The sequence below is a fragment of the Metapseudomonas otitidis genome, assembly GCF_900111835.1.
Taxonomy (GTDB): Bacteria; Pseudomonadota; Gammaproteobacteria; order Pseudomonadales; family Pseudomonadaceae; genus Metapseudomonas; species Metapseudomonas otitidis.
The window spans coordinates 155,787-211,418 of record NZ_FOJP01000004.1 but is presented as its reverse complement, the minus strand read 5'-3'; the positions used below and the strand labels follow the sequence as shown (position 1 = coordinate 211,418).

Genomic DNA, 55,632 nt, shown 5'->3' with positions numbered 1-55,632 from the left:
GGCGCCGATGTGACGGCGCATCAGCAGCTCGGCCAGCTCGCCGTCTCGGTCGGCGATGGCGTCGAGAATGCGGTGGTGTTCGGCAAAGGCCTGGCGCGGGCGGTTCGGCGTGGCGGAAAACTGGATGCGGTACATGCGCACCAGTTGGTACAGCTCGCCGCAGAGCATGCGGGTCAGGGTCTGGTTGCCGCTGCCCTGGATGATCCGGTAGTGGAAGTCGAAGTCGCCTTCCTGCTGGTAGTAGCCACGCCCGGCCTGGAAGGCCTCATCGCGCTCATGGGTATCCAGCACCCGGCGCAGCTCGTCGATCTCCGCCTGGGTCATGCGCTCGGCAGCCAGGCGGCAGGCCATGCCTTCGAGGGACTCGCGGATCTCGTACAGCTCGATCAGCTCGGTGGGGCTCAGCGACACCACCCGCGCGCCGACGTGGGGCACGCGCACCAGCAGCTTCTGCCCTTCCAGACGATGGATGGCTTCGCGCAGCGGGCCACGGCTGATGCCATAGGTACGCGCCAGCTCCGGCTCGGAGATCTTGCTGCCCGGCGCAATCTCGCCCCGGATGATGGCGGCCTGGATACGACGGAAGACGTGCTCGGAGAGGGTTTCCGAGTCTTCGGTCACAGCCAGGGGAGTTTCCAGGGTGGCAGCCATGATTGTCGACACATTCAATTTCAGATGGGCCGAAAAGTACGCCCAAGGCCATTTACTGTCAAACCAAAGACCCACATTGTCGACAATGGTCGAGTGTCGCGAAAAATTCATATAAAGGCGCCACCGCCTTCACAAAGCGCGTGGGCCGTCTGTCGCCGCAGAAAACCCACATGCTAGAATGCGCGCCTCATGCGCCTGGCGAGGCGCCACCGTTTTGCTTGCTAGACTCTTTCGCCAGACGCCGGGGCCATGGTCCTTGCGCCGGGCATCAGGATCCCGAACCGCATCCAAGGACCCATGACTTACAAGCCACTAGCCCTGCTCCTGTGCCTGGCGAGCCTGCCAGGCCTCAGCCTCGCCAACGGCAAGACCGTCTACGGTCTGAACGAATACGCCCGCCTTTCCGACCTTGACCTGGTGATCGCCGCCAAGCTGGACACCGGGGCCAAGACCGCCTCCCTCAGCGCCCGCGACATCAAGCGTTTCAAGAAGAACGGAGAGTCGTGGGTACGCTTCTACCTGGCCATCGACGACGCCCACGCCCACCCGATCGAGCGCCCCCTGGCGCGCATCAGCAAGATCAAGCGGCGTGCCGGCGACTACGACCCCGAGGAAGACGACAACCGTTACACCGCACGCCCGGTCATCGAGCTGGACGTGTGCATGGGCGGCGCCCTGCGGCGGATCGAAGTGAACCTCACCGACCGAAGCGCTTTCCAATACCCGCTCCTGATCGGTTCCGAGGCACTCAAGCGCTTCGATGCACTGGTCGACCCGAGCCTTAAATACGCTGCCGGCCAACCCGGCTGTGCCACTGACGCAAACGCTGCCGAGTAACTCACATGCGCTCTCTTACCCTGCATCTGAAAGTCCTCATCACCCTGCTGGTGACCCTGGGCGTTCTGATAACGGCCTACCAGATCTTCATTCAGGGCATCCCGATCACCGAGGATGAGACCGACGACCTCTGGAACATCGACGCCAAGGTCGAATTCCAGGCCAGCCCGCGCGACCCGATCAAGGTGCAGATGTTCGTGCCGCCGCTGAACCGGGACTACGTCAGCCTCAACGAGAGCTTCATCTCCAACAACTACGGCGTGAGCATCAACCGCGTGGACGGCAACCGCAAGGTGACCTGGTCCGCCCGCCGTGCCAGTGGCAACCAGACCCTCTACTACCGCCTGGTGCTGACCAAGCGCTACAGCGGCGAGAAGCCCAAGGACAAGGGGCCGATCTTCCGAGACAGCATCCCGGTGGAAGGCGCCGAGAAGATCGCCGCCGAAGCCCTGCTGGCGCCCATCCGCCAGCACTCGGCGGACGTCGAGACCTTCATCAGCGAGACCATCAAGCGCGTCAACAACGTCAACGATGACAACGTCAAGCTGCTGCTCGGCGGCGACGCCGGCACGCCGAACAAGGCCAAGGTCATCGAACTGCTGCTGTCCATCGCCCACGTCCCGATGGAGCGCGTGCACACCATCCGCCTGGCCGCCGACCAGCCGCAGAGCCCCGAACTCTGGCTGCGCAGCTTCAACGGCGAGAGCTGGCTCTACTTCAACCCCGAGACCGGCCAACAGGGCCTGCCGGGTGACCGTCTGGTGTGGTGGACCGGCGACGAGCCGCTGATCACCGTCGACGGCGGCAAGAAGGCCCAGGTGACCTTCAGCCTGAACAACAGCGAGATGAACGCCATCCGCCTGGCCAAGCTGACCGACGAGAACACCGACGCCGACTTCCTCGAATACTCCCTCTACGGCCTGCCGCTGCAGACCCAGCAGACCTACCAGATCATGATCATGATCCCGATCGGCGTGCTGGTGATCCTCATCCTGCGCAACCTCGGCGGCCTGCAGACCCTCGGCACCTTCACCCCGGTGCTGATAGCCCTCGCCTTCCGCGAGACCCAACTGGGCTTCGGCATCGCCCTGTTCACCATCATCACGGCGCTGGGCCTGTCGCTGCGCTCCTACCTGGAGCACCTCAAGCTGCAGATGCTCCCGCGCCTGTCGGTGGTGCTGACGTTCGTGGTGATCCTCATCGCGGTGATCAGCCTGCTCAGCCACAAGCTCGGCCTGGAGCGCGGCCTGTCCGTCGCCCTGTTCCCGATGGTGATCCTGACCATGACCATCGAGCGCCTGTCCATCACCTGGGAAGAGCGCGGCGGCGGCCATGCCTTCAAGGTCGCCATCGGTACGCTGTTCGCCGCCACCCTGGCGCACCTGCTGATGACCGTGCCGGAGCTGACCTACTTCATCTTCACCTTCCCGGCGGTGCTGCTGATCCTGGTGGGCTTCATGCTGGCGATGGGTCGCTACCGCGGCTACCGCCTGACAGAACTGTTCCGCTTCAAAGCCTTCGTGAAGGACTGAGCCCATGTTCGGCCTGATCAAGACGTGGAAAGCCCTTGAAGCCAAAGGGATCATGGGCATCAACCGACGCAACGCGGACTACGTGCTGAAGTACAACAAACGGCACCTGTACCCGATCGTCGACGACAAGATCATCACCAAGCAGCGCGCCATCGAGGCGGGGATCCACGTACCCGAGATGTACGGGATCATTTCCACCGAGAAGGAGATCGACAAGCTCGACGAGATCATCGGCGAGCGCAACGACTTCGTGATCAAGCCCGCGCAGGGCGCCGGCGGCGACGGCATCCTGGTGATCGCCGACCGCTTCGAAGGCCGCTACAAGACCGTCTCCGGGAAGATCATCAGCCACGAGGAGATCGAGCATCAGATCTCCTCGATCCTCACCGGCCTCTACTCTCTCGGCGGGCACCGCGACCGCGCGCTGATCGAGTACCGCGTGACCCCGGACCCGATCTTCAAGAGCATCAGCTACGAAGGCGTGCCGGACATCCGCATCATCGTGCTGATGGGTTACCCGGTGATGGCGATGCTGCGCCTGCCCACCCGCCAGTCCAGCGGCAAGGCCAACCTGCACCAGGGCGCCATCGGCGTGGGCGTCGATCTCGCCACCGGCATCACCCTGCGCGGCACCTGGCTGAACAACAAGATCGCCAAGCACCCGGACACCACCAACGCGGTGGACGGCGTGCAGCTGCCCAACTGGGACGGCTTCATGAAGCTGGCGGCCGGTTGCTACGAGCTGTGTGGCCTGGGCTACATCGGCGTGGACATGGTGCTGGACGTGGACAAGGGCCCGCTGATCCTGGAACTGAACGCCCGCCCGGGCCTGAACATCCAGATCGCCAACGACTGCGGCCTGACCCACCGCGCCCACGCCGTCGAGGCACGCCTCGAAGAGCTGAAGGCCAAGGGCATCCAGGAGTCCCCGGAAGAGCGCGTGCGCTTTTCCCAGGCGCTGTTCGGCAACGTACGGCCGACGGAAGTCTGACCCGCCCCGCCCCCATGAAAAAGCCCGGCTCGATGCCGGGCTTTTTCATGGGCGGTCGCGACTCGGCCACCGAGCGACAAGCACTACCGCACGATGGCCAGCTCGAACGCCCCCTCATCCGAGTGCTCATGCACCTGCATGCCGGTCTCGTTCAGGGAGAGGTCCTGCAGCGGGCGCTTGTAGGGCTTGTTGTCCAGGGTCTTCACCGCGCGATCCTCGTCGGTGGTGAGCAACAGGGCATAGCGCTCGCCCTGGTTGGCGCGGACCTGCACGGTGCCTTCGATGTAGGCGTAGCGGTACCAGGTCTCGCCGTGGAGCTGGTACACCGCATCGCTCACCAGTCGGGTCGGCCGCTTGGCCTCGTCGAGGAAGAGGATCGACGGGTAGACCACCTGGCGATTGGCGAAGCTGCGGATGCGCAAGCCGTACTCCCGCCCCGAGCGCGGCAGGCGCACGGCGGCGTAGTAGCTGCGCCCCATGGGGAAGGTGAAGCTCGGCGAGAAGCGGTTCAGCTCCTCGTAGCGCGGTTCCTCGGTGGACAGCTCGGTGAAGGCCGAATCGGACAACTGGCCGCAGCACTGGTCCACCAGCTCCTGGTAGAGCACGCGACTGCGCTCCTCGCTGCCTTCCAGCAGGGCCTTCATGGCTTCGTTGGGTTGTCCGTCCAGGGCCGGAAGGATCGGCGCCTTGCGCTCGAACACCACCTCGCGGCTTTCGGTGTAGGCCACTGGCTGGCCGACGCTGGCCACCGCCCTGGTGCCGTCCTTCGGCGGCACCGGCGAGTTGTGGGTGCGCCCCTGGTCGTCCACCCAGGTGTAGTAACCGGTGCCGTTCTCCGGGCGGGAGTAGCCGCGCCCTTCCAGCACATCGGCATCGATGTACTCGCCCGCGCGGTGCCCGCTGGGCAGCAGGTAGTCACGCTGGCCCGCCGGCACCTGGCCGGCGGCGTAGAAGCTGTTCTGCAGGTTGCCACTGGCATCCACCCAGGTGAAGTAGCGACGCTTCTGCTCGCCACCCGCCGCGCCCCAACCGGCCGCGCCCTGCTCCTTCAGCCGCTCCAGGTCGCTGCGGCTGACGCGCCGGGCCGCTTCCTGTTGCTGCTGGCTGTAGCGGTCGTCGACGAAGCTGTTGTGCACGCGGCCGCTGTCGTCGATCCAGGTCAGGTAGCGCCCGCCGCTGGCCTGGGCCGTCGGCAGGATGGAGAAGGCGAGCAGGACGGGGATGAGCGTCTTCATCAGAAGGTCGTCGTGTAGGTGAATGCCATGATCAGTGCCTTGACCGAGGTCTCCACGTTCATCCCGGCGTAGGGGTTGTAGACCATCTTGTCCAGGCCAACGCAGTTCATGTTGCAGCTCTCGCCTGCGGCGGTCCGCTGGGTGGTGACGAAGTAGTTCATCCCCAGGTCGATGGTGGTGTCCTTGTCCCAGCGGTAGCCCAGGCCGAGCCCGTAGAGATGGGCATCGCCGATGGGGGCCAGCACGTCGGCCTTGTCGTCCGGAATGGCCGAGGGGCGGAACTCGTAGCCGGCGCGCAGGGCCAGGCGGTCGGTCACGTCGTACTGCGCGCCCACCGCCCAGCTCCAGGTGTCGCGGTAGCCGCGGTCCAGGGTGATGCTGGTGGCCGTGGCCTTGCCGCCCCCAAAGGTCTTGGCGATGCGCAGCATGTCCAGTTCGCGGTCGAATTCGATCTCGAAGTCGTTCCAGTCGCTGTAGCCGGACCACTTCAGGTCGAAGTTGAACTGCCAGCGCTCGAACGGCTTGATCTTGATCCCGGTGGAGAAATTGTCCGGGTAGGTCATGGTCAGCGTCGCGTTGCCGGTCTCCTCATCGGTACGCCCATACGGGAACAACGGGCTGAGGATCTGGCCGAACACCGCCGACTGGAAGCCGCTCCAGAACCCTTGCCATTCCTTGGAGTAGTCCACCCGGTACTTGCCCTGCAGGTGCATGCGGGCCTCGCTCTGGTAGGTGGCGCCCCAGGCGAACCAGTCGGTGGGTTCCCAGAGCACGCCGATGTTCCAGGTGGGCGACAGCGACTCCTGCATGTCCAGGTCCAGGTTGGCGAGCGAGTCGAAGGGGCCGATGCGCCCGCCGCAGACGTTGAAGATGGGGCCGATCATGTCACCCAGGCCCGGTTTGCACAGCACGTCGTGGGCCATGGCCGCCAAGCCGGTGAGCATCCCCGGTGCGCGGAAGTCCTCGTTGAGCGCCATGGCCTGGTGGGAGAACCCCACCGACAGCCCAAGGGCCAGCTCGTCGTTCACCTGATAGCCCACCGAGGGCGAGAAGTAGGTGATGCGCTGGATCGCTACCTGGCGCCCCTGGAAGCGCGCCGGGTCGCTGTCCGAGTCCCGCGAGTAGCCCAGCGCCATGGGCGCGTAGACGTTGGTGGCGAAGGTGAACTTGGAGCCCGGCGGGTTGATCGACAGCCCCGCCAGCGGGGCTGCCAGCAGCGGCATGTCGGTCATGCCGCCCATGCCGGGCAGGTACATGGCCGGGGTGAGGGTGCGACTGCTGGCGCCGGCCACGCTGTCGTTCTTGTAGCCGAAGAAGCCATAGTCGGCGGGCGCATCGAACTTGGCGCGGATGTCCATCACCCCGGCGATCACCTTCACCGTGGTCTGCCGGCCCTTGAGCTTGACCAGGGCCGCCGGGTTGTAGTGCACCGCATCGATCCCGGTGGAGTCGGCCGTCACGGCATTGGCCATGGCCATGGCCTTGGGGTTGCCGATGGTCAGGTCGTTGGCCAACTGCGCCTGCACGCCCCCCGCCCAACCGAGCCCCACCCCCGCCAGCGCCAAGGCCAGCGGCGAAATACGCATCGTCATGTCGTCGCCTCGCCGGTTACTGGGCCTTCAGGCCTTTGATGTCCAGGGGAACGGAGAACCCGAGCATCACGTCCGGGGAGTCCTCGGTCATGCCGAAGCCGGCGTTGATGTTGACGATGTAGTCCGGCGAGGTCCGCAGGCCGAGCGAGAAGTTCATGACCGCGCTGGTCTGCTCGCTGCCTTCGGCCTTGTTGCCGTCGGAGAAGGTGTAGGTAGGGCTCGTGTTGTAGGCCATCTGGTAGGAGGTGGCCAGGGAGACGTCATAGGACAGCGCGTAGGCGAACCCCATGCTCATGGACAGGGTGCCGCCCGGATCCACGTCCACCAGTTCTCGTCCGCCGACGTTCTGGTGGATGTTGTGCACCGGCATGTTGTAGGTGTAGCCGACCGAGCCGAACAGCACGACCGGGTCGATCACATAGGAGGTGTTGGCCCCCACGCCCAGGCTGTAGTAGCCGTTGCCGGTGGAGAGGTCCGACTCGCGGTTGATGTCGTAGGGGCTCTCGCCGGTGGGCAGGCCGAGGGTGGCGAACAGCGTGGTGACCGGCTTGCCACGGGTGGCCGACCAGGGCTGCCAGCGCAGGCTGGCGGACACATCGCCCAGGCTGTAGACGTTCACGTCACGCTCGGTGTCGTACTTGGCGATGAAAGGCAACCGCACGCTGAAGGTGAGGTTGTCCCAGACGCCGTAGTCGAAGGTGAAGGAGTTGGTGAAGGTGTGCTGGGCCTCGCTGCGCGGGATCACGCTGTACACGTTGTTCCCGGTGCGCACCTGCTCGATCTGCACATCCCGGGTCAGCGAGTAGTCGAAGCCGTAGGTGAGCGTGCGCTCGCCCTTCTTCAGCAGCGTGTAGCTCTTCTCCGATGCCTGGAACACCTGCTCCAGCGCCTTGGCGCTGTCGGCGTCACCGTCCTTCTTGCTCAGCGCCTCACGCGCGTCGTCCACCGAGCTCTCCTCGGCCCACAGCGGCCCGCAGGCGCCCAGCGCCAGCATGGCCAGCCATGCATAACCCCTCACTCCCATGGCACGGTCCCCTGGTTATTTTTCTAACTTATGCGGGTTCTTCTTTTTACTGGCCGGGACGGCCTGCCGACGGCACGCTCACTTGCGTCGGTAGTAACGGATATCGCCTCCCGAGCCCAACTCGTCCAACTGGTTTTCGGTGAACTTGGTGATCTGCGGAAACTGCTGGAACGCCAGGAGGCTGATGGTCCTGTCATCCACCAGGCGCAGGTCGCGCTCGGTCAGGGCCATCGCGTTACGCGGTTCCGCACCGGTCGGGTAGATCACGAACAGCACGTTCTGGTCCCACACTTCTTCGAATCGGGTGCGGGTGAAGCTGATGTTCCCCAGGGCAGGGTCAGCGATGAACACGTGATCGTTGTAGACGTCGCGCACCACCACGAAATGCTTGAAGCCGCCGTAGTGGATCGGGACCAGCGCCGGGTGCTCCAGCTTGTCGAGGTCCTCGAATTCGGCGCGGAAACCGCCGCTCTTGTAGCCCAGGGCGGTGACGAAGCGCTTCATGTCCAGCAGGGAGAACCCCCTCCGCTCGACGATCTTGTCCGCCTCGCCATAGCGCAGCAGCCCCTCCATCACCTGGCGCTCCTGCAGGTTACGCCCCAGGTAGTAGTCCAGCAGGCTGGTCAATGCGGCCGAGCCGCAGCTGTAGTCGTAGGCCTGGCGGATCACATTGCGGAACTGCAACTGGCTCATCGGCTCGATGTTCACGGTCTCCCGGTAAGGACCGTTGGGCGCGAGCGACTGCGTCAGGTTCACGGAACCCTGGGGCTGCGGCTTGGTGTCCACGGCCTGGGTGAAGCCGAACAGGCCCAGCAGGCTGCCAACCAGTATCTCGATCATTGCCGTTCCGAATCAGGACTTGCGACAAGGAAGGCCCCGCCGACGGGGCTCGACGGGACCTTCCGGACTACAGGTCGTGCGCGCGGATCAGTGACCCCAGACCTTGATGGTGGTGCCGGCCAGGTTCATGTCGTTGACGGCCAGGGAGCCGATGCTGGCAGCAGTGGCATCACCCATGCGAATGGCGCCGACGCTGAGCTGACCGGTGATGGTCGGCAGGGTGATCTGCAGCTTGTCGTTGCCGCCGGCACCGCCGTCGATCACGTCGACCAGGATCGGGGCGCTGTCGGAGATGTTGAAGCCGGTGAAGGCGATGGTGTCCAGGCGCAGGCTGCCGGAAGCGGAGCCTTCCTTGTCGGTGTAGACGACGCTGCCGATGGTGCCGTTGAAGTTACCGGAGATGCTGATGCCATCCTGACCGGTGACGCCCGAGAGGGCAGAGTCATCCATGGCTTTCAAATCAGCCTGGGCCATGAACGGAGCAGCGAGCACAGCAGCGGCGAGAGCCAGTTGTTTGAAGCTTTTCATTGTTTTTATCTCCAAGATTCTCACAGGTGGGTTGCCCCGGGGGCCTGCCGCCTACCTCCTCATCGGCGACAGTTGGATCGGCCTGGCCGATCTCCGTAGCAGGCGCTGCTTCCCTATGCGCTCCCGCTTTGGACTCGGAGCACACAGGGTGCCCCGACCTGATTCCACGTTACCGAGCGCCTGCCCGGCTGCCAGCCCATCCAAGGGATGGAGGATGGCGAGTCGCTACCGCATTGATCTCATCAGGCCTCGCTGAGCAGGCCCAGGCTCTTGCCCTTGAGCACCGCCTGGGTGCGGCTGCGCACGCCCAACTTGGCGAACAGGTTGTGCAAATGCCACTTGATGGTGGCTTCGGAGAGGTGAACCGCCTGGGCGATGTCACGGTTCGACAAGCCAGCCGCCACGAAACGGAGGATCTCCCGCTCCCGGTGGCTGATGTCCTGGTTGTCGTCGAAGGTCTCCGGATCGACGTTGAGGCGGCGGCACTGCTCGCGCAGGTTGTCGGCCAACCCCTGCCAGACCCCGGCCCGCTTGGGCTCGGCAGCACGCCAGGCCTCCCACAACGGCAGCAACCAGAGCGCGTCGTCCTGGAACAGCCGCCGGTAGCCCCGGTTCCAGGCCTCCTCCAGCACGGGCTGGAACAGGGCGAATGCCTTGTCGCTGTTACCCTTGCGCCAGTACGCCACGGAAAGTAACAGCGACAGGCGCAGGCGGCGGTCACGCTGGTGTTCCGCGCCCTGCCGCGCCAGGCAGGCCTCCAGCACGGACTGGGCCTTCTCCGGCCGGCGCTCACTGAGGGCGAGCCGTGCCTGGGAGAGCGCCAGCACCGTATGGGCGTCGGCATAACGGGCCTGGGACAACGGCGCCAGGTGGCGCTCCAGCTGCAGGCAGACCCGCTCGGCCTCGTTGGGCCGGCGCAACCAGAGCAGGAACTGCACCTTGCAACTCATGCCGTGGGCGAAGACCCGCTCGTAGCCAGGGCCCTGAAGCCCGGCGAGCCAGTCGTCCAGTTGATTGAGAGCCAGCTCCGACTCACCGGCGAAGAACCGCGCCCGCGCCATCACCAGCTGGCCTCGGCTGATCAGCTCCACCGGCGTAGCCACGTCGCGCCAGGTGGTGGCCAGGGGCAGTTCGGCCAGCACGGCCGCGTGGCGGTCCTGCTCGTAGAGCAGGTCGGCGTAGGCCAGCACCAGCGGTCCACCGACCCGGCTGCGGCGGCCGAACACGCGCTCGACACGGCCCCGGGCGACTTCGGCGATGGAGCGCCCACGCTCCAGTTCGCCACTTTCCTTGCAGATCAGCGACTCGATCAGGCTGGTCATGACGTGCAGGTATTCGCTGTCCACCAGGCGCAGGCACTCCCGCGCTGCGGCAATGGAGCCGGCGGCATCACCGAATTCCCCCAGCAACGCATAGGCCGCCGCCTGCACGCAGGCGAGGCTGGCGCGGAACACCGGCTGGTTGTCCGGCACCATGGCCAGCCACTGTCGGGCCACCTTGAGGCAGGCTTCCAGCTTGTCCTGATAGAGCAGCACCAGGGCCTTGAGCACCTGGGACGCGGCTAGCAGCTCGCCGAGCCCGAAGTGGATGACCTTGCCGCGCCCTTGCAGCAGGCGCGTGCTGACTTCCTCGATCAGCGCCTCGGACTCGGCGAACTTCTGTTCGAAGGCCAGTTGCCAGGCGTAGAAGATCTGGAACACCGGGTGCTCGCGGATCACCTCCGCCGGCACGTCCTTGAGCATGGAGAGGATGCCGTAGACCCGGTTGCCGGCGATCAGCCGTGCCCCCTGGCGCTCCAGCAACTCGGCAGCAAAGGCGAAATCCCGGCCCCTCAGGGCGTACTTGATGGCCCGGTCGGGCAGGTCATGACTTTCGCACCAGCGGGCGGCGGCGTGCAGCAAGGTCGCACTGTCACCGTGTCGCGCTAGGCGCCCCTGGAGGAACTCGGCGAACAGGTGGTGGTAGCGGAACCACTCGCCCTGCTCGTCCAGGGCGATGACGAAGAGCTGCTCGCGCTGCAGGCGCATCAGCATGTCCAGGCCGTCACGCCGGCCGGTCAGGGCGTTGCACAGGTCGGCACAGAATTCGTCCAGCACCGAGGTCTGGTCGAGGAACTGCTGCAAGGTCACCGGCAGGCTGTTGACCACGTCCTCGGCCAGGTAGTCGGCGATGTTGCGCTCGGTGCCGCTGAGGCTGGCGAGGAAGGCTGCGCGATCGGGATGCCGCGCCAGCGCCAGGCTGGCCAGGTGCAGGGCGGTGATCCAGCCCTCGGTGCGCGCGTGCAGCTGCTTGAGCTCGCTGCGGCTGAGTTCCAGCGGGCGCACGTCGCGGAAGTAGGCTTCGGTCTCCTCCAGGGACAGGCGCAGGTCCTCGGCCTGGAGCATGAAGGCTTCGTTCTCGACGAACAGGCTGCGCGGGGTGAAGCGGGTGCTGCTGATCAGGTGCACGTTGCGGGGCAGGCGCTCCACCAGGTGGCGGGCGCCCTGTTCCAGACTGGCGTGGCGGATGCGGTGGAAGTCGTCGAGCATCAGGTACAGCTCGCCCTCCAGGCGCTGCAGGTCGCTGACGAAGGCGTCGATGATGGCCTCCACCGGCCAGTTCACCTCACCGCAGAGCAGGCCGGCGGTGTTGGCGCCGAAACCGGGGATCACCGCCTCGACGGCAGCCACCAGGTACTGCAGCAGGCGCTGCGGCTCGCTGTCCGACTCGTCGCAGGAGAGCCAGGCGACCCGCGCGCCCTCGCGCTGCAGGGCTTCGCGGAACAGGCTGAGCACGGTGCTCTTGCCGAAGCCGGCCGGCGCGCTGAGCACCAGCACGCGGCGCTCGCGCGCCTCCCACAGGCGGTCGATCAGCGCCTGGCGCGGCAGGCGCGGCTGCCCGCCGACTTCCGGCGGGTAGAGCTTGGTGCGCAGCAGGTGGAACGGCTGGCTGACGCTGCTCACTGCAGCAGCCCCAGTTCCCGGGCCCGACGTATGGCCTGGGTGCGATTGCGCACCTTGAGCTTCTCGTAGATGTTGTGCAGGTGCCATTTGACGGTCCCCAGGGCCAGCGAGAGCTGCTGGCCGATCTCCTCGTTGGAAAGCCCTTCGGCGGCCAGCAGCACGACCTCGCGCTCACGCTCGGTCAGCCCCTCCTCCAGCACGTCCTGGGCCTTGCGTACGTCCTGTCCCGGCCAGATGGCCAGCAATTCGCGGATGAAGCCCTGCAGGGAGGGCTGGCGCTCGGCCGCCTCCAGCTGTTGCAGCAGCAGTCGGATGGCGTCGCCCTCTTCGACGAACAGGCTGCGGATGCCTTCGCGCTCGGCACTCAGCAGGCATTGCACCAGCAGGCTGTGGGCGCGCTCCTGGTAGCCGAGGCGCTGGTAGCTCAGCGCTGCCAGCAGGTCGAGCCGCAAGCGCTGCAGGCCGTGCCAGCCCGGCAGCAGCTGGGCGCGCAGCTGGTTGATCTCGTGCAGTGCCTCGCTGTAGTGCCCCCGCGCCTGCTGCAGGCGCACCCGCAGCAGGCCCTGGGTCCAGAGCACAGGGTTGAAGCCGCGGCGGACGTAGTCGGCGGCGAGCTTGTCCCAGTCCACGGTCTTGAGGCGCTGCTCGGCGCGCTTGATGCGGTCGGTGGCCGGCTCCTGGAGGATCAGCGTCACCTCGTCGGCCACCGCCTGGGCATAGAAGCGCCAGGACTGGTTGCGGGCAGCCAGGTTCTGCATCAGCACCAGGGTGGCCTGGGCCTCCTTGGAGCGGTCCTGCATGCGCTGGACACGGGCGAGGAACAGCATGCCCTGGGCGTAGATGTCGATCGGCTTGATCACGTCGACATGCCCGAGGGCCCAGCGCAGGCGCTCTTCCAGGCCGTCCAGCCGGCCCTGATGGTAGGCGATCAGCGCTTCGATGATGGCGGGCAGGGCCAGGGCGCGGGAGCGTTCGTCGAACAACGGCACCAGGCGCGCACGCATCTGCTCGTGGAGCAGCTGTGCCTGCTTGACCTGGCCTTGCTCCAGGGCGAGCAGTACCTCGACGTTGCCCAGTTGCATGTCGAGGTAGCGCCCTTCGAGGAAGTGGTTGCGTTGCTGCGCCAGGGCCAGCAAGCGACGGGCCTGGTCGGGCTGGGCGAGGATCGACAGCGCCAGGGCGCCGATGACCAGCATGGCCACTTCGAGGAAGGCCTCGTTCTGGCCCAGGTGGCCTTCGACCTTGCGCGCCAGGGTCACGCACAGATCGAGATCATCCTTCTGCAAGGCGATGGCAGCCTTGACCGCCAGGGCTGCCAGGTATTTGTCGCTGAGGGGAGCCTGGCCGCCCTCCCCGCCCCAGCGGGCGAGCAGGTCGTCGAGCATCTGGTTGGCTTCGGGCAGCGCCAGTTCGGTGGCGCGGTTCCACACGTCGGCCAGCACCAGGGTGGGGTAGCGCGCGGCGATGTCGTCCGGCACCTGCTGGCGCCAGCGGTAGATCTGGTTGAGCTGGCCGCGGTTGATCAACTCCAGGCCGCAGCCGTCCACCAGGGCCGCGAGCATCTCGGGGTCCTCGGCCAGGCAGGCGTGCTCGATGGCGAGGTTCTGCATGTGGTGGTTGGTGAACCACAGGCTGGCGTTGAAGTGCAGCTGCTGGAAGCGGTCCGGGTCGCGGGCGCGCAACCGGCCCCGGAGGAAGTCGGCGAACAGGTGGTGGAAGCGGTACCACTGGCGCTCGCGGTCCAGGGGCAGGAGGAACAGCTGCATGGTCTCCAGCCGCTCCAGCAGGGCCTGGCCATCGCTGCGCCCGGTGAGGGCATTGGCCAGGTCGCCACTGAGCTGGCTGGCGATGCCCAGGGCCAGCAGGGCCTCCTGCAGGTCGGCGGGCAATTGCTCGAACACGGAGGTGAGCAGGTAGTCGCCCACGGCGGCCTGGTCGGCACCCAGGGTCTGCACCTGCTCGGCGGCCTGGGGCTGGTGGCGCAGCCAGAGACTGGCCAGGTGCACGCCGATCATCCAGCCCTCGGTGCGCTGGTGCAGTGCGGACAGGGTGGTGGCGTCCAACACGATGCCACTGCGCTCCAGGTAGGCGCGGGTTTCGTCCTCGGTCAGGCGCAATTCGTCAAGCCCCACCTCCAGCAACCAGCCCTTGGCCCGCAGGGTGGCCAGGTTCATCGGCGGCAGGGAGCGGCTGCCGATGGCCAGGCTGAAACCCGGTGGCGCCAGCTTCACCAATCGGCTCAGGGCATTGAAGATTTCGGCATCGGTGACCAGGTGCAGGTCATCCAGCACCAGCAGCAGCGGCTGGTCGAGGGCGGAAAGCCCCACCAGCAGGCTCTCCAGCACCGCTGCGACGGGCACTTGCATGGTGTTCTGCAGGAAGGCACGGGCAGGATCGGCCAGACCGGGCACGGCCTCGTCCAGCGCATGGCTGAGTTTCAGGAAGAAGCGTGCGGGATCGTCGTCCTCGCTGCCCAGCGAGAGCCAGGCCACGAGGCTGCCGGCCTGCCGACGTTGTTCGGCAAGCGAAGCCAGGGCGGTGCTCTTGCCGAAACCGGCCGGAGCCGAGAACAGCAGCAGTCGAGCTTGTGGGTATGCCGCCATGGCCGCCTGGATCTGCGGTCGTGGCAAATGGCCGGCAGACGCCTGGGGCGTCATCGTTTGCGAGCGCAAGAAGCTGCCGGCTGCGGGGTCGAGAACTGCATCCACGGCCTGTATCCCTGTGTCTTTATCATTGTGGGACGGGGAGTTCCCCCCGCGGGACCTGTCCATAATTATCAGAATGCAATTCCTGCGTAAACTTGGGAAATCGCTCTAGCATCGACTCTACAGCCGTACCTGGGGCGGTCTTGAAAATGTCCGTTTCACCCTGGCAAGCATGCCGCGTCCGGGACGGCTACAAGGCAAAATTGGAACTTTTTCAGAGTTTCCCTAGAATCCGCTGTCGCCCTGCTTGCCTTGCCCTATGCCCAACTGCCTCGTACACCCCCTGCCCTATCACGAAGACCCGGGAATGCGCTTCTCACGCATCCGCCATGCACCCGGGGCGGTGCTGCTGGACGCGGGGCGACCCGGCGCCAGCCGTGGACGCTATGACCTATTCAGCGCCTGGCCATTGGCAGAACTTGCGCCGGGCGACGACGAATCGGCCAACGACTTCGCTGATCGCCTCCGCACGGCGCTGCGCCAGTTGGGGCGCTGCGAAGCGCCGGACGGCGTGGAGCTGCCATTCACGGGCGGATTGATCGGCTATTTCGCCTATGACTTCGGCCGCCGCCTGGAGTGCCTGCCTGCACAGGCCCAAGACGACCTAGCGCTGCCCGACGCCCGACTGGGCCTGTATGCCTGGGCACTGGTGAGCGACCATGAGCGGCGCACCAGCCAACTGGTCTTCCACCCTGCACTCGCCGATGACGAACGCACTCGGCTTATCCAATTGCTGAGCGAGCCGACAGCGCAGCCAGCAGGCGCCTTCCGCCTCAAGGCACCCTTCGCGGCCAGCATCAGCGAGGCGGATTACCGTCGGGGCATCGAACGCATCCTGGCCTACATCCGTGCCGGGGACTGCTACCAGGTGAACTTCACCCAACGCTTCCAGGCTCCCTGTGACGGCGACCCCTGGGGCGCCTACCTGGCGCTGCGCGGCGCCTGTCCGACGCCCTTCTCGGGCTACCTGGCGCTGGAAGCCGGTGCAATCGTCAGCCTGTCCCCCGAGCGCTTCATCCGCTTGAGCCAGGGCCAGGTGGAGACCCGCCCGATCAAGGGCACGCGCCCGCGCGGCCTGACCCCGGACGAGGACCTGGCACAGGCCGAGGACCTGCTTGGCAGCCCGAAGGACCGCGCGGAGAACCTGATGATCGTAGACCTCCTGCGCAACGACCTCGGGCGCAGCTGCCGCATCGGCAGCGTGAGGGTGCCGGAGCTGTTCGCGCTGGAGAGCTACCCCAACGTCCATCACCTGGTCAGCGCCGTTCGCGGCGAGCTGGCCGAGGGCAAGGACGCGCTGGACCTGCTGGCGGGCAGCTTCCCCGGCGGCTCCATCACCGGGGCGCCGAAGATCCGCGCGATGGAGATCATCGACGAGCTGGAGCCGACGCGCCGCTCGATCTACTGCGGCTCGCTGCTGTACCTGGACGTACGGGGGGAGATGGACAGCTCCATCGCCATCCGCACCCTGCTGATGAAGGACGGCCAGGCGAGCTGCTGGGGCGGCGGCGGCATCGTGGCCGACTCGGACTGGCAGGCGGAATACCGCGAGTCGATCACCAAGGTCCAGGTCCTGCTGCGTACCCTGGAAGCGCTGTAGGCCAGGGGCCAGAGACAGAAAAGCCCGCTTGCGCGGGCTTTTTCATGGCTGGGCTCAGAGGCTCAGCGGGCGGTTGGACGCCTTGAGGAACTCGCGCTTGAGGTCCTCGTAGGTGTGCACCGCCGGGAACTGCGGGAACTCGCGGATGACGTTCTCCGGGGCATGGAAGAGGATGCCGGCATGGGCCTCTGAGAGCATGGTGGTGTCGTTGTACGAGTCGCCGGCGGCGATCACGCGGTAGTAGAGGCTCTTGAAGGCGATCACGGACTGGCGCTTCGGGTCCTTCTGGCGCAGCTGGTAACCGACGACGCGGTCGGTCTCGTCGGTGATCAGGCGGTGGCACAGCAGGGTTGGGAAGCCCAGCTGGCGCATCAGCGGCTGGGAGAACTCGTAGAAGGTGTCGGAAAGGATGACCACCTGGAAGCGCTCACGCAGCCAGTCGACGAACTCCACCGCGCCGTCCAGCGGCTTGAGGGTGGCGATCACTTCCTGGATATCGGACAGCTTCAGGCCGTGCTCGTCGAGGATGCGCAGGCGCTGCTTCATCAGCACGTCGTAGTCGGGGATGTCGCGGGTGGTGGCCTTGAGCGCTTCGATTCCAGTTTTTTCGGCGAAGGCGATCCAGATTTCAGGAACCAGCACACCTTCAAGGTCGAGACAGGCGATTTCCACGAGCATTTCCCCGTTATTGGCTTGTAAAGGAGGCGGCACTCTAGCCTTTCCCTCGTCGGGCACGCAACGCGGGGCTTTATACCCGAAACAGGCAGTCCACCTTCCGTATGGTTATTTAGGCGCATAAATGGCTTTTGCTACCATCCGCCGCCACAGAGCGCGTAGCGCCGTAGCCAGTAGGAAGTCCGCCTGATGAGCCATCCCTTCGACGTCACCGATATTGCTGCGTCCTACGCCAGCAAATCCCCCCAGGAGATCCTCAAGTTCGCCTTCGAGCAGTTCGGCGACGACCTGTGGATCTCGTTCAGCGGCGCCGAGGACGTGGTCCTGGTGGACATGGCCTGGAAGCTGAACAAGAACGTGAAGGTGTTCAGCCTGGATACCGGCCGCCTGCACCCGGAGACCTACCGTTTCATCGACAAGGTCCGCGAACACTACGGCATCGCCATCGAGGTGCTCTCCCCCGACGCCGCCAAGCTGGAGCCCTTCGTCCGTGAGAAGGGTCTGTTCAGCTTCTACAAGGACGGCCACGAGGAATGCTGCGGCATCCGCAAGATCGCGCCGCTGCGGCGCAAGCTCTCGGGCGTCAGCGCCTGGGCCACCGGCCAGCGCCGCGACCAGAGCCCCGGCACCCGCAGCAAGGTGGCTGCCGTGGAAGTGGACGGCGCCTTCTCCACGCCGGAGAAGCCTCTCTACAAGTTCAACCCCTTGGCGCAGATGAGCAGCGAAGAGGTCTGGGCGTACATCCGCATGCTGGAGATCCCCTACAATCCGCTGCACGAGCGCGGCTTCATCAGCATCGGCTGCGAGCCCTGCACCCGCCCGGTGCTGCCCAACCAACATGAGCGCGAAGGCCGCTGGTGGTGGGAGGAAGCCACCCAGAAGGAATGCGGGCTGCACGCCGGCAATCTGATCGCCCGGGAGTGACAGGATGCGCATCACCCTGGTGACCAAGGTCCTGGCCGATGGAACGGCCTGTGCCAAGTGCAAGGATGTGATGCGGTTGCTGGAACGGGGCAACCACCTGTCGCGCATCGACCGCACCCTGGTGGCAGACGAGCGCGACCCTGCCGGCCCGGGCTGGATCGCGGCACAGCTCTACGGCGTGGACAGCGCCCCCTTCTTCGTGGTGCGAACGGACGACGGCCGCGAGCGGGTCTACACTGTCTTCCACGAATTCCTCCACGAGGTCCTGGAGGCAGGCTGAAACGAACAAGCCCGGCGATTGCCGGGCTTGTTCGTTGATGGGTGCAAATCAGTAGGTGGGCAGCTCGACGTCCTGGAACAGTTCGTCCAACTCCACCTTGTTGTGGCACTGCACGGCCTTGGCGAGCATCTCGCGGGTCAGGTGGGGAGCGAACTTCTCGATGAAGTCGCACATGAAGCCGCGCAGGAAGGTGCCACGGCGGAAACCGATCTTGGTCACGCTGGACTCGAACAGTTCGCTGGCGTCCAGCACCACCAGGTCGCTGTCCAGTTTCGCATCGACCGCCATCTTCGCCACGATGCCGACGCCCAGGCCCAGGCGCACGTAGGTCTTGATCACGTCCGCGTCAGCCGCGGTGAACACCACCTTGGGCGTGAGGCCGCGGTGGCTGAAGGCTTCGTCCAGCTTGGAGCGCCCGGTGAACCCGAATACGTAGGTGACGATGGGATGCTCCGCCAGGGCTTCCAGGGTCAGCTTCGGCAGCTTGGCCAGGGGGTGGCCCTGGGGCACGATCACGCAGCGGTTCCAGCGGTAGCAGGGCATCATCACCAGGTCGCCGAACAGCTCCAGGGCTTCGGTGGCAATGGCGAAGTCGACAGTGCCATCGGCGGCCATCTCGGCAATCTGCATCGGGGTGCCCTGGTGCATGTGCAGGGACACATCGGGGTACTGGCGGATGAAGCTGCTGATCACCGGCGGCAGCGCATAGCGCGCCTGGGTGTGGGTGGTGGCGATGGAGAGGGTGCCCTTCTTCTCGTTGGAGAACTCCTGGGCGATCTGCTTGATGCTTTCGACCTTGCGGAGGATCTCGCCGGCCGTGTTGATGATCCGCTCCCCGGCGGGTGTCACGCGGGTCAGGTGCTTACCGCTGCGGGCGAAGACCTCGACACCCAGCTCGTCTTCGAGCAGGCGGATCTGCTTGCTGATACCCGGCTGCGAGGTATAAAGGCTCTGCGCGGTGGCTGAGACGTTCAGGTCGTGGTGCGCCACCTCCCAGATGTAGCGCAGTTGCTGAAGCTTCATAGATGTCCCTCAGAGCAGATGGCGACGCGTAGGTGGTCGGTGACCTTTTATAACCATATTAATGGTTTGAGGGTTAAAACTAGACGTTTTTTTATTTCCTGCACGCTCTTTCGTCGGCGTATCAGAACTCGCCGCGCCCGCGGTGCTGGAGCATCGGAACCAGGTAGACCGGCACCTCGGAGAGCTGCACCAGACGGGAGGCGGTACGACCGAGGGGCGTCTCGAGCGCAGCGCCGTGACTGTGACTGCCTACGACCAGCAGATCGACGCCAAGTTTCTGGGCCTCCTCGAGAATCATCTGCGGCGGGTCCCCCTGCACCACCCGGACGGCCTTGATCAGGCTCAGCTCATTCTCCGCATCGCCGATCTCGTCACGAAAACCCTCGAGAACCCGCTGCTCGATGCTGGCCATCACCGTGCCCAGGCCCTGGGCACGCAACTCCTTTAGCAAGGTCTCGTCCAGGTATGTCTGCAGGACGGATTCGGCGAACAGCCCGAGGGGCTCCACCGCGTGCACCACGTAGAGTTCGGCCCTGTGGGCCTTGGCGAGGGAAAGGGCATGTTGAAGGACATAGGGCGAGTACAACCCGAGGTCGGTCGCATAGAGAATCGAGCGAATCATGAGGCCTCCTACTGCCTGCTTGGCGGGCCTCGCATCAGCTTAGTCAGATCTTCGGCTCGTTGCTCACGCCATGCGGTACATGCCCGGTGGCGACCACTTCGCGGGCTTTCTCGCAATGGCCGGCCTGGTCGTCGAAGAATACATCGGCGCCAAAGGCGTCGAGAATAGCGGACTTCTCGAGCCCGCCCAGGAAGAACGACTCGTCCAGGCGGATGTCCCAGTCGCGCAGGGTACGGATCACCCGCTCATGGGCCGGAGCGGAGCGCGCGGTGACCAGCGCGGTACGAATCGGGCAGCCATCCACGGGCAATTCGCGCTGCAACTGGTTGAGCGCCGAGAGGAAGGGTTTGAACGGCCCACCGTCCAGCGGCCTCAACGCTGCCTCACGCTCATGAGCCTGGAATGCAGCCAGCCCGCCGGACTGGTAGACGCGCTCAGCGTCATCGGCAAACAGCACGGCGTCGCCATCGAAGGCAATGCGCAACTCGCTGCTGGACGCCCTGCGTGGCGCGCCGGGGAGAATGGTCGCCGCGGCAAAACCTGCCTGCAACGCCACCCGGACGTCCTCCACGTGGGTGGAGAGGAACAGGTGGCAGCCAAAGGCCTTCAGGTAAGGCCCGGGGCTGCGACCACCGGAGAACGCTGCCCGGGAAATCGCCAGGCCGTGCTTCTGGATCGAGTTGAACGCCCGCAGGCCGGTGTCGGCGCTATTGCGCGAGACCAGGATCACCTCTACCCGCGCCTGGCCGAGCTGCTCATTGAGGGCCAGCAGCTTGTGCACCAGGGGAAAGGCATCACCCGGCTCCAGCAGTTCGTCCTCATGTTCGATCTGGTACTGGCGATAGGCTTCGATCCCTTCCGACTCGTAGACGCGATGGCTCTCATCGAGGTCGAACAGTGCCCGGGAGGAAATCGCCAGCACCAGCTTGTCGTTCAGCGCGCTCATCCTGGCGACTCACTCGGTGCGGTTGCGGGCATCAATGAAACGCAGCGCCTGGTAGAGCGCCCGGATTCGCGGGAGGTCACACCCTACAGCCTCCGCAGCAGCCAGGGGGGCCGCATAGATGGCCTCGAGCTCAAGAGGCCGCCGCTGCACGTGGTCGTGGTACATGCTGGGCAGGTAGTCGGGCATGCGGTCCGTCGAGGCCAGCAACTTGCCAGCAAAGCCCTCCGGCAGGGTATGCCCGCAGGCCAAGGCGCCCTCCACCACTTCCTGCATCAACGCCTGGATCAGCGCGCGGCTGTCCGGGTTGCCCATCAACGCGGTAGTGCCCGCATTGAGCACAACGGAAAGGCCGTTATAGGGAACGTTCCACACCAACTTCTGCCAGCGCGCCTGTTCAAGGCTGGGCATGGCGGTGGAGTCCAGCCCGGCAGCCCTGAAGAAGGCCACCCCCTCCTCGAGAAGAGCCATGCGCTCGGCGGCATCGGTCGCGGGCCCGCTGTGGTAGCCAAGGTTCACGGCCCCCAAGGACTGGTGCACCACGTGCCCCGGGGCCTCGCGGTGGACGCAGATGTAACAGAGCCCGCCCAACAGGTTGAGGTGCGCGGGCAGCAGGGGGCGCAATGCCTCCTCCACTCCAAGGCCGTTCTGCAACAGCACCACCCGGGCACCCGGCGCAGCGACCTGGCTGATCAACGGTGCCAGCTCGGCATTGCTGGTGGTCTTCGCCCCCACCAGCAGCCAGTCGCACGGGGGCATCGCCGCCGCATCCCGGTAGGCATTCACCGGGTGCAGCGCCAGTTCGCCATGAACGGCACTGGACAGGCGCAGCCCCTGGCGGCTCACGGTCTCGTATTCACTGCGAAGGAGGAAATGCACATCGAATCCGGCGCGGGCAAGCAGCAGCCCGTAGAAACCGCCAATGGCGCCGGTGCCGATGATGCCGATGCGGGGGGATGGGGTCGAACTCATCAGGGCAGCTCCTCAGCCTGGCGCTGGTGGGCAGCCGCCAGGTTCTCGTTCAGGTCAGCGTCCCGCAACGTACTGTGCAGGGCGCCAAGAAATTGGCCATCCCGCACCAGGAACAGGGCGGGAAGGTGGAATACCTCGTAGCGCTGGACCAGGCCACCATTATCGGCTGCGTCTATCCAGCACAATCGGTCGACGGCCAGGTCCAGGCTGGGCAAATGGCGGCGCGCCCACCGACAACTGGCACAGCCTATGCTGGTGAATATCAGCAGGGAGGTTCCGGGCAGACTGAGCAGACGCTGATCAGCGTCGAAGTCGCTCAACTCGATTTCATGCAAGCCGCATCCTCCAACCGGGCCAGACTACTGGCACAAGGGAGTACTCATATGCGCCGATTCCTGCGTCACCCCAGCGACCTGCCGGTCGAACTGGTTCTGCGCAAGCACAACTTCCTGCCGCGACAGCGGCTGCACAATATCAGCCTCGGCGGGGTGGCGTGCAACTCCACGAGGGGCTTCCGCAAGGGCACGGCAATCGAGCTGCGAATCCCCCTGCTGGGTGAGCAAGCCAGTTGCCCAGGGATCGTGGCCTGGTGCCGCAAGCAGCCGGACGACTACCTCGTCGGCATCTGTTTCACCGACGAGGAGTCCTTGTTCCGCGCCCGCATGGTGGAGCAGGTCTGCCAGATCGAGGCCTACCGCAAGCAGCGCGAGGCGGAGTCGGGCGAAACGCAGCCCATCGAGCAGATCGCCGAGGAGTGGATTGCCCAGCATGCCACCGAGTTCTCGGCCGCCAGCCTGAACTGACCGCTTCCGTCCAATTGCGACCTTGGCGCCATTGTCTAGCCACTGCCTAAAGCGTTAAGGTTCCGCGTCCCTGCCACGCCTTCAATGCCGTGCTCCGCCGCTCGGGGGATGGTGGCGGTCAAGCACCCGTGACCCGACGACTGAATTCCAATGACTAGCACCATGGCTGATTTACCGCTCGACGACCTGAACGTTGCCTCCAACGAGACCCTGATCACCCCGGCGCAACTGAAACGCGAAATCCCCCTGACGGACGCCGCCCTGCAGACCGTCGCCCATGGCCGCCAGGTGGTCCGTGACATCCTCGACGGCAAGGACCACCGCCTGTTCGTGGTCGTGGGGCCCTGCTCCATCCACGACATCAAGGCTGCCCACGAATACGCCGACCGCCTCAAGGGCCTGGCTGCCGAGGTCTCCGACACGCTGTTCCTGGTCATGCGCGTGTACTTCGAGAAGCCCCGCACCACCGTCGGCTGGAAAGGCCTGATCAACGATCCTTACTTGGATGACTCCTTCAAGATCCAGGACGGCCTGCACATCGGTCGCCAGCTCCTGCGTGACCTGGCCGAGAAAGGCCTGCCGACTGCCACCGAAGCCCTGGATCCGATCTCCCCGCAGTACCTGCAGGACCTGATCAGCTGGTCGGCCATCGGCGCCCGCACCACCGAATCCCAGACCCACCGCGAGATGGCTTCCGGCCTGTCTTCGGCCGTGGGCTTCAAGAACGGCACCGACGGCAGCCTGACCGTAGCCATCAACGCCCTGCAGTCGGTGTCGAGCCCGCATCGCTTCCTTGGCATCAACCAGGAAGGCGGCGTCTCCATCGTCACCACCAAAGGCAACGCCTATGGCCACGTGGTGCTGCGTGGCGGCAACGGCAAGCCGAACTATGACTCGGTCAGCGTCGCCGTCTGCGAGCAAGCCCTGACCAAGGCCAGCATCAAGCCGAACATCATGGTCGACTGCAGCCATGCCAACTCCAACAAGGACCCATCGCTGCAACCGCTGGTGATGGACAACGTCGCCAACCAGATCCTCGAGGGCAACAACTCCATCGTCGGCCTGATGGTGGAAAGCCACCTGGGCTGGGGTGCCCAATCCATTCCCAAGGACCTCAACCAGCTGCAGTACGGCGTCTCCATCACCGATGCCTGCATCGACTGGGACACCACCGAGAAGACCCTGCGCTCCATGCACGCCAAGCTCAAGGACGTGCTGCCCAAGCGCAAGCGCAGCTGAAAGGGCTGCTGCTGAAACAAAAACGCCGGGCATTGCCCGGCGTTTTTGTTTCAGCGTCTTCACTCCTTCGGAGCGTGGCGCTGGCGGCGTTCGATATAGCGCTCCACATAGGAGCATGAGGGAATCACGGTGTAACCCTGGTCTTCGGCAAAGCTCAGCGCCTTCTCGGTCAGCGCCGCAGCAATGCCGCGTCCGCGCAGCGCGTTCGGCACGAAGGTCCTGTAGATATCCAGGGTCTGCTTGCCGAGATCCATATAGGCCAGGTAAGCACGGTGACCATCCACGGTGGTCTCGAACTGATGACCTGCCTGGTCATGATGGATGGACAACGCCTCGCTCATCGCAACTCCTCTGCGGGTTTAGAACATCACCCGTACCTTATCTATCTTTTCGAGCCGAAGGAACATTTCAGCCGAGCCGGACCCAAATTGGACACTGAGAAACGCCTTACCGTTCTCCACCTTGTGTAATACACCTTGGTAATAGGCGCCATCGTAGGTGATGAATTGCAGGCGTTTGCCCTTGTATCCCGCCAGATCGGAGACTTGGACGAACTCGTAGCGCGGCGAGGCACCGGCGTCTTCATCTTTTTCGACTTCGGCGGACACCCGCTCGTTGCCCTTCATCTCCGGCCGCTTGGTGGTATCGACCCAGGAGAAGGCGATCGGCTGGACAGCCTGCTGGTTGACCAGCACCACCGGGCGCAGCATGCCGATCACGTCCTTCGGCTCGAAGAACTCCAGGCCTTCCCAGGCCATGCCCTCGCTCGGGCTCAGCTCCAGGCGCAGTGCCTGGGGATCGCTCAGGTAACGGCCGTAGGCCTCCAGCACGGCAGGCTCGAGCGCGACACGCTGGGCCCGCAGGTTGCGGTCGAACTGCTCCACCGCCGTCTTGAGGTAGGCATCGCGTGACTGGCCCAGCTTGCCGGCACAGAAGTCCTGCACCTTGCGCTGGTACTGGTTGTCGTTCAACTCGAACACCACGCTGGAGACGCGCGGCGGGTTGACCCGCAGGTCACCCGGGTTGTCCGGCATGTTGATCAGGGACAGGCTGAGACGGGTATCCCCCATGTCGCGGGTATCGGCCTTGAGGTTGAAGGTCAGGCGCTTGGCCCCCTCCTCCAGCTGGTACGAGAACTGGGCATCGGTCTCGAACGTCCGGTAACCCATGTCCAGCAGCTCGTTGGTGCCGATGTGGCTCACCTTGCCGCATGCCACCTCACTCATTGCAGTGAAGATGCTGCGCTCGGCCGGCGCGTCATACAGCTGCTGCATGAACGGGCCATGGACTGCCAGCTGCAGCCCCTTGAGCTCGACGGACATCTGCTTGGGCAGCTTGCCCTCCTCCAGACGCTCCTTGAAGCTCAGCAGCTCGCGAAGCCCGTTGAAGCGCAGCTGCGCGTGTTGCACCTGCAGGCTGTCCCCCAGGGCAGGAACGCGGATCGTGACGTTCTCCAGCCCGACACGGCCGTCGAACGACGACGTGATGCCGCCGTAGCTGATGTCCATGACCGGCGAGAGCTTGGTGACCGCCTCGTTCATGATGGAACGCACGGAGAGCCACAAAGAACCCTTGATCAGCACGGCCAGCGCAAGAACACCCAGCACCGCCCACTTGAGAAGTTTTGCCATGACGCCATCCTTGAGGCGGTAAAAAATGCGACGAGCTTATCAGTGCGCCCAAGGTGCCACCATCCGCCCCACGATGGCGGTACAAACACTTTTCCATTACGTGAAGAAGTTCACTGAAGAGTGCGGGTGACGGCAACTTGCTGTCCGGCGCTGACAGGTCAATTCAACTTATCGATAACCCATTGCAGCCCACTCAACAGCTCAATGCCGCATACAGCAGCTAGAATTTGAACTTCGCTTGTGGTGAACAGCGGTTTTCTGGTCGTTTTTTGCTCAAGCGCCCGTGGTCAGTGGGTAAAAAGGCAGCCAAGGTGAAAAAAAAGTGTCCGCCTTGCGCCCCGTCAGTTTACTTACTACAAGTTATGGGTAGTATGTACGCCGGCTAATTTCCCACGCTCGGGGAATTGCTTTTAATGGAAATGTCCACCTTAAAGGGGAACACGATGAACAACGTTCTGAAATTCTCTGCTCTGGCTCTGGCTGCTGTTCTGGCCACCGGTTGCAGCAGCGCCTCCAAAGAAACCGAAGCTCGTCTGACCGCTACCGAAGACGCAGCTGCTCGCGCTCAAGCCCGTGCTGACGAAGCCTACCGCAAGGCTGACGAAGCTCTGGCCGCCGCTCAGAAAGCCCAGCAGACCGCTGACGAGGCTAACGAGCGCGCTCTGCGCATGCTGGAAAAAGCCAGCCGCAAGTAATAGCCCACAAGGCTTTTACCTGAAACCGACCCAGGCAACTGGGTCGGTTTTTTATTGCTTGCACAAAGTCGCCGGCAATAAAAAACCCGCCACCCGAATGGGAGGCGGGTCTTCTGGATGCGATCAGAGTGCGGGCGTAGCGCTGGCAGCAACCGACGTCGAAGGCTCGGCGATCTCCACCGGCAGGCCGTCTTCGGCCGCCACCACCTCACGCACCACGTCCCAGTCCAAGCGGATGGTGTTGACCAGGTCCTCGCGCTTGAGCAGCGCATTGATCACCGCAGTGTGCTTGTCGACCACGGACGGATCGCCATGGTCGTCCAGCGGAGCGTGGGCCTCCAGGTAGATCTTGCCGCCGCTGACACCGAACTTGTACGGCTCGTTGATCACCCGCACCGGCGTGCCCACCGGCGCCATCTTGGCCAGTTCCAGCACGTTGTTGTTGAGCATGCGGAAGCAGCCGTGGCTGACGCGCATCCCGATGCCGAACTTCTTGTTGGAGCCGTGGATCAGGTAACCCGGCAGGCCCAGGGTGAACTTGAACGGACCGAGGGGGTTGTTCGGCCCCGCCGGTACCACGGTCGGAAGCGGGTCGCCATCGGCAGCGTGCTCTTCACGGATCGACTTGGGCGGGTACCAGGCCGGATTCGGCGTCTTGGCCGTGATCTTGGTGGTGCTGATCGGCGAGCCCCAGCCTTCCCGGCCAATGCCCAGCGGATAGGTGTGCACCACGTTCTGCCCTTTCGGGAAGTAGTACATCCGGTACTCGGCGAGGTTGATCACGATCCCCTCGCGCGGCCCCGGCGGCAGGATGAAGCGGGTCGGCAGGATGATCTCGGCGCCTTCGCCCGGCAGCCAGGGATCAACGCCCGGGTTGGCCGCGACCATCTCCAGGTAGCCCAGGTCATTGGCCACGCCGATGTCGGCGAAGGTGTCCTCGTACTTGGCCTTGATCACCTGGACCTGGCCAACGATATCCTCCCCAGGGGGCGGCAGGGGCAGCTCCAGTGCTGCGGCGTTACCGGCCAGCACAGCGGCGGCCAGAGACAGGGTACGGGCGACGGCGGGAACGCGCGACAACATCCGGGAATCCTTGGCTGAGGGTTGAAAAATGAGTGGCGGATTGTACACCGGCCCGCCAGCAGCCGGGAGGCTAGCTGTCAGGCCACTCCGGCCGCTTGCCATCGCGCTGCGCCTCGAGTTCCTGCTTGCAGAACGGGCACAACCGGCGATCCTGCAGAAGGCTTCGGCCCACCTCGCACCAACGGGGCATGGCCGGCAGCAGCCCGCCGCACAACGTACGGTCGGCGTAGCCCCCCAACTCGAGCTGGCGCGCCACCAGATGCAGGCGGACCTCACGGCAGGCGAACAGGTCGAGCTGCTCGTCTGGCTCGATCAGCTTATAGGCGTGCAGGGACCAGGCGGGGCGAGGCATGGGGGACTCCGGAGCGGGTGCGCAACATTAGCCGAAAGCCCCGTCTCGGAAAAGCCTCAAAGCAGCGGCTGGAGCGACGGCCAGACGTTTTCCAGCAGCTTTTGCTGGGCACCGGCAGCCGGATGGATACCGTCGGCCTGCATCATGCCCTCCACGCCTCCGACGCCCTCGAGAAAGAACGGCACCAGCGGCACCTGCTGTTCCTTGGCCACGTCACTGAACACACGAGCGAACGCATCGGTGTAGCGCTTGCCATAGTTGGGCGGCAGGCGCATGCCCAGCACCAGTACCTTTGCGCCCACCTGCCGGGACTGCTCAACCATCGAGGCAAGATTCTGTTGCAATTGCGCCGGGGGTTGGCCACGCAAACCATCGTTGCCCCCCAGCTCGATGATCACCACTTCCGGCTTGTGCTCGCCGAGCAGCGCAGGCAGCCGCGCAGCCCCGCCAGCACTGGTGTCGCCGCTGATGGACGCATTCACCACACGGTGATCGATACGCTCGGAATCGAGCTTTTTCTGCAGCAGGGAGACCCAGCCCTGGCTGGTTTCCAGCCCCAAAGCAGCGCTGATACTATCCCCGACGACCAGCACGGTCCCCGCCGCAGCCTCCTGCGCCAGCAGCAACAGCCCCAGGCAGCAGCCCATCCACCCAGCACGCATCGGATTCTCCATGAGCCCAAGCATTCTCAATGCGCGGCACCTTAGCAAAGTGGTCCCCAGCGCGGAAGGTGAACTGACCATCCTCCAGGGGCTCGACCTGGACCTCGCGCAAGGCGACAGCCTGGCCATCGTTGGCAGCTCCGGCTCGGGCAAATCCACCCTCCTCGGCCTGCTGGCCGGGCTCGACCTGCCCAGCTCCGGCGAAGTCACCCTGGCCGGTCACCACCTCTCGCGGCTGGACGAAGACGAGCGCGCCCGCGTGCGGGCCGAGCATGTCGGCTTCGTGTTCCAGTCCTTCCAGTTGCTGGACAGCCTCAACGCCCTCGAGAACGTCATGCTGCCCCTCGAACTGGAAGGCCACCGTGATGCCCGCCAGCGCGCCCGCAGCCTGCTCGAACGGGTCGGCCTCGGCCAGCGGCTGACGCACTACCCCCGCCAACTGTCCGGCGGTGAGCAGCAGCGCGTTGCCCTGGCCCGCGCCTTCGCCGCCGAGCCGGACGTGCTCTTCGCCGACGAGCCCACCGGCAACCTCGACAGCCACACCGGCGAGCGCATCACCGAGCTGCTCTTCGAAATGAACCAGGAGCGCGGCACCACCCTGGTGCTGGTCACCCACGACGAACGCCTGGCCCATCGCTGCCAGCGCCTGATCCGCCTGGAAGCCGGCCACCTGATCGACCGGGTGGAACCCTGATGGCGATGAAGGGAGGCCTGCCACTCTCGCGCCTGCTCGCACTGGCCCTGCGCCAACTGCTGCGGGACGCCCGCGCCGGCGAACTACGCGTGCTGTTCTTCGCCCTGCTGGTCGCCGTGGCCGCCAGCAGCGCCATCGGCTACTTCGGTGCCCGCCTCAACGGCGCGATGTTGCTGCGCGCCACCGAATTCCTCGGTGCCGACCTGCTGCTCAGCGGCTCCTCCCCCGCCAGCGCCGAACAGGTGGAGGTCGGCACCCGCTTCGGCCTGCGCCATGCAAGCGCCGTCGAGTTCTCCAGCGTGATCGCCGGCGACAACGGCATCCAGCTCGCCAGCGTCAAGGCCGTGAACGGCAGCTACCCCCTGCGCGGCGAACTGCGCAGCGCCGCCCAACCCTACGGTGAAGAGCAGGCCGGTGCCGGCCCCGCGCCGGGTGAAGCCTGGGCCGAATCACGCCTGTTCACCGCCCTCGACATCAAGCCCGGCGACAGCGTCGATGTCGGCCAGAAGACCCTGCGCCTGACCCGCGTACTCACCTACGAACCCGACCGCGCCGGCGACTTCTACAGCCTCACCCCGCGCCTGATGATGAACCTGGCCGACCTCGATGCCACCGGCGTGGTGCAACCCGGCAGCCGTGTCCGCTACCGGGAACTGTGGAGCGGCCCGGCCGAAGCTCTGGCACGCTACCGTGCCGCCCTGGAGCCCACCCTCGCCGCGAACCAGCGCATCGAAGATGCACGCGACGGCAACCGCCAGGTCGGCGGCGCCCTCTCCCGCGCCGAGCGCTACCTCAACCTCGCCAGCCTTGCCGCCGTGCTGCTCGCGGGTGTTGCGGTCGCCCTCTCCGCTGCCCGTTTCGCCGCCCGGCGTTTCGACGCCAGCGCCTTGCTGCGCTGCCTCGGCCTGTCCCGCCGCGAAGCACTCACCCTGTATGCCCTGCAGCTGGCCATCCTGGGCCTGGCCGCCAGCCTCGTGGGCGCCCTGCTCGGCTGGCTTGCCCAACTGGGCCTGTTCCACCTGCTGCGGGAACTGCTGCCCGCGGAAGTCCCATCCGGCGGTTTCATTCCGGCCCTGGCGGGGATCGCCACCGGCCTGGTGGCCCTCGCCGGCTTCGCCCTGCCGCCCCTGGCCGCACTCGGCCGCGTACCGCCGCTGCGGGTGCTGCGCCGGGACCTGCTCCCCGTACCGCCCAGCGCCTGGCTGGTCTATGGCGCCGCCATCCTCGCCCTCGGGCTGATCATGTGGCGCCTGAGCCTGGACCTGAAACTGACCCTCGCCCTGCTCGGCGGCGGGCTGCTCGCCACCCTGCTGCTGGGTGGCCTCATGCTGCTGGGGCTCAATGCCCTGCGCCGGGCGCTCGCCCGCGCCGCCCTGCCCTGGCGCCTCGGGCTGGGTCAGCTGCTGCGCCACCCGCTGGCCGCCGCCGGCCAGTCGCTCGCCTTCGGCCTGATCCTGCTGGCCATGGCCCTGGTCGCCCTGCTGCGTGGCGAACTGCTGGACACCTGGCAGGACCAGTTGCCGGAAAACGCCCCGAACTACTTCGTCCTCAACGTCCTGCCCGCCGACAAGGACGCCTTCGACCAGCGCATCCAGGCCCTCTCCCCCCATGCCGCGCCGCTCTACCCGGTGATCCCGGGGCGCCTGACCCGCATCAACGGCCAGCCCGCCAGCGAGCACGCCACCGAGGACTCCCAGGGCGAGCGCGCCCTGCAGCGCGACCTCAGCCTCACCTGGTCCGCCGAGCTGCCGCCGGGCAACAGCCTCAGCGCCGGCCAGTGGTGGGACGAGGCAGCGCCCGACGAGCTGCCCGGCGTCTCGGTGGAGGCCAAACTCGCCACCAACCTCGGCCTCAAACTGGGCGATCGGCTCGGCTTCGTGGTCGGCGGCATGGAACGGGAAGTGCGCATCACCAGCCTGCGCACCGTCGACTGGGACAACTTCCAGCCCAACTTCTTCATGATCTTCGCGCCCGGCTCCCTGGCCGACCTGCCCACCACCTACCTCACCAGCTTCTACCTGCCGCCGGGTCACGACCGCGAACTGGTGCAGCTGGCGCGGGACTTCCCGGCCGTCACCCTGCTGGAGGTGGAAGCCATCCTCAAGCAGCTGCGCAGCATCCTCGCCCAGGTGACGGTGGCGGTGGAGTTCGTCCTGCTGTTCGTGCTCGCCGCAGGCCTGGCGGTGCTCTTCGCCGGCCTGCAGTCCACCCTCGACGAGCGCCTGCGCCAGGGCGCGCTGCTGCGGGCCCTGGGGGCCGAGCGGCGCCTGCTGCAACAGGCCCGGCGCCGCGAGTTCGCCCTGCTCGGCGCCTGCAGCGGCCTGCTGGCGGCACTGGGTTGCGAACTGGTCAGCGCCCTCCTTTATACCTACGCCTTCAACCTGGACTGGAAGCCACACCCCTGGCTGCTGCTCCTGCCGGTCATCGGCGCCCTGCTGGTCGGCAGCGCAGGCCTGCTGGGAACGCGCCGCGCCCTGACGGCCAGCCCGCTCCAGGTCCTGCGCGAAGGCTGACCCTGCCGTGGCCGCCGAGCCCTTGCTAGACTCGGCGGCCCGTTCCCGGAGACACCCCTGCCCCATGAGCCGCTACCGCCCCCCTCGCACCGCCGGCACCCCGCTGATCACCCCGGAAGGCGAAGCCCGCCTGCGCGCCGAACTGCAAGAGCTCTGGCACGTGCGCCGGCCCAAGGTGACCCAAGCCGTCAGCGAGGCCGCCGCCCAGGGCGACCGCTCCGAGAACGCCGAATACACCTACGGCAAGAAGATGCTGCGGGAGATCGACAGCCGCGTGCGCTTCCTCACCAAGCGTCTGGAGAACCTCAAGGTGGTACGCGAGCGCCCGGCGGACCCGGGCAAGGTGTACTTCGGTGCCTGGGTCACCCTGGAAGACGAGGACGGCGAACAGGCCCGCTACCGCATCGTCGGGCCGGACGAGCTGGACCTGAAGCAGAACCTCATCAGCATCGATTCGCCATTGGCCCGCGCCCTGGTGGGCAAGCCGCTGGACGCCGAGGTCCGGGTCAACACGCCCACCGGCGAGAAGACCTGGTACCTGGTGGAGATCGAGTACCCCTGAATCAGCGGCGGGTGATCTGCCCCTGACGGGCGACCCGGACCAGCTCGTGCACCAGTTCCTCGAGGTCTTCCGCGCAGGGCGCCTGGACCACCGCCATGTCGAAACTGTCCCGGGCGTAGCGCTGCATGGCCTGGGCGTCGAGGGCGAACTGGATGAGCAGGTTGCGCGACCCGTTCCAGCGCTTCGGCCAGCCGTCGAGGTAACGCAGCAACTTGGGTTGGTTGGCACCACTGAGCAGGATGCGCGGATTGCGCGGCGCGGGGCCGGTGGTGATGGGGGTCAGGCGGATCTGGGGTTGCGGACAGGTCATGTTGTCGTGTCTCTGCCTCGTTGTTGCCGCTGGGCAGCGGTGGAGGCGACACCGAACCAGCGCTTTAGCAGTATTTTTCGAGGGGAATCCCCTGCCGCGCCCTGCAAGTAGCTGTCTTAAATCGGCGCATGGGGCGAAATCCTAGAGAAGGCGCCTCGGCACTGTCAAGACAACTCTCGTCACCCTTTGGGAAGATTCCGAACGCCACCCTCCCCCCTTCAATTCCACCCAGGATCGCCATGCCAACACCGCCCCTGCGCCTGTTCTTCGCCCTGCCACTGCCCAACCTCGTCGCCTCGGCCATGGCCAGCTGGCGCGACAGCCTAGATTGCGGTGGCCAGCCGGTGGCGGTCGCCAACCTGCACCTCACCCTCGCCTTCCTGGGCAGCCAACCCAGCGAACGCCTCGATGAGCTCCTCGCCCTGGCGGACGGCATCCAGGCCGATGCCTTCCCCCTCCATCTGGACCGGCTGGACCTCTGGCAGCAGGGGCTGCTGTACCTGGCGCCCAGCCAGCCGCCCGCCGCCCTGCTGAACCTGGCTTCAACCCTCGCCGAGCGCCTCAACGCCGCCGGCTTCCCCCAGGAACGCCGCGCCTACCGCCCTCACGTCACCCTGGCCCGGCGGGCTCGCCAGCGCCCCGAGGGCGCACCCCAAACCTTCGATTGGGTCGCCGACCGCTTCACCCTGTTTTCTTCGGAAAACCACGGAGACCGTCTCCATTACCGCGCCGTGCACAGTTGGCCGTTACGGGCAGACGACTCAAACGCGCGTTTCACTCAGTAACAGGGAAACGGCCCGCATCGTTGGGTGAACGGCTGTAAACAACGGCGAAACGCCCGCCCCAGAAGGCACGGGCACCTGCGGCCCGCAATGGCATGGAATCTGCCACGGGCTCCACGCCGATGTGCGCCCCCGGGACGGGGCGCGAAGTAGCAGGGACGCACTCCACACTGCCTGTTCCACCACCCACGAGAGCACCCGATGAACAACAACAAGATCCTGCTCGCCCTCGCCCTGGGAGTCGGCCTGGCCGCCTCCGGAGAATCACTGGCCGCCACCGGCTACACCCAGACCCGTTATCCCATCGTGCTGGCCCACGGCATGCTGGGCTTCGACAGCATCCTCGGCGTCGACTACTGGTACGGCATCCCCTCCGCCCTGCGACGTGACGGCGCCAGCGTGTACGTCACCGAGGTGAGCCAGCTGAACACCTCCGAGGCACGCGGCGAAGAGCTGCTGGAACAGGTGGAAGAGATCGTCGCCATCAGCGGCAAGCCCAAGGTCAACCTCATCGGCCACAGCCACGGCGGCCCGACCATCCGCTACGTCGCCGGCGTACGCCCCGACCTGGTCGCCTCTGCCACCAGCGTCGGCGGCCCGCACAAGGGCTCCGCCACCGCCGACTTCCTGCGCCAGATCCCCCCGGGCTCTGCCGGTGAAGCCGTCCTGGCCGGCATCGTCAACGGCCTCGGCAGCCTCATCAACTTCCTCTCCGGCAGCCGCAGCACCCAGCCGCAGAACGCACTCGGTTCCCTGGAGTCGCTCAACAGCCAGGGCGCGGCCCGCTTCAACGCCAAGTTCCCCCAGGGCATCCCCACCACCGCCTGTGGCGAAGGCGCCTACCAGGTCAATGGCGTGCGCTACTACTCCTGGAGCGGCACCAGCCCGATGACCAACCTGCTGGACGTCAGCGACGGCCTGCTGGCCGCCACCGCCCTGACCTTCAAGGGCGAAGCCACCGACGGCCTCGTCGGCCGCTGCAGCTCCCACCTGGGCAAGGTGGTGCGTGACAACTACCGCATGAACCACCTGGACGAGGTCAACCAGACCTTCGGCCTCGTCAGCCTGTTCGAGACCGACCCCGTCACCGTCTACCGGCAACATGCCAACCGCCTGAAGAACGACGGACTGTGACCCAACGGGCGGGGCCTTCGGGCCCCGCCCCCTGTTCGAGGTGCCCGTGAAGAAACTCCTGCTGTCCCTGCCCCTGCTGTTCGCCGGCTGCCTCGCCGCCCTGCTCTACATCGACACCGGCCAGGCCCGCCGTGCCGCGCCTGTCATCACCGCACCGGCCCCGCAGGCCAGCGACTCGGCCCTCTCCCCCGAACCGGCCGCCAGCGACGCCGCCCCCTCCCTGCCCCCGAAGGTTGCTGCCCTGCCACCCTCCTTCGCCGGTACCACAGTGGATGGCCGCCTGCAGGTGGACGCCGCCGGCAACCTGGTGATCGAAGAAGGCGTGCGCCGGCTCTTCGACTACTTCCTAGCCGCCATGGGCGAGGAGCCCCTGCCCACCACCGTGCAGCGCCTGCGCGACTACATCGGCAGCCAGCTGCAGGAACCCGCCCGCCAGCAGGCGCTCGCCCTGCTGGACCAATACCTGGACTACAAGCGCCAGCTGGCCGAACTGGAGCGCGACCTGCCCCGCCAGGCCGACCTCGCCGCCCTGCGCCAGCGGGAAGATGCCGTCGCCGCCCTGCGCGCGCGCCTTTTCAGCCAAGAGGCCCACCGCGCGTTCTTCGCCCAGGAAGAGGCGTACAACCGCTTCACCCTCGATCGCCTCGCCATCCGGCATGACCCCAGCCTCGACGACGACGCCAAGGCCCAGGCCGTGGACCGCCTGCGGCAGTCCCTGCCCGAGGAGTTGCAGGATGCCGTCCTGCCCCAGCTCCAGGCCGAACTGCGGGTGGAAACCAGTCGCCTGCAGGCCGAAGGCGCCACCCCGGCGGACATCCGCCGCATGCGCCAGCAATTGGTAGGCGCCGAAGCCACCCAGCGCCTGGAGGAACTGGACGGCCGTCGGCAAGGCTGGAACCGCCGCATCGCGGCCTTCCAGGAGGAGAAAACCCGCATCGAAGCCAATGCCGGGCTCAGCGAGGCCGACAAGCACCAGGCCATCCAGCGCCTGGCCGAGGAGCGCTTCGACGAACGCGAGCGCCTGCGCCTGAACGCCGCCATGGAGCTGGCCAGCCGGCGAACCGACAAACCCGCTCCCTAGCAACCGCCTGCCCGCACCCGACGCGGGCAGGGGTACCGCCACACGTTGCACGCCCTCCGCTTTCACAGAGGCCGCAGCCTCCAGTCCTCAGAAACAACCTACAAAACGCGTTAAGCGTGTCAGCCAACTCGACACGGTAGGCGCGTGCATACTCCTGCCGCCTCGGGCGACTGGGCCGTCATGGCCCGACAAACGCCCACTCCAGCTTTCACGAAGAGCCCCAACTGCCCTGAGCGTTCCACGGACGAGACGCCACCTTGCGGGAAGCGCCGCGTCCCCATCCATCAACCGCAAGAGCAAGCACTTCATGACGAAACGCAAACTTTTCCTGGCCCTCGGCCTCGGCGCCGGCCTGCTCGCCTCCGCCCAGTCCTTCGCCGCCACCGGCTACACCCAGACCCGGTACCCCATCGTCCTGGCCCACGGCATGTTCGGCTTCGACCGCATCCTCGGGATCGACTACTGGTACGGCATCCCCTCCGAGCTGAGACGCCACGGCGCCACCGTCTACGTCGCCGAGGTCAGCCAGCTGAACTCCACCGAGGCCCGCGGCGAGGAATTGCTGGAGCAGGTGGAAGACATCGTCGCCATCAGCGGCAAGCCCAAGGTCAACCTCATCGGCCACAGCCACGGCGGCCCGACCGCGCGCTACGTCGCCGGCATCCGACCCAACCTGGTGGCCTCGGTGACCTCCGTCGGCAGCCCCCACAAAGGCTCCGCCACCGCCGATTTCCTGCGCAAGATCCCACGGGACTCCGCCGGCGAAGCCTTCCTCGCCAACATCGCCAACGCCATCGGCAAGGTGATCAACGTCATTTCCGGCAGCTCCAGCAAACTGCCCCAGGATGTGCTGGCCGGCCTGGAATCCCTGACGCCCGTCGGCTCGGCCAAGTTCAACGCCCGCTTCCCCGAGGGCGTCCCCACCACCGTCTGCGGCGAAGGCGCCTACGCTGCCCGGGGTGTGCGCTACTACTCCTGGAGCGGCGTCCGCACCCTCACCAACCCCCTCGATATCAGCGACCCCCTGCTGCTCATCACCTCGCTGCCGTTCAAGGGCCAGCAGAACGACGGGCTGGTCGGCCGCTGCAGCTCCCACCTGGGCAGGGTCGTGCGTGACGACTACCGCATGAACCACCTGGACGAGGTCAACCACCTGTTCGGCCTGGTCAGCCTGTTCGAGACGCCGCCTGTGAGCGTCTACCGCCAGCACGCCAACCGCCTGAAAAACGAAGGGCTGTAACCCCATGGGCGGAGCCTCCGGGCTCCGTCCCTCATCCGAGGTAACCGTGAAAAAGCGCCTTCTCTCCATCCCGCTGCTGTTCGCCGGCGGCCTTGCCGTGTTCCTTCACCAGGGCGCCGAGCAGGCCGAACCGGGCACCGGCAGCCCACTCCCGACCATCACCCCGCAAGCGGCCGAACCCATCGAATCTCCCGAACCTGCGCTCACCGGCCCACCGCCGCTGCCGACAGCCATCGCCCCCCTCCCGCCCTCCTTCGCCGGGACGGAAGTCGATGGCCGTCTGCGAGTGGATGCGGCCGGCAACCTGGTGATCGAGGAAGACATACGCCTGCTGTTCGATTACTTCCTCGCTGCAATGGGTGAAGAGCCCCTGGCCACCACCGTGCAGCGGCTGCGCGACTACGTCGCCAGCCAGCTGCAGGAGCCCGCCCGGCAGCAGGCCCTGGCACTGCTGGAGCAGTACCTGGACTACAAGCGGCAACTGATCGAACTGGAACGCGACCTGCCCCAGCAGACCGACCTCGCGGCCCTGCGCCAGCGGGAGGACGCCGTGGCCGCCCTGCGCGCACGGATCTTCAGCCCGGAAGCCCACCAGGCGTTCTTCGCCCGCGAGGAGGCGTACAACCGCTTCACCCTCGAGCGCCTGGCCATCCGCCACGACGCCAGCCTCGACGACGACGCCAAGGCGGCCGCCGTGGACCGGCTGCGCCAGGCATTGCCTGAGGAGCTGCACGATGCGCTCCTGCCGCAACTGCAAGTGGAACTGCGTACCGCCACCAGCCGCCTGCAGGCCGAAGGGGCCAGCCCCGCGGAGATCCGCCGCCTGCGCCAGCAACTGGTGGGCGCCGAGGCCACCCAGCGCCTGGAGGAACTAGACGGCCGCCGGCAGGGCTGGAATCGCCGTATCGCCGCCTTCCAGGAAGAGAAACTGCGCATCGAAGCCAACGCCGGCCTGAGCGAGGCAGACCGGCGTCAGGCCATCCAGCGCCTGGCGGAGGAGCGTTTCGACGAACGCGAGCGCCTGCGCCTGAATGCCGCCCTGGAACTGGCCAGCCGTCGTGCCGAGCAGGCCGCCCCATAAGCCGCCCATGAAAAAACCCGAGGCAGTGACTGCCTCGGGTTTTGCGTGTAGGGCTTGCTGCGAACGCCAGGTTATTGCGCCAGCTTGCGGTCCAGGGAGTAGCGCCCGGCCCCTTCGATCAGAAGGGTCGCGGCGATCAGGCCGAGGATCATCGCGTACTCGAAGCCACCGTCGGTGATGAAGAAGCCGCTGGCCCAGTGCACGCTGAAGGTCGCCACCACCATCGCCACGATCAGCGACAGCGCCGCCGGACGCACCAGCAGGCCGATCACCAGGGCCAGGCCGCCGAAGAACTCGGCGCTGCCCGCCATCAGGGCCATCAGGTAGCCCGGGGTCAGCCCGATGCTTTCCATCCACTGGCCGGTGCCGGCCAGGCCGTAGCCGCCGAACAGGCCGAAGAGTTTCTGCGAGCCGTGGGCCATGAAGGTCAGGCCGGTGACGACGCGAAGCAGGGTGATGCCGATGCCGGCGTTGGTGGAGAAGAGGCGCTTGAGGGTGTTCGACATGGTGGCTGTTCCTTTCGTTGTGAAGCGTTGTGGGTTCAGGTGGACGCCATCCTATCCAAATTTATCGATATTAAAATCGCAAAAAACCCGTAATCGCTATCGATAAAATCGATTATTTACGCCCTCGACTGGCCACGCGGACTTGCCCCTCCAGGTCGTCCCGCTCCCGGGCGTAAGCCAGGTAGTACTTGTTGACCGCGCTGACATAACTCACCACGCCCATGCCCAGTTGCTCGGCGGCAACGCGCTCCACCTGGAAGAACCATTGGTTGGGATTGAGCCCCCGCCGACGAGCCTCGGCGCGCAGGCTCTGGACCCGCTGCGGGCCCACGTTGTAGGCCGCCAGCACGAAGGCCATGCGCTCACGCTCGTTGAGCTGGGCGCTGTTGAAGAAGCCCTTGCGCAGCTTCGCCATGTAACGGGCCGAGGCCTGCACATTCTTGTCCAGCGCATGGATGTCACCCACCCCCACCGAGCGTGCCGCAGCCGGGGTGATCTGCATCAGCCCGGTCGCCCCGCTGGCGCCCCGCGCACCGGGGTTGAGGCTGGACTCCTTGTAGGCCACAGCAGCGAGGTTGAGCCAGTCCAGCGCGTGCTCGTCGGCGAAGCGCTGCAGCACCGGGCGGACCTTCTCAAGCCGCTGGCGGTCGGCCCGGGCCAGCGGGTAGCGCACCTTGTAGAGGCGCCGGTAGACGCGCTGGAAGGTGGCGTCCTGGTCTGCCGGCGTCTTGTAGGTCGCCAGAAAGCGGTCGATGCTGGCCCGCAGCATCGGCGCATCGCGGCGCACGTACCAGGTCATGTCGCGCTGGTTATCCAGCACCAGGTGGCGGTCGATGCGCAGCTTGGGCAGCACCTTGGCCCAGCGCTCGGCAATGGGCTGCTCCACCACCGTCATCGAATAGATGCCGGCCTGCACCATCTCCAGCACGTCTTCCACCGCCAGGCTGGGGTCCACCCACTCGATGGCGATGGGCGCCAGGTGGCGCTGGGCGAGCTGCCGGTTCACCTTGCGCACCGCCTCCGCCGCGCCGCTGCCGGCGGGCAGGGTCACCACCCGCCCGGCCAATTGCTCCAGGCGCTGGAAACGCCGGTCACCGGTGCGCGCCACCAGCACCAGCGGCACGTGCTCACGCACCGGCGCGCTGGCGCTGACGTCCGAGGTGGCACGGGGATCGAGGAGTTCACCGGGAGCGACCAGATCCCCCTCACCGCGCAGCAATGCGGCGGCGAGCTGGTCCTTGGGGCGGGGAATGATGCGCACTTCGAGCGGGCGCCCATCACGGTTGAGGAACTGTTCGAAGGCACGGATGCGGTGGTATTCGACGCCGATGGCCTGGCCCTTCACCTCGCCAGAGCTGTTGCGGCTCTGGTTGACCAGCACCTTGAGCACCCCGGTCCGGCGGATCTGCGCCAGGTCGCGGGCCTCGCTCGGCTGCTGCCAGTTCTCCGGCGGGCCGGCCAGGCGCGCCGCCGCCGGGAACGGCAGCAGGGCCAGCAGGCACACGAGCAGCGGCAGGATTCGCGTCATCTGATCTCCGGACCCGTACGGCCCGCACCATGCGAACCCGAGCGACTGAGAACGCCATGCCACAGGGGAGTTCCCTGGGCGCCAGCGAGGGGGCGCGGAGAGTGTCACAGCCCGCCGTGCATTGCCAGCCACCGGCGGTCACCCTGCCGACGAACCCGCATAACCCCACGTAAATATTGGCTTTTTCGACTGATCGGGCGCTTGCTATCCTGCCCCGCTCGCATCAGAGAGGTAGGAAAGATGCAACTCATCGACATCGGCGTCAATCTGACCCACCCGAGCTTCGCCCCCGAGTGCGAAGCCCTTCTGGAGCGCGCCATCGCCGCCGGCGTGGTGCAGATGGTGCTCACCGGCACCAGCGAGAAGGAAAGCGAAGCCGCTCTGGCACTGGCCCGCCGGCTCGATCCCGAGCGGCAACGGCTGTTCAGTACCGCCGGGGTCCACCCCCACGATGCCAGCCACTGGAACGCCGATACCGCTCGTCGCCTGAAGGCCTTGCTGAGCGAGCCGGACGTGCGCGCCGTGGGCGAATGCGGCCTGGACTTCAACCGCGACTTCTCCCCCCGCCCGCAGCAGGAGAAAGCCCTCGAAGAACAGCTGGCGCTGGCCGTGGAGCTGGGCAAGCCGGTGTTCCTCCACGAGCGCGAGGCGAGCGAACGCCTGCTGGCGATCCTCCGCCCCTTCCGCGACCAATTGCCCGCCGCCGTGGTGCACTGCTTCACCGGCGAGCAGCGCACGCTGTACGCCTACCTGGACCTCGACCTGCACATCGGCATCACCGGCTGGATATGCGATGAGCGCCGTGGCACCCACCTGCACCCGCTGGTGCGGGACATTCCCGCCGGTCGGTTGATGCTGGAAAGTGATGCGCCCTACCTAATGCCTCGCAGTTTGCGGCCGAAACCCAAGCATGGGCGCAATGAGCCGGCCTTCCTCACGGAAGTCCTGCGGGAGGTCGCGCTGCACCGGGGCGAGTCCCAGGAACAGCTCGCCTCACACAGCACGGCATGCGCTCGTCAGTTCTTTGGGCTGCCAGATATCGCCTAACCTCTTCGTGCGAAAGTGCGAATTGATAAGGATCAAGTTTCGCGTCAGAGTGCTGCGAAACAATGCTGGCACCTTGCCAACAGCCATACCGAGAAGAAGAACGATCCCATGGGCAAATGGATTCGCGACCTGTCACTGAAGTACAAGTTCTGGGCCGTCAACGCGGTGGCGTTCGCCACCACCCTGCTCCTGGTGCTGCATGCCATTTCCCTGGAGCAGGATGCCCGCCAGCAGGCTGCCCGCGAGGCGGCGCAATCCAGGGCGCAGTTGCTCAAGGCCTGGCCGAGCGGCCAGGCCCTGCCCGGTGGCGGAGACGTGGTGGTCTTCGCCAGCGGCAGCAGCCCCGATGTGCGCGGTGTCGATGGCTCGGCGCTGGCCCGTGCCAATGGCTGGGTCGACCTCCCCCATGACAACCTCTTCGGCAGCGACCCGGTCATCGGTGCCCACGTGCAGGACGCCGGCCAGGGCCAGCGCGTGGCCGTGCTGGCCCGAGGGCCGAGCTTCATCGAGGTGTTCGCTGATCGCACCCTCAACTACGCCGTCACCGTGTTCCTGCTGATGATCGTGCTGCTGGCGTCCTCGCAGCTGCTGATCCGCTTCCTGCTCAGCCACCTCAACACCCTCAAGGATGTGATGCTCCACGTGGAGAAGAGCGGCGACCTCTCCGCCCGCGTCCCGCTGGACAGCCGCGACGAAGTGGGCCAGATGGCCAGCGCCTTCAACGCCATGCAGTCGGGCTTCCAGCGCGTGGTGGGCACCGTCGCCCAGGTCACCGCCCGCCTCGACGAAGGTGCCGCCCGCCTCGCCGGCAGCATGGGCGAGGTCCGCCAGGGCATGCTCGGGCAGCAGAGCGAGACCGACCAGGCCGCCACCGCCATCAACGAGATGTCCGCCACCGTCCACCACATCGCCCAGCACGCCGCCGACACCCGCGACCAGTCGCGCACCGCCGACCAGTTGGCCGGCAATGGCCAGCAGGTGGTCAGCCGCGTGGGTGAGTCCATCGCCGGGCTGTCCAGCGGCGTGCAGCAGACCGCCGAGATGATCGGCCGCCTCGCCGAGGACAGCCAGAAGATCAGCAGCGTGGTCAGCGTCATCCACGGCATCGCCGAGCAGACCAACCTGCTGGCGCTCAACGCCGCCATCGAAGCCGCCCGCGCCGGGGAAATGGGCCGTGGCTTCGCCGTGGTGGCCGACGAGGTGCGCAACCTCGCCCGCCGTGTGCAGGACTCCACCGACGAGATCACCTCCATGATCAACGCCCTGCAGTCCGGCACCCGGGACGCCGTGGAGTTCATGCAGGAGAGCTCCTACAAGGCCGACAGCTGCGTGCAGCAGGCCCACGAAGCCGGCGAAGCCCTGGCCGCCATCGCCGGTGCCGTGGCGCAGATGCGTGAGAGCAACACCCAGATCGCCGTCGCCGCCGAGCAGCAGAGCCAGGTGGCCGAGGAAATGACCCGCGCCGTGGTGCGCATCCGCGACGTCACCGAACTCACCGTCGGCCAGACCGTCGGCTCCGCCGCCACCAGCAACGAGCTGGCCGAACTGGCCAGCGAGCTGTCCCGCGCCATCCGCCAGCTCAAGCTGTAGCCGCTTCTATCCCACCCATAGAGAAGACCCATTCGCCGGCCCCCTCGGGGCCGGCCTAGACTGCCCGCCAATCCCGGAGGATTCGCACATGGGCAAACGTCATCCCGATCTTCACCGCTGGCAGTGGCGCACCTACGCCAGGAACCACCGCAACCCCACCAACCTCGTGCTGCACCTGATCGCCGTGCCGCTGTTCGTCGTCTCGGTGCTGGTGATCCTCACCGGCCTGTTCGACCTGGCCTGGCTGCCCGTGGCGCTGGGGGTCATCGGCGTGCTGGCCTCCCTCGCCCTGCAAGGCCACGGCCACCGCCTGGAGCACGAAGCGCCGGAGCCCTTCGACGGCCGCCGCGATGCGGTGGGACGCATCCTGATGGAGCAGTTCGTGACCTTCCCGCGCTTCCTCTTCAGCGGCGGCTGGTGGCGCAACTGGCGGAACCGTTCCTGAACGGACATCAAAGCGCCATCACGTTTCGTCGGATTCCCTCAAGCCTGCCGGCATGCTGACGATATGCTGGCACCACGAGGCCCGAGGACAGTCGCATGCCGTTAAAGCGACGTTTTTTTGTCACCATTTTCCTGACGCTACTGGCCTGTTCCTGGGTCCGGGCAGATGAGGCCGCCTACCCGCTGGACCTGCCCGCCCTGAAGGTGCACAGCCCTGGGCAACCCGTCCGCACCTTCACCCTGCGCACCTTGCAGAGCATGCCCGCCACCACCGTCACGGCCCGTGGCCCGGCAGATGATCGCGTCTCCGAGTGGCGCGGCGTGCCCCTGGCCTACCTGCTGCGCCAGCTGCACGTGAGCCCACCGGCCAATGCCCAGCTGCGCATGCGCGCACTGAACGACTACTCGGTGATCATCCCGGCCAGCGACATCAACCGCTATTCCCCGGTCATCGCCTACCAGCGCGACGGCCAGCCGATGCCGGTGGAATCCCTCGGGCCACTGTTTCTCATGTACCCGTTCGACCAGCACCACGAACTGCGGACCCAGAAGTACTACAACCGCGCCATCTGGCAACTCAGCGAGATCTTCATCGAGTAAGCCATGCCCGAGCGCCTACCCGACAACGCCGCCTACATCGCCCGCCAGCGGATGGTCATGTTCGTCCTGCTGGCGCTGCTGGCCGGCATGGCCGTGGTGGTGGCCGGCTGCCTGTGGATGGTGATCCGCGAGGCCCGGCAACTGGGCCACCCGACCTCCCATGGCGAGCTGTGGCAGGCCTACCAGATCCGCAACGCCATGGGCCGCCTCGTCGAGGAGGCCCGCAGCCTGGAAAGCGGGGGCAGCAGCCCCTCGGCCTTCACCGTGCGCCTGGGCGTGCTGCGCAGCCTGACCCGCGACCTCTCCGACCACCCGATGTTCGCCCACCTGCCCCAGCCTCGCCCGGACGTCAACGGCACCCTGCGCCAGGTCGAGCAATTGAGCATCCGCTGGCAACAGCGCGCCAGCTGGGAGGACCGCGACACGGCCAGGCAACTCGCCGGCGAGGTGATCCATGAACTGCCACCCCTGCAGCTCGCCATGCACGAAGTGATGGTGGCCGCCAACATCTCCCTGGCCAACGAGCTGGACGGCGAGCGCCAGCACCTCTACCGCTACTTCCACAACCTGGCCTGGGCCCTCTGCGGCCTGCTCGGTGGCGGCTCGCTGCTGATGCTGCAACTGGTGCGCAACTACCGGCGCGAACGACGCCTGGCCGAGCGCCTGGGCGAGTTGAACCAGAGCCTGGAGGCGCGGGTGGACGCCCGCACCCGCGAGCTGCGCCAGGGCCGCGAGCTGCTGCGGGACATCCTCGAAGCCAGCCCCAGCGACGTGGCCCTCATCGGCACCCTTTCCGGCAAGGTCCACTTCGTCACCCAGCGCCTGCTGAGGCGCCACGCCTGGGCGCGGGCGCGCCGGGTCGCCCTCGAGCAGCTGTTCACCGACCCCGAGGAAGCCCAGCGGTTTCGCGCCACACTGGAATCCCGTGGCGAGCTGGATGACTGGGAAGCCCGCCTGGGCCGCCAGCAGCCCTACTGGGGCGTCATCTCCGGGCGCCTGGTGGAGGTGGACGGCGAGCCGGCCTACCTGGTCTGGAGCTACGACATCACCCCGCGCAAGCGGCTTGAGCAGGAGTTGCTGACCCTGGCCACTACCGACGCCCTCACCGGCCTGGGCAATCGCCGTGCCTTCATGCAGCGCGCCGGTGACCTGCTGCGCCAGCAGGACCGCTTCGGCCACCCCTGCTGCCTGCTGATGATGGACCTGGACCACTTCAAGGACGTCAACGACCAGCACGGCCACAGCGCCGGTGACGAAGCGCTGCGGGCGGCGGCGCGGGCGATGACCGCCACCCTGCGGGAAGTGGATGTGCTGGGTCGGCTGGGCGGCGAGGAGTTCGCCGCGCTGTTGCCGGAGGCCACCCTGGACGCGGCCCGGCAGGTGGCCGAACGCCTGCGTGGCGAGATCGAGGGCCAGTGCATGGAACTGCCCGACGGCCAGGCGCTGCACCTGACCGTCAGCCTGGGCCTGGCCCAGCTGCACCCCGGCGAAAGCCTGGAAAGCCTGCTGGGGCGTGCCGACAAGGCCCTCTACGCCGCCAAGCTCGCCGGTCGCAACCGCGTCGAGCTGGCGGTCTGACTCAGCCGAATACCGCCACCGTCTGCCGGCTCAGCGCCACCAGCTCGCCCGCCGGGGTCCAGAGCCGCGCGGAGATGTGGCCGTAGCCATCCCGGGCGTGGTCGATCTCGGCGCGGTACAGGCACCAGTCCAGGGTGCTCAGGGCCGGCGCCGGCTGCACGAATTCGATGGTCCAGGTCAGCGAACTGCCTGGCACCGGCGAGCGCAGATGCGGCAGCACCGCCGGCGGCCAGGCGTCCACCAGGGCCAGCAGCAGCGCCTCGTCCACCGGGGCTTCCTCCACCTCCCCACGCAGCCTCACCCAGCCGCCCATCTCACGGCTGGGGTTGTTGGTGAACGGCATGCCACCGATGCCCCAGCGCATCGCCAGGTAACGGGTGAACTCGGGGGTCACGCCGCGCAGGTAGGGCAGCTCCTGGCAGGCATCGGGGGCCTTGATCACGGGGGCCGGTTCGCCCTCCACGGCAATTGCCGAATCCCGCGCGGCGCCGAAGCTGCCCTGCACCACTGCCACGGTCTGCTCGCCCTGGCGCACCCGGCAGAACATCTGGCTCACCGCCTTGCCCTCGCGCAGCACCTCGGCCTCGAAACGGGCCGGCACTTCGGCCTCCATCGGGCCGACGAAGGTGATCGCCAGGGAACGCACCGGCCGGCCCGGTTGGGCCTTGTCGCGCATGGCGCCATAGGCCAGCGCCGCCACCAGGCCGCCGAAGCTCGCACGGCCCTGGGCCCAGCGAGCGGGCACGGTCACGTCCAGCGGGTCCTTCCGGACCGCCTGCATCAATTCGAAGAAGGTCATCGGGATCTCATCCACGGCTCTAGGATGGGGCGATGGTAGGGGAAGCCCCCGCCCCCCGGAAGCCGAACTTCAAGCGAGTCCCGACAACCCGGAGGGGATAAACGCCAGCGGCGGCACCTCAGCCCAGGCGCGCCTGCAACTTCTCCAGCACGCGGTCGGCCCGCAGCTCGGCGGCATGCAGGGCGGTGCTCCAGGCGCGGGTGCGCGGGGCCAGGTCCGGCTCGCGCTCGGCGGTGGCCAGCCACTGCAGGCGGTCGTGCCATTTGCCCAGGGCATCCTGGGCCCCCTTGAGCAGGCGCCGGGTACGCTCCGGCACCTCCACCACCCCGGGGTAGGCATCGGCGCCATAGCGCGCGCGCTTGATGAGCAGGCGCAGGGCGTGGCGGTCATGGGCCGGATCGGCCAGGGCCTGCTCCAGGCGGGCCCAGTCCTTCAGCAGGCGCTTGCGGATGCGCTTGCGCGGCTGCTCCAGCAAGCCTTCCCGGGCCGACAGGCGCAGCAGCTGCGGCCAGGCGTCGAGCACCTGGAACAGCCGCTCCAGCGCCGGAGCCTGGAGCACCTCGCGGCAGCCTTGGCGCAGGCGCAGGCGGCGGGGCTCGGCCAGGCGCTCGTGGTGGTGGCGGGCCAGCTCGGCGATCAGCACCTCCAGGTCGCGCAACGGCGTGGTGATCCGCCCCAGTTCCCGGGCCGCCTCGATCAGCACATCGGCCACCGGCAGCCCACGCAACGGCCGCAGCAGGCTGCGCAGGCGCCGCAGGTTGATGCGTAGGTCGTGCAGGGCCTCGTCGTCGGTGCTGGCCTCCAGGCGGGCACGGGCGGAGATGAGCTGGATTTCGAGTTTCAGGACCTGGGCGATCAGGTCGTCGAGCATGGCGGACATGGCAGGTGTTCCTTCGGCGGAGCGCCCCGGCGAGGCACGGGTCAGCGCTCCTGTCGAGTCAGGCGCCAAGGCAGGGCCCGGCGCAGGTTGTTCAGCGTGCGCCGCAGGTCGGCCGGCGCTTCAGGGGCGCCAGCATAGCGCAGCGCCTCATAGCGGCGGGCGAATTCCTCGATCAGCCGCGCCTGCTGCGGCAGGGCCTGGGCGGCACGGGCGGCGAAATCACGCGGGCCCTCGGCGGCACCGCGCACCAGCCCGTGGCGGGCCAGCACACGCTCGAAGGCCTGGTGCAGGCGCACCTGCGGGTCCCGCTCGCGGCGCCAGGGCTTGAACATCCACAGCGCCACCAGGGCCACCAGGAAGGCCGCCGTGCCCACCAGCAGGAGGGCGAAGGTGCGCGCGTCCAGCTGGCCGAACCAGCGTTGCAGCACCTGGGCCTGGGTCTCGCCCTGGTAGCCCAGCACCCAGCGCTGCCAACCGTAGTTCACCCGGTCCCAGGCCAGGCGCAGCTGGTTGATCCAGCCGATGTCGCGGTAACGCAGGGGGGAGAAGGGCGAGTCCTGCAGGAAGCTCTGCTCCTGGGCCACGGCCTGTTCCAGGCCGTTCTCGATGCGCTCCGGCGCCACCTGGAAGGTGGGATCGACACGGGTCCAGCCGGCGGCGGCCGTCCAGTATTCGACCCAGGCATGGGCATCGAACTGGTGCACCAGCACGTAGTTCCCGGCGGGGTTGATCTCACCCCCCTGGTAGCCGGCCACCACCCGCGCGGGAATGCCGGCGGCACGCAGGACGAAGGTCATGGCGCCGGCGTAGTGGGCGCAGAAGCCCCGTCGGCTGTCGAACAGGAAGGCATCCACCGTGTCCCGCTCGGCCAGCGGCGGGCGCAGGGTGTAGACGAAAGGCTCCTGGTTGAAATGCCGCAGCAGCGCCTGCACCAGGGCATCCGGCTCGGTGTAGCGGGCGCTCAACTGCTCGGCCCAGGCCCGCGCGCGCGGGTCGCCTTCGCGGGGCAGTTGCAGGTTGCGCCGGCGCACCGCGTCCGCCAGCTGCGGGTCGCGCACCGCCTGGGGCCAGGAGGTGACGCTGTAGAGCAGCGAGCGCTCCACCGGCAGGCGCCGCTGGAGGTGGAAGTCGACCATCTGGCGGGTGTCTTCGACGCGGGTCTCGGCCACGTCCAAGCCGAACAGCCAGGGCTTGCCGCTGGGCTCCATCACCACGCTGTAGTTGAGTGCGGGGCCCTGTTTCGCCCATTGCGCCGGTGCCTGCACCTGGCTCGCCGGGGACTGGGACCAGCGCCGACCGTCGAAGCGCTCCAGGGTGAGTGCCCGCCAGTAGAGCTCGCGCCGGGGTGGCGGGTCGCCCTCGAAGCTGGCGCGGAAGGCCAGCGCGCCGGACTGGCTCAGCTCGGCGATGTCGCCGGGCGCCATGTCATCGGAAAGCCCGGTCACGCCCTTGTCGCTGGGCAACGGCAAGGACCACAGCGGCCCCATGCGCGGGAAGAACAGGAACAGCACCAGCATCAGCGGCAGCGCCTGCAGCAACAGGGTGCCGGCCAGCTTCAGGGTGGCGGTCGGGCGCTGGGCGAAACCGCTCTGCTGCAGGCCGATCAGCGCCGCCAGCAAGGCCGTCACTGGCAGCAGGCTGTAGAGCCCGGCGAGCATGCCGTCGTCGAACAGGTACGCCACCACCACGGTGAAGAAGCCGAGGAAGATCAGCACCAGCGCATCACGCCGGGTGCGCATCTCCACCAGCTTGAGGATGAAGGCCGCCACCAGCAGCACCGCGCCGGCATCCAGGCCGATCAGGCTGCCCCGGGACAGCACCACGCCGGCAGCCGCCACCAGCATCATCAGGATCTTCGCCAGACCATTGGGGTAGCGCGCGCGCATGCGGAAGATCTGCACCCGCCAGGCCGCGCAGACCACCCAGAGGCCGATGATCCACACCGGCAGGTGCACCAGGTGCGGGACGATCACCAGCACCTGAGCCACCAGCAGCCAGGTCAGGGCGATGCGCGGGATCGGCTGTTCCGCACTCATGGCGCCACCCCGTAGAGCGCCAGGGCCCGCAGACAGGCGTCGCGGTGGGGCTCGCCGACATCGGCCGGCAGCTCCAGGCCACCCAGGCGCAGGCCGAAGGGCTGGCCGCGCTCGGTGAAGGTCAGCACCCAGTGGCAGAGCAGCGAAAGGCGGCTCTCCAGGTCGCCGTCCAGCCCGGCAAGGTCGAGCCACAGGTCCGCTCCGGAGAGGGCAGCGAAGTCCTTGATGAACAACCCCTGCCCCCGGGAATAAGCCTTCCAGTGCAGGCGCCGGCGGGAGTCCCCCGGCTGGTAGGGCCGCAGGCCCTGGAAGTCGTCGGCACCGCGCCCGTCCACGCGCACGCCCTCCTCCTCCGCATCGGCGCGCCCGCCGGCGGCCAGGGGCAGGTCACCGGGCAAGGGGCGCGGGTACACCAGCGCGGCCTGGTCGAGGTCGACCCAGCTCCAGGCCACCAGCAGGCCGAGGGGAAAGCGGCTCTCCACCCGCAGGCGACCGGGCCGCAGCCAGCCGCGCTGGAGCGCCGGCTGGCTCAGCTCGCAATCAGTGGCCCCGCTGGCCGGCACGTCCTGCAGTTGCAGCGGCTCGGGCGGCCAGCCCAGGGCGATGGCCTCGTGGGCATGGCGGCGGCTCTCCAGGCGCACCTTGAAGCGCGCCTGCTCGCCGACGAACACCGGCGGTGCGCCGGCCGCCCGCAGCACCAGCCCGGAGAGGTTCCGGTAGGTGTGGAGGATGGCGAGGATGAACACCGAGGCCAGCAGAAAGGTCAGCCCGTACGCCAGGCTGTTCTGGTAGTTGATGGCCGCCAGCAGCATCAGCACCAGGGCACCGCCGAAGGCCGCGCCGGTGCGGGTGGGAATGATGAAGATGCGCTTCTGGTCCAGGCGCAGTTCGTGGGCCGGGGGAATGCGCCGGGCCAGCCAGCGGTCCCAGCGCGGCCGCAGGATGCCGCCGGCCATCAGAGCGCCGGGACTTCGCGCAGCAGCCACTGCACCAGCGTGCCGCCGCCGTGGCCGGTGGGGTCGGCGCGCTCGCGCAGGCGGTGGCCGGCCACCGAGGGCAGCACGGCCTGCACGTCCTCGGGGATCACGTAGTCACGCCCTGCCAGCAGCGCCCAGGCCCGCGCCGCGCCCAGCAGCGCCAGGCTGCCCCGTGGCGAAAGGCCGAGGGCGAACTGCGGGTGGGTGCGGGTGGCCTCCACCAGGCGCAGCACGTAGTCCACCAGGGCATCGCTGGCGCGCACCCGGGGCACCTCGTCCTGCAGCGCGGCCAGGGCCGCGTGGTCCAGCACCGCCTCCAGCCGTGGCAGCAGGTCGCGACGGGCCTCGCCCAGCAGCAGCGCCTTCTCCGCCGCGCGGGCCGGGTAGCCGAGGGACAGCCGCATGAGGAAGCGGTCCAGCTGGGATTCCGGCAAGGCGAAGGTGCCGCCCTGGCTCACCGGGTTCTGGGTAGCGATGACGAAGAAGGGATCGGGCAGCGGCCGGGTGGCGCCCTCGATGGTCACCTGCCCCTCCTCCATAGCCTCCAGCAGGGCGCTCTGGCTCTTGGGGGTGGCGCGGTTGATCTCGTCGGCCAGCACCAGTTCGGCGAACACCGGGCCGGGGTGGAAGACGAACTGGCCGGTGTCCTTGTCGAACACCGAGGTGCCGAGGATGTCGCCGGGCAGCAGGTCGGACGTGAACTGGATGCGCTGGAAGCTGAGCCCCAGCACCTTGGCCAGGGTGTGGCTGAGAGTGGTCTTGCCCATGCCGGGCAGGTCTTCGATCAGCAGGTGCCCCCGCGCCAGCAGGCAGGTGAGGGCCAGGCGGACCTGCACCTCCTTGCCCAGCAGGACCTGGTTGATGGCGTCGAGGCAGGCATCCAGTCGGGTTCGCATATCAGGCTCCATGAACGATCGGCCGATGCTAGCCGCGCCCGGCGCGCTGGCAAAGCGACTTGCAAGATTTGCTCATGAAAGCCCGGGCCGACAGGCCGCGCGATCACGGAAACGTCGGCCCGGTCACAACCTGAAGTGCGCAGCCATCGCCTGCAGGTCCCGCCCCAGAGCGGCCAGGCGGGTGCTGGAGGTGGCGGTTTCCTCCATCGCCTCGGCGGACTGGTCGGCGATGTCGCGGATGCTGGTGACGCTGCGGTTGATCTCTTCGGCCACCGCCGTCTGCTGCTCGGCGGCGGCGGCGATCTGCTGGTTCATCTGGTGCAGGGTGGACACGGCCTCGGCAATGCCGTTGAGCGCCGCCTCGGTCTGGCCGGCATCCTCCACGGTCTTCTGCACCAGGCTCTCGCTCTGGTGCATGGTCTCCACCGAGCGGCGCACGCCTTCGCGCAGGGTGCCGATCAGCCGCTCGATCTCGGCGGTGGACTGCTGGGTACGCCGCGCCAGGGCCCGCACCTCGTCGGCCACCACGGCGAAGCCGCGGCCCTGCTCGCCGGCCCGCGCCGCCTCGATGGCCGCGTTGAGCGCCAGCAGGTTGGTCTGCTCGGCCACGCTCTTGATCACGTCCAGCACCGCGCCAATGCTCTGCGCCTCCTGGCTGAGCTGCTCGATGCTCTGGGTGGTGACCTCCATCGCCCTGGCCAACTGGTCGATGCGCCCCCGGCTCTGGCGCACCACCTCGTTGCCGCTGGCCACGCGGGTGTCGGCGCTGTGGGTGGAGGCCGCAGCGGCCTCGGCGTTGCGTGCCACTTCGTGCACGGTGGCGGTCATCTGGCTCATGGCGGTGGCGACCTGATCGGTCTCCTGCTTCTGCCCGTTGACCCCGACGCGGGTCTGCTCGGTGACGGCGGACAGCGCCTGGGCCGAATTGGAAATCTGCTGCACCCCGCCCTGCAGCTGGCCGACCATGTTCCGCAGGTTGGCCGACATGGCGCGCATGGCCTCCAGCAGCTGGCCCACCTCGTCGCTGCGGCCCACCTCGATGTCGCCGCTGAGGTCTCCGGCGGAGATCTGCTGCGCCACCTCGATCACCCGCTTGAGCGGCCGCACGATCAGCAACGCGATGAGCATCGCCGCCGCCAGGCCGATCAGCAGCGCCAGCGCGCTGCCGCCGATGATCAGCAGCGAGCTGCCACGCTGCTGGTTCTGCATGGCCTGCTCCTGGTGGTCACGTGCCTTGTCCACGGCCGCAACCATGGCCTCGGCCCCGGCGGTCAGGCCCTGGAACTCGCGCTTCTGCTGCTGCAGGTTCTCGGTGTACTCGCGCAGGCGTTCGTTGAAGGAGTCGATGTTGCCGATCACCTCGGTGAGGACGGCGGCGTAGCCCGGGTCCTGCATACGGTCGCGCAGCTCGCCGGCGAGCTTCTGGGCGTCCAGCGCTTCCTGGATCTGGGTATCGGCGGCCTCCCCGGTGCTGCGGCTCTGCTCCAGGCGCGTACGGGCCTGGTTCAGCGCCAACAGCAGGGACTGGTAGATGCGGCTGATCTCGCCGCCCTGCGCCACCATGTCCGCGCCTTCTGCCCCCTGGGAGCTTTTCAGCAGGTCGATGCCGTCCTCGTTGAGGCCCGACTGCAGCACATCGAGGCTGTTGGAGGCGCTGACCACCAGCCAGTTGGCCGCCTCCAGCGCCAGGCGCATGTTGTCGGAAAGCTCCACATAGCGGTCGAAGGCCGCGCGGTAGCCGCCCACCGCCCCGGCCACTTCGTCCAGGGCCTGGCGGCTGGCGGCATCCACCTCGCCCTTCAGGGCCTCGTTGTGTTCGAGCAGGGTCTGGGTCGCCTGGCGCAGGGCCTCGGCGCGCTTGGCATCGCCGGTCAGGGCGTAGTCCTTCTCCACCAGGCGCATGCGTTGCACCTCGCCGCCCAGGGCGTCCATGCGCTCCAGCAGCGCCGCCCCGGCCGCCACGTTGCGCAGCGCCAGGTAGCCGGTGGCCGCCACCACTGCCGTGAGCGCCAGCACCACGCCGAAGCCGAGTGCCAGCTTGGCCGCCGTGCCCAGGCTGGCGATACCCCGTTGGACAACCGATGCCATGCTGCTTCCCTCCATGCCGGTAACCGGGTCGACGCGCTCGCCACCCCGGACAACAGCGCGAACTTAGGAGCGCGCCCCTGCTGGCGACAAGCCATGACCGCGCCAATCCCACGCTAGCTGGTTTTTTTGGATATGCAGAGGTCGCTTTCAGACCATTCGGCGGCAGGTCGTCAAAGTCGCGGCGTCAGAAGCCGGTCGAGATCGCACAGGCGCGTGCGAAAGGCCCCGCAATGGTGCGGGGCCGGGCGGGTCAGGTGGGGCGCACCATGTTGAATATGTCGCGGGTGCGCACATAGGCGCTGCCGCCCAGGCGGCCTACCAGGTCCAGCGCCTGGGTATCGACGCGCCCCTGCTCGGTGAGCACCGCGTCATCGATATGGGCCAGCAGCACCTCGGCGAAGATCAGGTGGCAGTTGGGGTTGTCGCGAGGGAACGGCTGCGCCTCCAGCAGGCGGCACTCGAAGGCGACCGGCGCGCCCTTGACCCGGGGCGGCGCCACCCGCAGCGACGGCTCGTGCTCGATGCCGCAGCTCTCGAACTCGCTCACCGTGTACGCCAACGGTGCAGCGGTGGCGTTCATCGCCTCGGCGAAGGCGAACGGCACCAGGTGGATCACCAGCTCGCCGGTTTCCTGCACGTTGCGCAGGGTGTCCTTGAGGCTGCCGTCATCGCGGCTGCCGACGTTGACCATCAGCGTCGGCGGGTCGTCGCTGATCACCTGGAAGAAGCTGAACGGCGCCAGGTTGGCGACGCCACTGGCAGACAGGCTGGAGACCCAGGCGATGGGGCGCGGGGTCACGGTGGAGGCCAGCCAGCGGTAGGCCTCCAGGGGCGTGAGGGTGGAGAAGTCGAGTTGCATCAGGTGCTCCGGCAACGGCAAAGGCGAGGCCGGATTATGCCCCGCCCTCGCCTGCCCGACGCAACCGCCTCAGCGCTCTGCCACGCGCCTTACCAGCCAGGCGGCCAGGGCCGGCGCAAGGATGAAGCCGCTGAACAGCCAGATCGCCGCCGACCGCGCACCGGCCTCGCCGCCGGGTTCGATCAGGCCGGCCGCGTTGGCCACCAGCCCCGCCACCGCCGCGCCGATGGCCATGCCGTAGAGCTGCACGGTGGTGATGGCGGTGGACGCAGCGTCTTCCTCACCCTTGGGGGCCAGGGCCATCACCCGGGTGAGCAGGTGCGGCCAGCCCATGCCGACCCCCGCCCCGACCGCCGCCAGCGCCAACGCAGCGAGCAGCGTCCGCAACATGGCGTTCCAGTCACTGCCCAGGGGCAGCACCACCGCCAACGCCGCCAGGCCCGCCACGCAGAACAGCGGCCCCGTGCGCAGCAGGCCATTGGCCTGGCGCCCCTCGCGCCCCGAGGAGGTCAGCGAGCCGATGCTCCAGCCGGCTGCCATCGCCGCCGTCAGGTAGCCCGCCAGCAGCGGCGTCTGGCCGTGCAGCACCTGCAGGAAGTACGGCACGAAGATCTCGGTGGTGGTGCCCACCAGCAACAGCGCAACGCAGGCGTAGGCCGCCCCCAGGGGCGCGCCCAGGGATGCGCTGCCGCTGGGCAGCAGACGCACCCGCGCCTGGCGATCCACCCGCAGGGCCAGGGCCCCCAGCGCCAACCCCAGGACCACTCCGCCCCCCTGCCAGGCCAGGTGCCCGGCGCGACTGGCCGTGGCCACCGCCAGCACCGAGGCGGCAAGCAGGACGATCTGCAGCACCGGCACCCGGGGCGGTGCCCCAGTCCCACGCTCACGCGGGCCGAGCTGCAGCGTCACCAGCACAGCCTGGGCCGCCGCCACCGGCAGCAGTGACCAGAACGCCCAGCGCCAGTGCCCGGCCTCGGCGAACAGCCCGCCCACCGCCGGCCCGCACAGCGTCGCCACGCCCCACATGCCTGATACCAGCGCCACCGCGCGGGGCCACAACGGCGGTTCGAACACCACGCGGATCAGCGCATAACTCAGGGCCGCCAACAGCCCCCCGCCCAACCCCTGGACCGCACGGGCCGCCAGCATCCACGGCATCGACAGTGCCGTGGCGCAACCCATGGTGCCCAGGCTGAACAAGGCCAGCGCCGCCAGGCAGGCGCCTCGCGGCCCGCTGCCCGCCAGCACCCGCACCGACAGTGCCGCGCCGATGATGGACGCCACCACGAACAGGGTCGTGTTCCAGGCGTACCAGTCCAGCCCGCCGATCTCACGCACCACCGACGGCAGCACGGTGGTGACGATATGAACGTTGATCGCGTGCAGCGCCACGCTGCCGGTCAGTGCAACGGCCAGCAGGCCGTTGCGCCCGCTGAAAAGATCGCCCCAGGAAGCGGTGGAAGGGGTTCCCGGGGAAGAAGTGGCAGTCGTCATCAGGCGTCTCTCCATGGCCTTTATCCAAGTAACGACTTGGATATTAGAAATCGCCCGACAAATTAAACAAGAAATTTCTTTGATAAAGCAGATAGGCGCTGCCTATGGCCTTCTTGCGGCCACAAAAAAGCCGGGGCAAGCCCCGGCTCGTTCACCCAAGGGTTTCAGCGGCCCGCGCGGGACTCGCGGATGTAGAAGCGCGCCTTCTCGGCCTTCGCCGTGCAGCCCTGGAACCCCTCGAACTGCTGCTGGGTCTTGGCCGCCGTCAGCAGGCTCAGGGCCTTGGAATAACTCACGGTGCCGGCGAAGCCCTCGGCCTTGGCCAGGTCGAGCTCACGCCAGGCGGCATCCAGTTGGCTGCCGCAGCTCTCGCGGTACGCCGTCTTGCCAGCGCACCCCACGAGGGCAAGGGCAACGAGGGACAGGCTGATCCAGGCTTTCATGGTTTTCCTCCTCGGCTGCATGGGAAATGGCCATCAGTCTACTCAGACTGGCCGCTCCGCCAAAAGATTCCACGGGGTCACGCAATGCT

General features: G+C 67.1%; 53 protein-coding genes (1 of these 53 cut by a window edge). 22 read left to right on the top strand and 31 right to left on the bottom strand.

The features are described from left to right. On the bottom strand, window positions 1-651 hold the 5' portion of the coding sequence (locus BM198_RS06840; protein WP_044401606.1) for a GntR family transcriptional regulator. Its footprint begins 87 nt before the window's first position; only the first 651 of its 738 coding nucleotides appear in the window; its start codon is at window positions 649-651; the stop codon falls past the left edge of the window. A 297-nt stretch (window positions 652-948) separates the two neighbouring features. On the opposite strand from BM198_RS06840, the gene rloA reads away from it, so the two are divergent. Genes rloA through BM198_RS06825 form a run of 3 tightly spaced genes read left to right on the top strand, consistent with a single transcriptional unit; the run spans window position 949 to window position 4,011 of the window. Next, a complete protein-coding gene (gene rloA, locus BM198_RS06835; RefSeq protein WP_044401603.1) occupies window positions 949-1,488 on the top strand; it encodes a retropepsin-like aspartic peptidase RloA in 540 nt (179 codons plus the stop codon). A 5-nt stretch (window positions 1,489-1,493) separates the two neighbouring features. Continuing rightward, window positions 1,494-3,020, top strand: a complete 1,527-nt coding sequence (gene rloB, locus BM198_RS06830; protein WP_044401600.1) for an osmotic stress tolerance membrane protein RloB — start codon at window positions 1,494-1,496, stop codon at window positions 3,018-3,020. A gap of 4 nt (window positions 3,021-3,024) precedes the next feature. Next, on the top strand, window positions 3,025-4,011 hold the full coding sequence (locus BM198_RS06825) for an alpha-L-glutamate ligase-like protein (protein ID WP_044401597.1): 987 nt from the start codon (window positions 3,025-3,027) through the stop codon (window positions 4,009-4,011). Window positions 4,012-4,094: 83 nt separating this feature from the next. Here BM198_RS06825 and BM198_RS06820 read toward each other — a convergent pair whose 3' ends face one another. From BM198_RS06820 to BM198_RS06790, 7 genes are all read right to left on the bottom strand, one after another. Continuing rightward, window positions 4,095-5,246, bottom strand: a complete 1,152-nt coding sequence (locus BM198_RS06820) for a MalM family protein (protein WP_074968780.1) — start codon at window positions 5,244-5,246, stop codon at window positions 4,095-4,097. Next, window positions 5,246-6,838, bottom strand: a complete 1,593-nt coding sequence (locus BM198_RS06815) for an outer membrane protein transport protein (protein WP_208610355.1) — start codon at window positions 6,836-6,838, stop codon at window positions 5,246-5,248. Before BM198_RS06815 ends, BM198_RS06820 begins: the two co-directional genes overlap by 1 nt. A 16-nt stretch (window positions 6,839-6,854) precedes the next feature. Beyond that, complete coding sequence (locus tag BM198_RS06810) at window positions 6,855-7,862, bottom strand: flagellar protein FilC (protein ID WP_044401589.1); 1,008 nt, start codon at window positions 7,860-7,862, stop codon at window positions 6,855-6,857. A gap of 78 nt (window positions 7,863-7,940) precedes the next feature. Beyond that, on the bottom strand, window positions 7,941-8,702 hold the full coding sequence (locus BM198_RS06805; protein WP_044401586.1) for a C39 family peptidase: 762 nt from the start codon (window positions 8,700-8,702) through the stop codon (window positions 7,941-7,943). Between the two features lie 87 nt (window positions 8,703-8,789). Then, window positions 8,790-9,230 carry a DUF6160 family protein gene (locus BM198_RS06800; protein ID WP_044401583.1) on the bottom strand — a complete coding sequence of 147 codons (441 nt, stop codon included), beginning with the start codon at window positions 9,228-9,230 and terminating at the stop codon, window positions 8,790-8,792. A 242-nt stretch (window positions 9,231-9,472) separates the two neighbouring features. Then, window positions 9,473-12,172, bottom strand: a complete 2,700-nt coding sequence (locus tag BM198_RS06795; RefSeq protein WP_044401580.1) for a helix-turn-helix transcriptional regulator — start codon at window positions 12,170-12,172, stop codon at window positions 9,473-9,475. Further along, window positions 12,169-14,880: a winged helix-turn-helix domain-containing protein gene (locus BM198_RS06790; RefSeq protein WP_244165675.1), complete on the bottom strand. Its 2,712-nt coding sequence runs from the start codon at window positions 14,878-14,880 to the stop codon at window positions 12,169-12,171. The genes BM198_RS06795 and BM198_RS06790 overlap by 4 nt, the downstream gene beginning before the upstream one ends. Window positions 14,881-15,136: 256 nt before the next feature. Between BM198_RS06790 and pabB the strand changes: the two genes are divergently transcribed. Further along, window positions 15,137-16,477 (top strand): aminodeoxychorismate synthase component I, encoded by a 1,341-nt coding sequence (gene pabB / locus BM198_RS06785; RefSeq protein WP_074968776.1) that lies wholly within the window; start codon window positions 15,137-15,139, stop codon window positions 16,475-16,477. A 54-nt stretch (window positions 16,478-16,531) separates the two neighbouring features. On the opposite strand, the gene thrH is transcribed toward pabB, so the two are convergent. Further along, complete coding sequence (gene thrH / locus BM198_RS06780; RefSeq protein WP_044402055.1) at window positions 16,532-17,149, bottom strand: bifunctional phosphoserine phosphatase/homoserine phosphotransferase ThrH; 618 nt, start codon at window positions 17,147-17,149, stop codon at window positions 16,532-16,534. A gap of 192 nt (window positions 17,150-17,341) precedes the next feature. On the opposite strand from thrH, the gene BM198_RS06775 reads away from it, so the two are divergent. Continuing rightward, entirely contained in the window at window positions 17,342-18,076 is a 735-nt protein-coding gene (locus BM198_RS06775; protein WP_074968774.1) for a phosphoadenylyl-sulfate reductase, read from the top strand. Between the two features lie 4 nt (window positions 18,077-18,080). Next, window positions 18,081-18,356, top strand: a complete 276-nt coding sequence (locus BM198_RS06770; RefSeq protein WP_074968772.1) for a hypothetical protein — start codon at window positions 18,081-18,083, stop codon at window positions 18,354-18,356. A 48-nt stretch (window positions 18,357-18,404) separates the two neighbouring features. On the opposite strand, the gene cysB is transcribed toward BM198_RS06770, so the two are convergent. The 5 genes from cysB to BM198_RS30415 form a co-directional block, all read right to left on the bottom strand. Continuing rightward, entirely contained in the window at window positions 18,405-19,379 is a 975-nt protein-coding gene (cysB, locus tag BM198_RS06765; protein WP_044401568.1) for an HTH-type transcriptional regulator CysB, read from the bottom strand. 121 nt (window positions 19,380-19,500) lie between these two features. Then, the gene (locus tag BM198_RS06760) at window positions 19,501-20,001 is read right to left on the bottom strand and encodes a universal stress protein (protein WP_044401565.1); all 501 of its coding nucleotides are present in this window, start codon (window positions 19,999-20,001) and stop codon (window positions 19,501-19,503) included. 43 nt (window positions 20,002-20,044) lie between these two features. Next, window positions 20,045-20,947 carry a 5'-nucleotidase gene (locus tag BM198_RS06755; RefSeq protein ID WP_044401563.1) on the bottom strand — a complete coding sequence of 301 codons (903 nt, stop codon included), beginning with the start codon at window positions 20,945-20,947 and terminating at the stop codon, window positions 20,045-20,047. A 9-nt stretch (window positions 20,948-20,956) separates the two neighbouring features. Continuing rightward, window positions 20,957-21,916, bottom strand: a complete 960-nt coding sequence (locus tag BM198_RS06750; protein WP_074968770.1) for a putative 2-dehydropantoate 2-reductase — start codon at window positions 21,914-21,916, stop codon at window positions 20,957-20,959. Next, window positions 21,916-22,251, bottom strand: coding sequence for a YbbN family protein (locus BM198_RS30415; protein WP_074968768.1), 336 nt, complete (start codon window positions 22,249-22,251; stop codon window positions 21,916-21,918). The genes BM198_RS06750 and BM198_RS30415 overlap by 1 nt, the downstream gene beginning before the upstream one ends. A 48-nt stretch (window positions 22,252-22,299) precedes the next feature. Here BM198_RS30415 and BM198_RS06740 point away from each other — a divergent pair, with 48 nt between their 5' ends. Next, window positions 22,300-22,719, top strand: a complete 420-nt coding sequence (locus BM198_RS06740) for a PilZ domain-containing protein (RefSeq protein ID WP_074968766.1) — start codon at window positions 22,300-22,302, stop codon at window positions 22,717-22,719. Between the two features lie 162 nt (window positions 22,720-22,881). Then, complete coding sequence (locus BM198_RS06735; protein WP_044401551.1) at window positions 22,882-23,958, top strand: 3-deoxy-7-phosphoheptulonate synthase; 1,077 nt, start codon at window positions 22,882-22,884, stop codon at window positions 23,956-23,958. Between the two features lie 59 nt (window positions 23,959-24,017). Here the strand turns inward: BM198_RS06735 and BM198_RS06730 are convergent, their stop codons facing one another. After that, window positions 24,018-24,299, bottom strand: a complete 282-nt coding sequence (locus tag BM198_RS06730) for a GNAT family N-acetyltransferase (protein WP_044401548.1) — start codon at window positions 24,297-24,299, stop codon at window positions 24,018-24,020. A gap of 18 nt (window positions 24,300-24,317) precedes the next feature. Further along, on the bottom strand, window positions 24,318-25,589 hold the full coding sequence (locus BM198_RS06725; RefSeq protein ID WP_074968764.1) for a hypothetical protein: 1,272 nt from the start codon (window positions 25,587-25,589) through the stop codon (window positions 24,318-24,320). A gap of 443 nt (window positions 25,590-26,032) precedes the next feature. On the opposite strand from BM198_RS06725, the gene oprI reads away from it, so the two are divergent. Continuing rightward, window positions 26,033-26,284, top strand: a complete 252-nt coding sequence (oprI, locus tag BM198_RS06720) for an outer membrane lipoprotei OprI (RefSeq protein WP_011335311.1) — start codon at window positions 26,033-26,035, stop codon at window positions 26,282-26,284. Window positions 26,285-26,407: 123 nt separating this feature from the next. On the opposite strand, the gene BM198_RS06715 is transcribed toward oprI, so the two are convergent. The 3 genes from BM198_RS06715 to BM198_RS06705 form a co-directional block, all read right to left on the bottom strand. Continuing rightward, the gene (locus tag BM198_RS06715) at window positions 26,408-27,367 is read right to left on the bottom strand and encodes a L,D-transpeptidase family protein (protein ID WP_044401524.1); all 960 of its coding nucleotides are present in this window, start codon (window positions 27,365-27,367) and stop codon (window positions 26,408-26,410) included. Window positions 27,368-27,437: 70 nt separating this feature from the next. Further along, window positions 27,438-27,719 carry a hypothetical protein gene (locus tag BM198_RS06710; protein WP_044401521.1) on the bottom strand — a complete coding sequence of 94 codons (282 nt, stop codon included), beginning with the start codon at window positions 27,717-27,719 and terminating at the stop codon, window positions 27,438-27,440. Between the two features lie 56 nt (window positions 27,720-27,775). Next, window positions 27,776-28,381 carry an arylesterase gene (locus BM198_RS06705; RefSeq protein ID WP_074968762.1) on the bottom strand — a complete coding sequence of 202 codons (606 nt, stop codon included), beginning with the start codon at window positions 28,379-28,381 and terminating at the stop codon, window positions 27,776-27,778. A gap of 10 nt (window positions 28,382-28,391) precedes the next feature. Here BM198_RS06705 and BM198_RS06700 point away from each other — a divergent pair, with 10 nt between their 5' ends. From BM198_RS06700 to greB, 3 genes are all read left to right on the top strand, one after another. Next, window positions 28,392-29,075 carry an ABC transporter ATP-binding protein gene (locus tag BM198_RS06700; RefSeq protein WP_074968760.1) on the top strand — a complete coding sequence of 228 codons (684 nt, stop codon included), beginning with the start codon at window positions 28,392-28,394 and terminating at the stop codon, window positions 29,073-29,075. A 5-nt stretch (window positions 29,076-29,080) separates the two neighbouring features. Next, window positions 29,081-31,588, top strand: a complete 2,508-nt coding sequence (locus BM198_RS06695) for an ABC transporter permease (RefSeq protein ID WP_394328334.1) — start codon at window positions 29,081-29,083, stop codon at window positions 31,586-31,588. Window positions 31,589-31,652: 64 nt separating this feature from the next. Next, window positions 31,653-32,150, top strand: a complete 498-nt coding sequence (gene greB / locus BM198_RS06690; RefSeq protein ID WP_074968756.1) for a transcription elongation factor GreB — start codon at window positions 31,653-31,655, stop codon at window positions 32,148-32,150. A 1-nt stretch (window position 32,151) separates the two neighbouring features. Here the strand turns inward: greB and BM198_RS06685 are convergent, their stop codons facing one another. Continuing rightward, on the bottom strand, window positions 32,152-32,460 hold the full coding sequence (locus BM198_RS06685) for a hypothetical protein (RefSeq protein ID WP_074968754.1): 309 nt from the start codon (window positions 32,458-32,460) through the stop codon (window positions 32,152-32,154). A gap of 239 nt (window positions 32,461-32,699) precedes the next feature. On the opposite strand from BM198_RS06685, the gene thpR reads away from it, so the two are divergent. From thpR to BM198_RS06660, 5 genes are all read left to right on the top strand, one after another. After that, window positions 32,700-33,245, top strand: a complete 546-nt coding sequence (gene thpR, locus BM198_RS06680) for an RNA 2',3'-cyclic phosphodiesterase (RefSeq protein WP_074968752.1) — start codon at window positions 32,700-32,702, stop codon at window positions 33,243-33,245. Window positions 33,246-33,443: 198 nt separating this feature from the next. Further along, complete coding sequence (locus BM198_RS06675) at window positions 33,444-34,376, top strand: triacylglycerol lipase (RefSeq protein ID WP_074968750.1); 933 nt, start codon at window positions 33,444-33,446, stop codon at window positions 34,374-34,376. 46 nt (window positions 34,377-34,422) lie between these two features. Continuing rightward, window positions 34,423-35,457 (top strand): lipase secretion chaperone, encoded by a 1,035-nt coding sequence (locus BM198_RS06670; protein WP_074968748.1) that lies wholly within the window; start codon window positions 34,423-34,425, stop codon window positions 35,455-35,457. Window positions 35,458-35,764: 307 nt separating this feature from the next. Next, window positions 35,765-36,697: a lipase family alpha/beta hydrolase gene (locus tag BM198_RS06665; protein ID WP_044413795.1), complete on the top strand. Its 933-nt coding sequence runs from the start codon at window positions 35,765-35,767 to the stop codon at window positions 36,695-36,697. A gap of 46 nt (window positions 36,698-36,743) precedes the next feature. Next, the gene (locus BM198_RS06660) at window positions 36,744-37,778 is read left to right on the top strand and encodes a lipase secretion chaperone (RefSeq protein WP_074968746.1); all 1,035 of its coding nucleotides are present in this window, start codon (window positions 36,744-36,746) and stop codon (window positions 37,776-37,778) included. A 71-nt stretch (window positions 37,779-37,849) separates the two neighbouring features. Here the strand turns inward: BM198_RS06660 and BM198_RS06655 are convergent, their stop codons facing one another. Both BM198_RS06655 and BM198_RS06650 read right to left on the bottom strand, forming a co-directional pair. Beyond that, entirely contained in the window at window positions 37,850-38,284 is a 435-nt protein-coding gene (locus tag BM198_RS06655) for a DoxX family protein (RefSeq protein WP_074968744.1), read from the bottom strand. Window positions 38,285-38,396: 112 nt separating this feature from the next. Continuing rightward, entirely contained in the window at window positions 38,397-39,812 is a 1,416-nt protein-coding gene (locus tag BM198_RS06650) for an MltF family protein (RefSeq protein WP_074968742.1), read from the bottom strand. Window positions 39,813-40,052: 240 nt separating this feature from the next. On the opposite strand from BM198_RS06650, the gene BM198_RS06645 reads away from it, so the two are divergent. The 5 genes from BM198_RS06645 to BM198_RS06625 all read left to right on the top strand — a co-directional run bounded on the left by BM198_RS06645 (window position 40,053) and on the right by BM198_RS06625 (window position 45,071). Then, window positions 40,053-40,859, top strand: a complete 807-nt coding sequence (locus BM198_RS06645) for a TatD family hydrolase (protein ID WP_074968740.1) — start codon at window positions 40,053-40,055, stop codon at window positions 40,857-40,859. A 108-nt stretch (window positions 40,860-40,967) separates the two neighbouring features. Further along, window positions 40,968-42,449 carry a methyl-accepting chemotaxis protein gene (locus BM198_RS06640; RefSeq protein WP_074968738.1) on the top strand — a complete coding sequence of 494 codons (1,482 nt, stop codon included), beginning with the start codon at window positions 40,968-40,970 and terminating at the stop codon, window positions 42,447-42,449. Window positions 42,450-42,537: 88 nt separating this feature from the next. Beyond that, window positions 42,538-42,894, top strand: a complete 357-nt coding sequence (locus BM198_RS06635) for an Mpo1-like protein (RefSeq protein WP_074968736.1) — start codon at window positions 42,538-42,540, stop codon at window positions 42,892-42,894. A 95-nt stretch (window positions 42,895-42,989) separates the two neighbouring features. Then, window positions 42,990-43,493 (top strand): putative pterin-binding protein, encoded by a 504-nt coding sequence (locus BM198_RS06630; RefSeq protein WP_083422344.1) that lies wholly within the window; start codon window positions 42,990-42,992, stop codon window positions 43,491-43,493. 3 nt (window positions 43,494-43,496) lie between these two features. Then, entirely contained in the window at window positions 43,497-45,071 is a 1,575-nt protein-coding gene (locus BM198_RS06625; RefSeq protein ID WP_074968734.1) for a GGDEF domain-containing protein, read from the top strand. A 1-nt stretch (window position 45,072) separates the two neighbouring features. Here BM198_RS06625 and BM198_RS06620 read toward each other — a convergent pair whose 3' ends face one another. From BM198_RS06620 to BM198_RS06580, 9 genes are all read right to left on the bottom strand, one after another. After that, window positions 45,073-45,870, bottom strand: a complete 798-nt coding sequence (locus BM198_RS06620) for an acyl-CoA thioesterase (protein WP_044413817.1) — start codon at window positions 45,868-45,870, stop codon at window positions 45,073-45,075. Between the two features lie 118 nt (window positions 45,871-45,988). After that, entirely contained in the window at window positions 45,989-46,750 is a 762-nt protein-coding gene (locus BM198_RS06615) for a CHAD domain-containing protein (RefSeq protein ID WP_044413820.1), read from the bottom strand. Window positions 46,751-46,791: 41 nt separating this feature from the next. Beyond that, window positions 46,792-48,786 carry a transglutaminase TgpA family protein gene (locus BM198_RS06610; protein ID WP_074968732.1) on the bottom strand — a complete coding sequence of 665 codons (1,995 nt, stop codon included), beginning with the start codon at window positions 48,784-48,786 and terminating at the stop codon, window positions 46,792-46,794. Continuing rightward, window positions 48,783-49,742, bottom strand: coding sequence for a DUF58 domain-containing protein (locus BM198_RS06605; RefSeq protein ID WP_074968730.1), 960 nt, complete (start codon window positions 49,740-49,742; stop codon window positions 48,783-48,785). Before BM198_RS06605 ends, BM198_RS06610 begins: the two co-directional genes overlap by 4 nt. Then, window positions 49,742-50,659 (bottom strand): AAA family ATPase, encoded by a 918-nt coding sequence (locus BM198_RS06600; RefSeq protein ID WP_044413830.1) that lies wholly within the window; start codon window positions 50,657-50,659, stop codon window positions 49,742-49,744. The genes BM198_RS06605 and BM198_RS06600 overlap by 1 nt, the downstream gene beginning before the upstream one ends. Window positions 50,660-50,782: 123 nt before the next feature. Continuing rightward, window positions 50,783-52,747 (bottom strand): HAMP domain-containing methyl-accepting chemotaxis protein, encoded by a 1,965-nt coding sequence (locus tag BM198_RS06595; RefSeq protein WP_074968728.1) that lies wholly within the window; start codon window positions 52,745-52,747, stop codon window positions 50,783-50,785. A gap of 250 nt (window positions 52,748-52,997) precedes the next feature. Then, entirely contained in the window at window positions 52,998-53,606 is a 609-nt protein-coding gene (locus tag BM198_RS06590; protein WP_044413836.1) for a flavin reductase family protein, read from the bottom strand. Between the two features lie 69 nt (window positions 53,607-53,675). After that, window positions 53,676-55,100 (bottom strand): MFS transporter, encoded by a 1,425-nt coding sequence (locus BM198_RS06585; protein WP_074968726.1) that lies wholly within the window; start codon window positions 55,098-55,100, stop codon window positions 53,676-53,678. A 164-nt stretch (window positions 55,101-55,264) separates the two neighbouring features. After that, complete coding sequence (locus BM198_RS06580) at window positions 55,265-55,543, bottom strand: hypothetical protein (RefSeq protein WP_044413842.1); 279 nt, start codon at window positions 55,541-55,543, stop codon at window positions 55,265-55,267. Window positions 55,544-55,632 lie beyond the last annotated feature (89 nt).

Excerpts from the sequence above, each read along its gene's own strand:
- BM198_RS06600 (WP_044413830.1), bottom strand. The coding sequence starts at position 50,659 with ATGCGAACCCGACTGGATGCCTGCCTCGACGCCATCAACCAGGTCCTG.
- BM198_RS06770 (WP_074968772.1), top strand. The coding sequence starts at position 18,081 with ATGCGCATCACCCTGGTGACCAAGGTCCTGGCCGATGGAACGGCCTGT.
- BM198_RS06775 (WP_074968774.1), top strand. The coding sequence starts at position 17,342 with ATGAGCCATCCCTTCGACGTCACCGATATTGCTGCGTCCTACGCCAGC.
- BM198_RS06685 (WP_074968754.1), bottom strand. The coding sequence starts at position 32,460 with ATGACCTGTCCGCAACCCCAGATCCGCCTGACCCCCATCACCACCGGC.
- BM198_RS06810 (WP_044401589.1), bottom strand. The coding sequence starts at position 7,862 with ATGGGAGTGAGGGGTTATGCATGGCTGGCCATGCTGGCGCTGGGCGCC.
- BM198_RS06640 (WP_074968738.1), top strand. The coding sequence starts at position 40,968 with ATGGGCAAATGGATTCGCGACCTGTCACTGAAGTACAAGTTCTGGGCC.
- BM198_RS06805 (WP_044401586.1), bottom strand. The coding sequence starts at position 8,702 with ATGATCGAGATACTGGTTGGCAGCCTGCTGGGCCTGTTCGGCTTCACC.
- rloB (WP_044401600.1), top strand. The coding sequence starts at position 1,494 with ATGCGCTCTCTTACCCTGCATCTGAAAGTCCTCATCACCCTGCTGGTG.
- cysB (WP_044401568.1), bottom strand. The coding sequence starts at position 19,379 with ATGAAGCTTCAGCAACTGCGCTACATCTGGGAGGTGGCGCACCACGAC.
- BM198_RS06645 (WP_074968740.1), top strand. The coding sequence starts at position 40,053 with ATGCAACTCATCGACATCGGCGTCAATCTGACCCACCCGAGCTTCGCC.
- BM198_RS06820 (WP_074968780.1), bottom strand. The coding sequence starts at position 5,246 with ATGAAGACGCTCATCCCCGTCCTGCTCGCCTTCTCCATCCTGCCGACG.
- BM198_RS06585 (WP_074968726.1), bottom strand. The coding sequence starts at position 55,100 with ATGACGACTGCCACTTCTTCCCCGGGAACCCCTTCCACCGCTTCCTGG.
- BM198_RS06730 (WP_044401548.1), bottom strand. The coding sequence starts at position 24,299 with ATGAGCGAGGCGTTGTCCATCCATCATGACCAGGCAGGTCATCAGTTC.
- BM198_RS06705 (WP_074968762.1), bottom strand. The coding sequence starts at position 28,381 with ATGCGTGCTGGGTGGATGGGCTGCTGCCTGGGGCTGTTGCTGCTGGCG.
- rloA (WP_044401603.1), top strand. The coding sequence starts at position 949 with ATGACTTACAAGCCACTAGCCCTGCTCCTGTGCCTGGCGAGCCTGCCA.
- BM198_RS06610 (WP_074968732.1), bottom strand. The coding sequence starts at position 48,786 with ATGAGTGCGGAACAGCCGATCCCGCGCATCGCCCTGACCTGGCTGCTG.
- BM198_RS06715 (WP_044401524.1), bottom strand. The coding sequence starts at position 27,367 with ATGTTGTCGCGCGTTCCCGCCGTCGCCCGTACCCTGTCTCTGGCCGCC.
- BM198_RS06635 (WP_074968736.1), top strand. The coding sequence starts at position 42,538 with ATGGGCAAACGTCATCCCGATCTTCACCGCTGGCAGTGGCGCACCTAC.
- BM198_RS06710 (WP_044401521.1), bottom strand. The coding sequence starts at position 27,719 with ATGCCTCGCCCCGCCTGGTCCCTGCACGCCTATAAGCTGATCGAGCCA.
- thpR (WP_074968752.1), top strand. The coding sequence starts at position 32,700 with ATGCCAACACCGCCCCTGCGCCTGTTCTTCGCCCTGCCACTGCCCAAC.
- BM198_RS06800 (WP_044401583.1), bottom strand. The coding sequence starts at position 9,230 with ATGAAAAGCTTCAAACAACTGGCTCTCGCCGCTGCTGTGCTCGCTGCT.
- BM198_RS06650 (WP_074968742.1), bottom strand. The coding sequence starts at position 39,812 with ATGACGCGAATCCTGCCGCTGCTCGTGTGCCTGCTGGCCCTGCTGCCG.
- BM198_RS06675 (WP_074968750.1), top strand. The coding sequence starts at position 33,444 with ATGAACAACAACAAGATCCTGCTCGCCCTCGCCCTGGGAGTCGGCCTG.
- pabB (WP_074968776.1), top strand. The coding sequence starts at position 15,137 with ATGCCCAACTGCCTCGTACACCCCCTGCCCTATCACGAAGACCCGGGA.
- BM198_RS06605 (WP_074968730.1), bottom strand. The coding sequence starts at position 49,742 with ATGGCCGGCGGCATCCTGCGGCCGCGCTGGGACCGCTGGCTGGCCCGG.
- BM198_RS06700 (WP_074968760.1), top strand. The coding sequence starts at position 28,392 with ATGAGCCCAAGCATTCTCAATGCGCGGCACCTTAGCAAAGTGGTCCCC.
- BM198_RS06735 (WP_044401551.1), top strand. The coding sequence starts at position 22,882 with ATGGCTGATTTACCGCTCGACGACCTGAACGTTGCCTCCAACGAGACC.
- BM198_RS06750 (WP_074968770.1), bottom strand. The coding sequence starts at position 21,916 with ATGAGTTCGACCCCATCCCCCCGCATCGGCATCATCGGCACCGGCGCC.
- BM198_RS06760 (WP_044401565.1), bottom strand. The coding sequence starts at position 20,001 with ATGATTCGCTCGATTCTCTATGCGACCGACCTCGGGTTGTACTCGCCC.
- oprI (WP_011335311.1), top strand. The coding sequence starts at position 26,033 with ATGAACAACGTTCTGAAATTCTCTGCTCTGGCTCTGGCTGCTGTTCTG.
- BM198_RS06695 (WP_394328334.1), top strand. The coding sequence starts at position 29,081 with ATGAAGGGAGGCCTGCCACTCTCGCGCCTGCTCGCACTGGCCCTGCGC.
- BM198_RS06655 (WP_074968744.1), bottom strand. The coding sequence starts at position 38,284 with ATGTCGAACACCCTCAAGCGCCTCTTCTCCACCAACGCCGGCATCGGC.
- BM198_RS06755 (WP_044401563.1), bottom strand. The coding sequence starts at position 20,947 with ATGAGCGCGCTGAACGACAAGCTGGTGCTGGCGATTTCCTCCCGGGCA.
- BM198_RS06665 (WP_044413795.1), top strand. The coding sequence starts at position 35,765 with ATGACGAAACGCAAACTTTTCCTGGCCCTCGGCCTCGGCGCCGGCCTG.
- BM198_RS06740 (WP_074968766.1), top strand. The coding sequence starts at position 22,300 with ATGCGCCGATTCCTGCGTCACCCCAGCGACCTGCCGGTCGAACTGGTT.
- BM198_RS06615 (WP_044413820.1), bottom strand. The coding sequence starts at position 46,750 with ATGTCCGCCATGCTCGACGACCTGATCGCCCAGGTCCTGAAACTCGAA.
- BM198_RS06625 (WP_074968734.1), top strand. The coding sequence starts at position 43,497 with ATGCCCGAGCGCCTACCCGACAACGCCGCCTACATCGCCCGCCAGCGG.
- BM198_RS06825 (WP_044401597.1), top strand. The coding sequence starts at position 3,025 with ATGTTCGGCCTGATCAAGACGTGGAAAGCCCTTGAAGCCAAAGGGATC.
- BM198_RS06620 (WP_044413817.1), bottom strand. The coding sequence starts at position 45,870 with ATGACCTTCTTCGAATTGATGCAGGCGGTCCGGAAGGACCCGCTGGAC.
- greB (WP_074968756.1), top strand. The coding sequence starts at position 31,653 with ATGAGCCGCTACCGCCCCCCTCGCACCGCCGGCACCCCGCTGATCACC.
- BM198_RS06595 (WP_074968728.1), bottom strand. The coding sequence starts at position 52,747 with ATGGCATCGGTTGTCCAACGGGGTATCGCCAGCCTGGGCACGGCGGCC.
- BM198_RS06580 (WP_044413842.1), bottom strand. The coding sequence starts at position 55,543 with ATGAAAGCCTGGATCAGCCTGTCCCTCGTTGCCCTTGCCCTCGTGGGG.
- BM198_RS06815 (WP_208610355.1), bottom strand. The coding sequence starts at position 6,838 with ATGACGATGCGTATTTCGCCGCTGGCCTTGGCGCTGGCGGGGGTGGGG.
- BM198_RS06630 (WP_083422344.1), top strand. The coding sequence starts at position 42,990 with ATGCCGTTAAAGCGACGTTTTTTTGTCACCATTTTCCTGACGCTACTG.
- BM198_RS06725 (WP_074968764.1), bottom strand. The coding sequence starts at position 25,589 with ATGGCAAAACTTCTCAAGTGGGCGGTGCTGGGTGTTCTTGCGCTGGCC.
- BM198_RS06590 (WP_044413836.1), bottom strand. The coding sequence starts at position 53,606 with ATGCAACTCGACTTCTCCACCCTCACGCCCCTGGAGGCCTACCGCTGG.